Origin of the sequence: Variovorax sp. OV084 (assembly GCF_900111625.1) — a bacterium.
GTDB lineage: Bacteria > Pseudomonadota > Gammaproteobacteria > Burkholderiales > Burkholderiaceae_C > Variovorax.
In genome coordinates this window covers 1-55673 of sequence record NZ_FOII01000009.1, presented here as the reverse complement: position 1 = coordinate 55673, position 55673 = coordinate 1, and the positions used below count along the sequence as shown (strand labels likewise).

Annotated in this window: 53 protein-coding genes and 1 other RNA gene (1 of these 54 running past the window's edge); 36 read left to right on the top strand and 18 right to left on the bottom strand. The window is 67.7% G+C overall.

Annotated features, from left to right (window positions below; all coding sequences use genetic code 11):
• The 3 genes in view from BMW87_RS21605 to BMW87_RS21595 are tightly spaced (at most 25 nt apart) and all read right to left on the bottom strand, a layout consistent with a single transcriptional unit that may run on beyond the window.
• Positions 1-327, bottom strand: the 5' portion of a protein-coding gene (locus BMW87_RS21605) for an amidohydrolase family protein (protein ID WP_093078696.1). It extends 876 nt beyond the left edge of the window; 327 of the gene's 1203 nt are visible here — the first part of the coding sequence; the start codon lies at positions 325-327; the stop codon falls past the left edge of the window.
• A gap of 25 nt (positions 328-352) precedes the next feature.
• Positions 353-1828: a sodium:solute symporter family protein gene (locus BMW87_RS21600; RefSeq protein WP_093056330.1), complete on the bottom strand. Its 1476-nt coding sequence runs from the start codon at positions 1826-1828 to the stop codon at positions 353-355.
• Complete coding sequence (locus tag BMW87_RS21595; RefSeq protein WP_093078558.1) at positions 1825-2040, bottom strand: DUF3311 domain-containing protein; 216 nt, start codon at positions 2038-2040, stop codon at positions 1825-1827. The genes BMW87_RS21600 and BMW87_RS21595 overlap by 4 nt, the downstream gene beginning before the upstream one ends.
• 167 nt (positions 2041-2207) lie before the next feature.
• On the opposite strand from BMW87_RS21595, the gene BMW87_RS21590 reads away from it, so the two are divergent.
• Both BMW87_RS21590 and BMW87_RS21585 read left to right on the top strand, forming a co-directional pair.
• Entirely contained in the window at positions 2208-2972 is a 765-nt protein-coding gene (locus tag BMW87_RS21590; RefSeq protein ID WP_093056332.1) for a GntR family transcriptional regulator, read from the top strand.
• A gap of 61 nt (positions 2973-3033) precedes the next feature.
• The gene (locus tag BMW87_RS21585; RefSeq protein ID WP_093078694.1) at positions 3034-3945 is read left to right on the top strand and encodes a DMT family transporter; all 912 of its coding nucleotides are present in this window, start codon (positions 3034-3036) and stop codon (positions 3943-3945) included.
• Between the two features lie 27 nt (positions 3946-3972).
• Here the strand turns inward: BMW87_RS21585 and BMW87_RS21580 are convergent, their stop codons facing one another.
• The gene (locus BMW87_RS21580; protein WP_176928812.1) at positions 3973-4974 is read right to left on the bottom strand and encodes a Bug family tripartite tricarboxylate transporter substrate binding protein; all 1002 of its coding nucleotides are present in this window, start codon (positions 4972-4974) and stop codon (positions 3973-3975) included.
• A gap of 141 nt (positions 4975-5115) precedes the next feature.
• Between BMW87_RS21580 and BMW87_RS21575 the strand changes: the two genes are divergently transcribed.
• The 3 genes from BMW87_RS21575 to BMW87_RS21565 all read left to right on the top strand — a co-directional run bounded on the left by BMW87_RS21575 (position 5116) and on the right by BMW87_RS21565 (position 8166).
• Positions 5116-6780, top strand: a complete 1665-nt coding sequence (locus tag BMW87_RS21575) for an MBL fold metallo-hydrolase (protein ID WP_093078556.1) — start codon at positions 5116-5118, stop codon at positions 6778-6780.
• Entirely contained in the window at positions 6777-7499 is a 723-nt protein-coding gene (locus tag BMW87_RS21570) for an RNA pseudouridine synthase (protein WP_256216859.1), read from the top strand. The genes BMW87_RS21575 and BMW87_RS21570 overlap by 4 nt, the downstream gene beginning before the upstream one ends.
• Positions 7500-7623: 124 nt before the next feature.
• Positions 7624-8166: a hypothetical protein gene (locus tag BMW87_RS21565; RefSeq protein ID WP_093078555.1), complete on the top strand. Its 543-nt coding sequence runs from the start codon at positions 7624-7626 to the stop codon at positions 8164-8166.
• Here the strand turns inward: BMW87_RS21565 and BMW87_RS21560 are convergent.
• From BMW87_RS21560 to rnpB, 7 genes are all read right to left on the bottom strand, one after another.
• Complete coding sequence (locus tag BMW87_RS21560; RefSeq protein ID WP_093078553.1) at positions 8156-9379, bottom strand: multidrug effflux MFS transporter; 1224 nt, start codon at positions 9377-9379, stop codon at positions 8156-8158. The genes BMW87_RS21565 and BMW87_RS21560 overlap by 11 nt on opposite strands.
• Positions 9376-10860, bottom strand: a complete 1485-nt coding sequence (locus tag BMW87_RS21555; protein WP_093078552.1) for an efflux transporter outer membrane subunit — start codon at positions 10858-10860, stop codon at positions 9376-9378. Before BMW87_RS21555 ends, BMW87_RS21560 begins: the two co-directional genes overlap by 4 nt.
• Positions 10857-11795, bottom strand: coding sequence for an efflux RND transporter periplasmic adaptor subunit (locus tag BMW87_RS21550; protein WP_093078550.1), 939 nt, complete (start codon positions 11793-11795; stop codon positions 10857-10859). Before BMW87_RS21550 ends, BMW87_RS21555 begins: the two co-directional genes overlap by 4 nt.
• Before the next feature lie 22 nt (positions 11796-11817).
• Positions 11818-12024, bottom strand: a complete 207-nt coding sequence (locus BMW87_RS21545) for a DUF1656 domain-containing protein (RefSeq protein WP_093056341.1) — start codon at positions 12022-12024, stop codon at positions 11818-11820.
• Positions 12021-14132, bottom strand: a complete 2112-nt coding sequence (locus BMW87_RS21540; RefSeq protein ID WP_093078549.1) for an FUSC family protein — start codon at positions 14130-14132, stop codon at positions 12021-12023. Before BMW87_RS21540 ends, BMW87_RS21545 begins: the two co-directional genes overlap by 4 nt.
• A complete protein-coding gene (locus tag BMW87_RS21535; RefSeq protein ID WP_093056399.1) occupies positions 14133-14576 on the bottom strand; it encodes a MarR family winged helix-turn-helix transcriptional regulator in 444 nt (147 codons plus the stop codon).
• A gap of 169 nt (positions 14577-14745) precedes the next feature.
• An RNA gene (gene rnpB / locus BMW87_RS21530) (RNase P RNA component class A) lies at positions 14746-15074 on the bottom strand.
• A 96-nt stretch (positions 15075-15170) separates the two neighbouring features.
• On the opposite strand from rnpB, the gene msrB reads away from it, so the two are divergent.
• The 6 genes from msrB (at position 15171) to BMW87_RS21500 (ending at position 20611) form a co-directional block, all read left to right on the top strand.
• Complete coding sequence (gene msrB, locus BMW87_RS21525; protein ID WP_093078548.1) at positions 15171-15683, top strand: peptide-methionine (R)-S-oxide reductase MsrB; 513 nt, start codon at positions 15171-15173, stop codon at positions 15681-15683.
• A 79-nt stretch (positions 15684-15762) separates the two neighbouring features.
• On the top strand, positions 15763-16683 hold the full coding sequence (gene cysK, locus BMW87_RS21520) for a cysteine synthase A (RefSeq protein WP_093078546.1): 921 nt from the start codon (positions 15763-15765) through the stop codon (positions 16681-16683).
• Between the two features lie 76 nt (positions 16684-16759).
• Positions 16760-18427, top strand: coding sequence for an NAD(P)/FAD-dependent oxidoreductase (locus tag BMW87_RS21515; RefSeq protein ID WP_093078545.1), 1668 nt, complete (start codon positions 16760-16762; stop codon positions 18425-18427).
• Positions 18427-18984, top strand: a complete 558-nt coding sequence (locus tag BMW87_RS21510; protein WP_093078543.1) for a VUT family protein — start codon at positions 18427-18429, stop codon at positions 18982-18984. The genes BMW87_RS21515 and BMW87_RS21510 overlap by 1 nt, the downstream gene beginning before the upstream one ends.
• 8 nt (positions 18985-18992) lie before the next feature.
• Positions 18993-19616 (top strand): flavin reductase family protein, encoded by a 624-nt coding sequence (locus BMW87_RS21505; RefSeq protein ID WP_093078542.1) that lies wholly within the window; start codon positions 18993-18995, stop codon positions 19614-19616.
• Positions 19617-19681: 65 nt separating this feature from the next.
• Positions 19682-20611, top strand: a complete 930-nt coding sequence (locus BMW87_RS21500; protein ID WP_093078540.1) for a ProQ/FinO family protein — start codon at positions 19682-19684, stop codon at positions 20609-20611.
• A gap of 82 nt (positions 20612-20693) precedes the next feature.
• On the opposite strand, the gene htpX is transcribed toward BMW87_RS21500, so the two are convergent.
• From htpX to BMW87_RS21475, 5 genes are all read right to left on the bottom strand, one after another.
• Positions 20694-21569: a protease HtpX gene (htpX, locus tag BMW87_RS21495; protein WP_093056349.1), complete on the bottom strand. Its 876-nt coding sequence runs from the start codon at positions 21567-21569 to the stop codon at positions 20694-20696.
• Positions 21570-21719: 150 nt separating this feature from the next.
• A complete protein-coding gene (locus BMW87_RS21490) occupies positions 21720-22472 on the bottom strand; it encodes a DUF3025 domain-containing protein (protein ID WP_093078538.1) in 753 nt (250 codons plus the stop codon).
• On the bottom strand, positions 22469-23287 hold the full coding sequence (locus BMW87_RS21485; RefSeq protein WP_093078537.1) for an NYN domain-containing protein: 819 nt from the start codon (positions 23285-23287) through the stop codon (positions 22469-22471). The genes BMW87_RS21490 and BMW87_RS21485 overlap by 4 nt, the downstream gene beginning before the upstream one ends.
• Complete coding sequence (gene pyrC, locus BMW87_RS21480) at positions 23284-24315, bottom strand: dihydroorotase (protein ID WP_093078536.1); 1032 nt, start codon at positions 24313-24315, stop codon at positions 23284-23286. Before pyrC ends, BMW87_RS21485 begins: the two co-directional genes overlap by 4 nt.
• 45 nt (positions 24316-24360) lie before the next feature.
• On the bottom strand, positions 24361-25089 hold the full coding sequence (locus BMW87_RS21475; protein WP_177142272.1) for a peptidoglycan-binding protein: 729 nt from the start codon (positions 25087-25089) through the stop codon (positions 24361-24363).
• A gap of 207 nt (positions 25090-25296) precedes the next feature.
• On the opposite strand from BMW87_RS21475, the gene BMW87_RS21470 reads away from it, so the two are divergent.
• The 9 genes from BMW87_RS21470 to BMW87_RS21430 all read left to right on the top strand — a co-directional run bounded on the left by BMW87_RS21470 (position 25297) and on the right by BMW87_RS21430 (position 35194).
• Positions 25297-26241 carry a LysR family transcriptional regulator gene (locus BMW87_RS21470; RefSeq protein WP_093056354.1) on the top strand — a complete coding sequence of 315 codons (945 nt, stop codon included), beginning with the start codon at positions 25297-25299 and terminating at the stop codon, positions 26239-26241.
• Between the two features lie 55 nt (positions 26242-26296).
• Positions 26297-27073, top strand: coding sequence for a 2-amino-5-chloromuconate deaminase CnbZ (locus BMW87_RS21465; RefSeq protein ID WP_093078533.1), 777 nt, complete (start codon positions 26297-26299; stop codon positions 27071-27073).
• A gap of 89 nt (positions 27074-27162) precedes the next feature.
• Positions 27163-28824 carry an ABC transporter substrate-binding protein gene (locus BMW87_RS21460; RefSeq protein ID WP_093078532.1) on the top strand — a complete coding sequence of 554 codons (1662 nt, stop codon included), beginning with the start codon at positions 27163-27165 and terminating at the stop codon, positions 28822-28824.
• 41 nt (positions 28825-28865) lie between these two features.
• The gene (locus tag BMW87_RS21455) at positions 28866-29819 is read left to right on the top strand and encodes an ABC transporter permease (protein WP_093078530.1); all 954 of its coding nucleotides are present in this window, start codon (positions 28866-28868) and stop codon (positions 29817-29819) included.
• A 19-nt stretch (positions 29820-29838) separates the two neighbouring features.
• Positions 29839-30744: an ABC transporter permease gene (locus BMW87_RS21450; RefSeq protein ID WP_093056358.1), complete on the top strand. Its 906-nt coding sequence runs from the start codon at positions 29839-29841 to the stop codon at positions 30742-30744.
• 310 nt (positions 30745-31054) lie between these two features.
• A complete protein-coding gene (locus tag BMW87_RS21445; protein ID WP_093056359.1) occupies positions 31055-32095 on the top strand; it encodes an ABC transporter ATP-binding protein in 1041 nt (346 codons plus the stop codon).
• Positions 32096-32156: 61 nt separating this feature from the next.
• The gene (locus tag BMW87_RS21440; RefSeq protein ID WP_256216858.1) at positions 32157-33167 is read left to right on the top strand and encodes an ABC transporter ATP-binding protein; all 1011 of its coding nucleotides are present in this window, start codon (positions 32157-32159) and stop codon (positions 33165-33167) included.
• A 29-nt stretch (positions 33168-33196) separates the two neighbouring features.
• Positions 33197-34375 carry an amidase gene (locus BMW87_RS21435; RefSeq protein WP_093078529.1) on the top strand — a complete coding sequence of 393 codons (1179 nt, stop codon included), beginning with the start codon at positions 33197-33199 and terminating at the stop codon, positions 34373-34375.
• Positions 34376-34444: 69 nt separating this feature from the next.
• A complete protein-coding gene (locus BMW87_RS21430) occupies positions 34445-35194 on the top strand; it encodes a DUF7003 family protein (protein ID WP_218149761.1) in 750 nt (249 codons plus the stop codon).
• A gap of 19 nt (positions 35195-35213) precedes the next feature.
• Here the strand turns inward: BMW87_RS21430 and BMW87_RS21425 are convergent, their stop codons facing one another.
• Positions 35214-35744: an ureidoglycolate lyase gene (locus BMW87_RS21425; RefSeq protein WP_093078527.1), complete on the bottom strand. Its 531-nt coding sequence runs from the start codon at positions 35742-35744 to the stop codon at positions 35214-35216.
• Positions 35745-35798: 54 nt separating this feature from the next.
• Here BMW87_RS21425 and BMW87_RS21420 point away from each other — a divergent pair, with 54 nt between their 5' ends.
• The 4 genes from BMW87_RS21420 (at position 35799) to BMW87_RS21405 (ending at position 38722) form a co-directional block, all read left to right on the top strand.
• The gene (locus tag BMW87_RS21420; protein WP_093078526.1) at positions 35799-36137 is read left to right on the top strand and encodes a Rieske (2Fe-2S) protein; all 339 of its coding nucleotides are present in this window, start codon (positions 35799-35801) and stop codon (positions 36135-36137) included.
• A 31-nt stretch (positions 36138-36168) separates the two neighbouring features.
• Positions 36169-36759, top strand: a complete 591-nt coding sequence (locus BMW87_RS21415) for a YbhB/YbcL family Raf kinase inhibitor-like protein (RefSeq protein ID WP_093056363.1) — start codon at positions 36169-36171, stop codon at positions 36757-36759.
• An 89-nt stretch (positions 36760-36848) separates the two neighbouring features.
• Positions 36849-38348, top strand: a complete 1500-nt coding sequence (locus tag BMW87_RS21410) for a sensor domain-containing diguanylate cyclase (RefSeq protein ID WP_176928814.1) — start codon at positions 36849-36851, stop codon at positions 38346-38348.
• Positions 38349-38410: 62 nt separating this feature from the next.
• The gene (locus BMW87_RS21405) at positions 38411-38722 is read left to right on the top strand and encodes a hypothetical protein (protein WP_093078524.1); all 312 of its coding nucleotides are present in this window, start codon (positions 38411-38413) and stop codon (positions 38720-38722) included.
• Here BMW87_RS21405 and BMW87_RS21400 read toward each other — a convergent pair.
• Positions 38698-39612, bottom strand: coding sequence for a LysR family transcriptional regulator (locus BMW87_RS21400; protein WP_093056366.1), 915 nt, complete (start codon positions 39610-39612; stop codon positions 38698-38700). The two genes, BMW87_RS21405 and BMW87_RS21400, sit on opposite strands and share 25 nt — an antisense overlap.
• Positions 39613-39753: 141 nt before the next feature.
• Here BMW87_RS21400 and BMW87_RS21395 point away from each other — a divergent pair, with 141 nt between their 5' ends.
• The 12 genes from BMW87_RS21395 (at position 39754) to BMW87_RS21340 (ending at position 54400) form a co-directional block, all read left to right on the top strand.
• Positions 39754-41889 carry a 3-hydroxyacyl-CoA dehydrogenase NAD-binding domain-containing protein gene (locus tag BMW87_RS21395; RefSeq protein ID WP_093078523.1) on the top strand — a complete coding sequence of 712 codons (2136 nt, stop codon included), beginning with the start codon at positions 39754-39756 and terminating at the stop codon, positions 41887-41889.
• A gap of 39 nt (positions 41890-41928) precedes the next feature.
• The gene (locus BMW87_RS21390) at positions 41929-43119 is read left to right on the top strand and encodes an acetyl-CoA C-acyltransferase (protein WP_093078521.1); all 1191 of its coding nucleotides are present in this window, start codon (positions 41929-41931) and stop codon (positions 43117-43119) included.
• A 10-nt stretch (positions 43120-43129) separates the two neighbouring features.
• Positions 43130-44338 carry an acyl-CoA dehydrogenase family protein gene (locus tag BMW87_RS21385; protein ID WP_093078519.1) on the top strand — a complete coding sequence of 403 codons (1209 nt, stop codon included), beginning with the start codon at positions 43130-43132 and terminating at the stop codon, positions 44336-44338.
• Between the two features lie 11 nt (positions 44339-44349).
• Positions 44350-45504: an acyl-CoA dehydrogenase family protein gene (locus tag BMW87_RS21380; RefSeq protein WP_093078518.1), complete on the top strand. Its 1155-nt coding sequence runs from the start codon at positions 44350-44352 to the stop codon at positions 45502-45504.
• On the top strand, positions 45501-46316 hold the full coding sequence (locus BMW87_RS21375; RefSeq protein WP_093078516.1) for an oxepin-CoA hydrolase, alternative type: 816 nt from the start codon (positions 45501-45503) through the stop codon (positions 46314-46316). Before BMW87_RS21380 ends, BMW87_RS21375 begins: the two co-directional genes overlap by 4 nt.
• Before the next feature lie 70 nt (positions 46317-46386).
• Positions 46387-47595, top strand: a complete 1209-nt coding sequence (locus BMW87_RS21370) for a CaiB/BaiF CoA transferase family protein (protein ID WP_093078515.1) — start codon at positions 46387-46389, stop codon at positions 47593-47595.
• A gap of 40 nt (positions 47596-47635) precedes the next feature.
• Positions 47636-48640, top strand: coding sequence for a Bug family tripartite tricarboxylate transporter substrate binding protein (locus tag BMW87_RS21365; protein WP_093078513.1), 1005 nt, complete (start codon positions 47636-47638; stop codon positions 48638-48640).
• 43 nt (positions 48641-48683) lie between these two features.
• Positions 48684-50666: an acyl-CoA synthetase gene (locus tag BMW87_RS21360; protein WP_093078512.1), complete on the top strand. Its 1983-nt coding sequence runs from the start codon at positions 48684-48686 to the stop codon at positions 50664-50666.
• Between the two features lie 35 nt (positions 50667-50701).
• Positions 50702-51700, top strand: coding sequence for a Bug family tripartite tricarboxylate transporter substrate binding protein (locus BMW87_RS21355; RefSeq protein ID WP_093078511.1), 999 nt, complete (start codon positions 50702-50704; stop codon positions 51698-51700).
• Between the two features lie 30 nt (positions 51701-51730).
• The gene (locus tag BMW87_RS21350; RefSeq protein ID WP_093078509.1) at positions 51731-52480 is read left to right on the top strand and encodes an electron transfer flavoprotein subunit beta/FixA family protein; all 750 of its coding nucleotides are present in this window, start codon (positions 51731-51733) and stop codon (positions 52478-52480) included.
• Between the two features lie 2 nt (positions 52481-52482).
• On the top strand, positions 52483-53415 hold the full coding sequence (locus BMW87_RS21345) for an electron transfer flavoprotein subunit alpha/FixB family protein (protein WP_093078508.1): 933 nt from the start codon (positions 52483-52485) through the stop codon (positions 53413-53415).
• 13 nt (positions 53416-53428) lie between these two features.
• A complete protein-coding gene (locus BMW87_RS21340; RefSeq protein ID WP_093078506.1) occupies positions 53429-54400 on the top strand; it encodes an NAD(P)H-dependent flavin oxidoreductase in 972 nt (323 codons plus the stop codon).
• Positions 54401-55673: the final 1273 nt, after the last annotated feature.

Genomic DNA, 55673 nt, shown 5'->3' with positions numbered 1-55673 from the left:
CGCGAGAAAGGCCTTGGCGAGCACCAGCGACTGCGTGGCCGCGTCGTGCCCGCTGGAGTGGCGAAAGGCGCGCTCGTTCTCGATCTTGTCGGTGAGGTTGGTGCCGACCTCGTTGCGGTACCAGTCCATGCCCCACATCGTCTTGTCGAGGTGGGTGTGGCCTTCGACGAGGCCGGGCAGCAGCAAGGCGCCCTGCCCGTCTTCGATGGTGGCGCCGGCCGGTGCGGCAAGCGCGGTGCCGATCTCGGCAATGCGCCCGTCCTGCACCCGCACGTCGACCGGGGAGGCGCCCATGGGGCGCACGTTGCGGATCAGGAGCGATGGCATGTTGAGAGTCCGTTCGTTGAAAGCATCAGGCAGGTTGCGCTGCAACGGTACGCGGCACGATGCGCGCCGTGAAGAGCGCCACGATCACGAACACCAGCGCATTCGTCGCCAGCGCCACGAGCCCGATGTTGAGCGACTTGAAGACGACCGGTGCAGCCGGGAACAGCGTACCCAGGTTCGAGCTGGTGGTCATCATGAAGGCCAGCACCGCGCCGCCCGCCAGGATGCCCGCGAAGGCTGCGTGCTTGTTGCCGAAGGGCTTCTTCATGAGGCTGAACAGCAGCGAGGGCAACAGCTGCGTGAGCAGGCTCGACGCGAAGATGGCCACCGACACGATGGTGGTGCCGCCGCGCAGCACGAAGTACACCGCCACCAGTGCGAACACAGGCAGCACGCCGCGCGCCACGCGCGACACCTGCTTGTCGGTGGCGTTGTGGGCGAAGCCTTCCTTGTAGACGTTCTTGCCGATCACGGTGGAGGCCGTGAGCAGAATCATCGAGCCCGGCACCAGCGCCGTGAGCACGCCCGTGCCGCCGATCACGCCGACGAACCATGGGTCGAAGGTGTGCTTTGCCAGCCCGAACAGCGCAAGGTCGACCTCCGAGCCCTTGAGCCCAGGAACCTGCAGGATGGCCGCGAAGCCGACGAGGAACAGGAAGGCGATGACCACCTGGTACAGCGGCATCAGGATGGTGTTGCGGCGCACCGCGCTCGCGCTCCTAGCGGCATACACCGAGGTGAGGTTGAACGGGTACAGGTAGTAGCCCAGCGCCGTCAGCAGGATGGTCGAGTTGTACCAGGTGAGGTTCAGGCCTTCTTTCGGAAACTCGAAGAAGCTGGGGTTGGCCGCGTGGATGGCGGTGAACATGGGCGTGACGCCGCCGTAGTAGTGCCACGGCAGGTAGATGCCGAGGAACACGGCGAGCGCGAGGATGAGCACGTCTTTCACGATGGCGATGCTGGCCGAGCCATGGATGCCCGAGAAGAGGATGTAGCTCACCATGACCACGGTGCCGATCCAGATCGCCACCTGCGGCGCGATGGAGCCGTACGAGGCCTCCGACACGATGATGCCGAGCCCGCGCAGCTGGATGGTCAGCAGCGCGACCATGCCCATGAGCGCGACGATGGACACCAGCACGCCGAGCGGGCGGCTGTCGTACTTGTGCGCGAAGAAGTCGGAGAACGACACCAGCTTGTGCGCGGTGGCGTAGCGCCAGATGGCAGGCAGCATCCAGAAGGCCATGAGGTAGGCCAGCCCGCCGTAGGCCAGGATGTAGAAGGCCGGCGAGCCCTTGCTGTAAGACCAGCCGCTGGCGCCCAAAAAGGTGAAGGTGGAAAACGATTCGCCCGCCATCAGCAGGAACACCATGATCGCGCCCAGCCCGCGCCCGCCGAGCGCCCATTGCTCCAGGCTCATGGTGCGGCCGCGCCGCGCGAGCACCGCGAGGCCCAGCGCACCGACGACGAACAGGGCAATCACGCCGAGTGCGGCGTTCATCGGGCTTCTCCGTTGGCCGTGGTGGGCGCATCGAGGTCGCCTTCGGCGCGGTCGATGACCACCATGATCAGCGAGGTCAGCACCAGCCAGCTGACGTTCCACACCATCAGGAAGGGCATGCCGAACACGAAGGTGGGCGCGACGGAGGACAGCCATCCCCCGCTGAAGAAAGCGGCTACCGGCAGCGCGGCCAGCCATTTGGCGGATTTCATGGGTTGCCTCGATTCCTGTTCTGGTTGAGATTCGAATTCAGTTTTGGTTGACCATATACAATTATTTTGGTTAACCAAACGAGGCGAATGGTACGGAGCGGGAGGGGCCGAGTCAATCCGGGGGATTTCCCGGAGGCGACACGGCGCGGGCAATAATCCCCACGCCTATGCCTTCCACCGCACGCAAATCCCCCACTTCCGCCGCCCCTGCAGAGCCCACCGACGCCGACGAAGCCAACGTGGACGAACGCGTCTACGCCGCCGTATCGAAGGCACTGCTCAGCGGCAAGCTGCGCCCCGGCACGCCCCTGCGCGAACGCGCGCTGGCCGAGGCGCTGGGCTGCACGCGCGGTGCGGTGCGCAAGGTGCTGGCGCGGCTGGGGTCGGAAAAACGGCTGGTGCTGGAGCACAACCGCGGCGCCTTCGTGCCCAACCCGTCCATCGACGACATGCGCGGCATCTACCGCGCGCGCCGCATCGTCGAAGCCGGGCTGGTGACCACGCTGTTCGGCAACCTCGAACGCGAGCAGGTGGCCGCGCTGCGCAAGCACGTGCAGGCGGAGCAGAAGGCGTTCAAGGAAGGCCGGCGTGAAGACTCGATCCGGCTGGCGGGCGACTTTCACCTGCTGCTGGCGGAGATGGCGGGCAGCGACGAGCTGCTGTCGTACATCCGCCGGCTGATTTCGAACACCGAGCTCTACAAGGCGCTGTACGACTCCGCCGAGGCCGCAAGCTGCGCGCCGCGCGAGCATGAGCAGATCATCGAGGCGCTGACAACGGGCAAGTCGCTCGACAAGGCGCTGGCCGTGGCGCTGGAGCACCTCGACGAGCTGGAGCAGCGCGTCATCGCAGGCGCGGCGGCCGAGCAGGAGGTGGACCTGGCGACGCTGCTGAACGGCGGCGGCACCACCGCGCACGGGCACAGCCACTGAGGCATCCACGCTTCGCTCGCGGGCGAAGTGTCGGTTGGCAGGGCTCGCGATGATCGGCGCCATGCACACACTCTCCTCCGCCAGCAAGCCCCACACCAACGTCGCCTTCGAATGGGCACTGCTCGCGCTGCTGGCCACCTGCTGGGGCGCTTCGTACACCTTCATCAAGATCGGCGTGGCGACGATCCCTCCAGTCACGCTGATCGCGGCACGCACGCTGATTGCCGGCCTGCTGCTGCTTGCGGTGCTGCGCATGCGCGGCGTGAAGCTGCCGAAGGAGCCGGCGATGTGGTGGCGCTTCGCACTGCAGGCATGCCTGAACAGCGTGCTGCCCTTCACGCTCATTGCGTGGGCCGAACGCAGCGTGGATGCGGGCCTAGCGACCATCCTCAACTCGACCTCGCCGATCTTCATCTTCCTGTTGGGGCTGGGCCTTGGCGGCTCCGAGAGGCCCACGCTGCGGCGCCTGTTCGGCGTGGGCGCGGGGCTGGCGGGCATCTGCCTGATCGTCGGCTTCGAGGCGCTGAACGGGCTCGGGCATTCGCTGCTCGCGCAACTCGGGCTGGTGGCCGCCGCCGTCTGCTACGGCTGCGCCGCGATGTTCGGCCGCGTGTTCAAGGGGCTGGACCCGATGGTGCCGGCCGCCGGCTCGCTGCTGAGCGGCACGGCGATGCTGCTGCCCGCGAGCCTCGTGATCGACCGGCCGTGGACACTCGCGCCGTCTGCCGCTTCGATGATGGCGGTGCTGGCGCTCGCGGTGCTGTCCACCGCGCTGGCCTTCACGATCTACTTCCGGCTCATCAAGACGCTGGGGCCGATGTCGACGGCTGCGCAGGCTTATCTGCGCGTGCCTATCGGCGTGATGATCGGCGTGGTGTTTCTTGGCGAAGCACCGGCGCCCACGGCGTGGGCCGGCCTTGCATGCATCATGGCCGGCGTGATCGCGATGACGATGCCGGCGCGCCGGGCGTGAACTGAACCACGGCCCGTAGCTGGCAACTCAGTCGATGCTGATGTTCGCGGCCTTCGCGACCTCGGCCCACTTCACGCGGTTGTCGTGCACGGTCTTCTTGAACTGTGCCGGCGACTCGATGCGCACGGTGTTGCCCTGGCTCTCGAAGCGCTCGCGGATCTCGGGCTGCTCCAGCACCGCCTTCACGGCGGCATTGAGCTTGTCGACGATCTGCGGGTCGGTGCCCTTGGGCGCGAAGATGCCGAACCAGATCGAGCTGTCGAAGCCCTTGGTGCCCGGCAGGCCGCTCGATGCGATGGTGGGCACTTCTTTCACTGCCGGCACGGCCGCGGCGGTGGTCACGCCCAGCAGGCGCACCTTGCCGGCCTTGTAGTGCGGAAGAATGGTCTGCACCTGGTTCATGATGCAGCAGGTTTCGCCGCGCACCACCGAGGTAATGGCCTCGGGGCCGCCCTTGTAGGGCACGTGCACCATGTTCAGGCCCAGGCGCGAATTGAATTCGGCAAAGGCCATGTGCGTGCCTGCGCCGTTGCCTGTAGACGCATAGTTGTACTTGCCGGGGTTGGCCTTGACCAGCTCGACGAATTCCTTCAAGGTCTTGACGTTGATCACGTCGGGATTGATGGTGAGCACGTTCGACACGTCGAGCACCGGCGCCACCGGAATGAAGTCGGCTTCCACGTCGAAGGGCAGCTTCTTGTAGAGCGCTGCGTTGCTGCCGTGCGTGGCGGCTGTGCCGAAGGCAAGCGTGTAGCCGTCGGGTTTCGAGTGGGCCACGTAGTCGCTGGCGATGTTGCCTGCGGCACCAGACTTGTAGTCGATGACGACGGGCCGCCCGAGCTGCTTTGCCAGCGGCTCCTGGATGACGCGGGCCACCACGTCGACGCCCGAGCCGGCCGGAAAGCCCATGATCAGCGTGACAGGTTGTTGCGGCCAGTCCTGTTGAGCGAGGGCGGCGGGCACGACGAGCGAGGCCGCTGCCAGCAGCAATACACGGCGGGCAAGACGAGTGAGTGGAGAATGGGCCATGACAGTCTTTCGGTCGTTCAGTCTTTTGTCTTCAATGCAGACGGTGCAGGCGCGAATTGTGGCGCGCCGCTGATGCCCGATTCCATATGAGCTTATGCGCGTCGACATGCATGTATCGCGCCTGCTCCCCATAATTGCCCCATGGTCCGTTCCTCCCAACAACTACACACCCCACGCGAGCCCGCGCCCCTGCGCGCGGCCGCCACGGTGCTGCTGCTGCGCGACAGCGCCGCCGGCATCGAAGTGCTGATGACCCGCCGCTCGGCCACCGCCAGTTTCGCGCCCGGCGCATACGTGTTTCCCGGCGGCCATATCGACGACGCCGACGAAGCGGCCAAGCGCATCGCCACGCGCCGCCCCACGCAAAGCCGCGTGCAGCGCACGCAGGCCATCGCGGCCATTCGCGAGGCTTTCGAAGAGCTGGGCATCCTGCTCGCGCACCATGCCGACGGAAGCCCTGTCAGAGCCGAAGAAGTCGCAGCGATGGACCGCGGCGACACCGCCGGCACCGCCTTTGCCGACCAGTGCGCGGCACGCGGACTGGTGCTCGACTCGGACCGCGTGTTCACCTTCGCGCACTGGATGACCGACCGCGACCTGCCCAAGCGCTTCGACGTGCCCTTTCTGGTGGCGCGCATGCCCGAAGGCCAGACGCCCACTGCCGACGAGAGCGAGCAGTTCGAGCCCAGCTGGGTGCATCCGGCCGATGCGCTCGCGCGCCATGAGGCCGGCACCTTCTTCATGATCTTCCCGACCGTGCGCACGCTGCAGCGCATGGCCGCGTACCCCACCGTCGATGCCCTGCTCGCGGCCTGTGCCAGCGAGGCCCCGCTGTGGACCAGCTGCCCGCGCGCCGGCCTGCTCAAGGGCGAGGACGCGCGCTACATGGAACACGAGTCGCCCTATGGCGAACTCGCGCTGGTGTGCCCCGACGGCCAGCTCCTGCACGCGCTCGACTGGCAGAGCGAGCACCCGGTGCCGCTGCTGAAGAACGTGATGCGCCTCACCGCGCCCAACCCGAGCGCGATGACGGGCCCGGGTACCAACAGCTACATCGTGGGCGACGCGGCGACGGGCTACATCGTGATCGACCCGGGCCCGAACGACTTCGACCACATCGGCCGGCTGTGGCGCGCCACGAAGGGCGACATCCGCATGATCGTCTGCACGCATTCGCATGCCGACCACTCGCCGGGTGCGGCGCCGCTGCAGGCGCTGTGCAAGAACGGCAAGCCGCCGATCCTGGGCCTGGCCTCGAAGCCGACCGCGCGCGCCACCGCGCGCTTCACGCCCGAGCGCGAACTGGCCGACGGCGAACGCCTCGTGCTGTCGGGCGCCAACGCTGCCGGCGAAACCGTCACCCACACGCTGCGCGTGATACACACACCCGGCCATGCGGCCAACCACCTGTGCCTGGTGCTGGAAGAAGACGGCCTGCTGTTCTCCGGCGACCACATCCTCAACGGCAGCACCACGGTGGTCGATCCGCCCGATGGCGACATGACGGCGTACCTCGATTCGCTCGACACGCTCGATGCGGCCTGCGAGGCCGGCGGCATCGGCTTCATCCTGCCGGCGCACGGCTACGTGATCGGCTTTGCCCGCACCGCCATCGGCATGCTGAAGGCGCACCGCCTGAAGCGCGAAGCCAAGATCGCCGCCGCGATGCAGAAGCTGCCCGAAGGCACGCCCGAAGAATGGCTGCCGCTGGCCTACGACGACGTGCCCGAACGCATGTGGCCAGTGGCCGCCCGCTCGCTGGCCGCGCACGTGGCACGCATCCGCCAACTGGCGGCGCCCCGATGAACATGAAAACTGCTCCCGTCGAAGACGAAGGCATCCGCCTTGCCAAGCGCGTGGCCGCAATGGCTGGCGTGTCGCGGCGCGAAGCCGAGCTGCTGATAGAGAACGGCGCAGTGCGCGTCGATGGCGTGCCGCAGATGCTGCCGCAGTCGCGCGTGCTGCCGCACCAGCAGGTCGAGATCGAGGCGGGTGCCAAGCCCGAGCCGGTAGTGCCTGTCACATTGCTTCTGTACAAGCCTGCCGGCATGGCAACCGACACCGCGCACCGCCTGCTGGTGGCTGCGAATCATCACGAGCCCGAGCGCGCCGGACAGCGCTTTCTGCCGGCGCATGCAAAGGCGCAACGCTGCATGACGCCGCTCGAAACCGGCGCCAGCGGGCTGGTCGCGTACACGCAGGAATTCCGCATCGAACGCAAGCTGCAGGAAGACGCCGGCATCCTCGAACACGAGGTGATGGTGGACGTGGCCGGCCCGGTGAGCCCCGAGGTGCTGGCGCGGCTGGAACGCTCGCCCGCGCGCGTGAGCATCGGCCGCCAGAGCGACGAGCAGACGGGCCTGCGCTTCGCGCTCAAGGGCGCGCGGCCTGGGCAGATTGCCAACATCTGCGACGGCGTAGACCTGCGCATTCTGGCGATGCGGCGCATCCGCATCGGCCGCGTGCCGCTGGCGGGGCTGCAGCCCGGGCAGTGGCGCTACCTTGCACCCCACGAACGCTTCTGAAAAACAACAACGAAGAAATAAAGAAGAGAAGAGAAAGAGGACGACAACGACGATGCACCGCATGTTCGCGGCCTGCAATTTTCAGCCAGCGGCCCCGATGGGCCGCCGTCAGGGAGACTGAGCCATGAAGTTCGGACCACCGAGCACCGCCCTGGCCTGCACCGTGCCTTTGGCACTGGTAGCGGGCTGCACGCTTTTCGCGCCACCACCGCCGCCCGCGCCACCGGCACCACCGCCTGCCGTGGTCTCGAAGGACGGCCTGGCACCCATCACCGAGGAACAGGTCGAGCGCATCCGCGAAGCCATCGGCGGCAAGCCGCCCAGCCCGGCCGTCGGCAAGGTGGTGCGCAGCGCCTCGCCGACCATCGAGTCCTTCGTGCGGACCGAGGGCTGCATCACCGCGCGCAACGGTGCGGTGCTCAACCCCTTTGCAGCGTCCGGCCGCCTGTTCGACGGCACGGGCTTCCAGGGCGGCCCGATGTCGGAAATGCAGTACCACGACAAGACCGCCTGCGTGACGGTGAAGCGCATCCAGAACTGGAAGATGGTCACGCCGAAGCTGCTGCGCTTCGAGGTGGTCTATGTGGGCGACGACGGCGAGGAGCGCGCCGTGAAGCGCCACGAGCTGATGCGCCAGCCCAAGGGGGGCTGGCTCTTCACGCGCTGACGTTTGCGGCTGCGCGCTTCTGCGCGCGCAGCGCCACCGCAAACGACAGCTGCGCCACGATGCCCGCCCCCGCCAGCACGATGGCCGATGCCAGGGCGGGGTTACGGTGGCCCATGCCCGCGAGCGCCGTGCACAGCGCGCCCACGGCCATCTGCGTGAAGCCGTAAAGGCCCGAGGCCGAGCCGATGACCTGCGGGTTCACGCTGATCGCCTGCGTGAGCGCGGCCGGCGAGGCCATGCCGGCGCCAACGGTGAACAGGAACATGCAGGCGACGATGAGCGGCACCGAGAGGTGATCGGTCAGCGCCGCGCCCAGCAGCACGAAGGCCGCGGCCACGCTCAAGGCGTTCGAGCGGACCATGAGGCGGTCGACCCGCACACGCGAGATCAGATGGCTGGTGAGAAAGCTGCCGAGCCACACGCCCGACACCAGGATGGCGAGGTAGATGCCCGCCTCGTGCGCCGGCCGGTGCAGCTGGTCCACGAAGATGAAGGGCGCCGAAGCGATGAAGGCATACATCGACGTGGTGGCGCAACCGCCGCCGACCGAGAAGCCGAGAAAGGCCGGCGAGGCCAGCAGCTTCCTGTAGTTGCGCGCGAGCTCACGCGCATTGACGGCCGCGCCAGGCGCGCCGGTTTCGGGCAGCAGGCGCCAGGTGAACAGAAAGCCGATGACGCCGAGGGCAAAGAGCGCGTAGAAGATCGAGCGCCAGCCCAATGCGGTGGCGAGCGCACCGCCGAGCAGCGGCGCGAGGCTCGGGCCGATGGTGACCATCAGGTTCATCAGCGCGAGGCGACGCGTGGCCTCTTGCGGTTCGGCCGTGTCGCGCACGATGCTGCGGCCGAGCACGAGGCCGGCGCAGCCACCTACCGCCTGGAACAGGCGCGCCGCGATGAGCGAATGCACTTCAGGCGCGACCGCGGCCGCAAGACCCGCCACGCAATACAGCCCCAGCCCGAACAGCAGCACCGGCCGTCGCCCGTAGCGATCGGCCAGCGGGCCGTACACCAGCTGGCCCACTGCCAGGCCGAAGATGTAGAGGCTCACCGTCATCTGCATGGCGCCGATGCCTGCGCCGAGGCTCTTCGCGGCGATGGGCAGCGCGGGCACGAAGATGTGCATGGCCAGCGTGCCGCTGAAGGTGACCAACGCCAGCAGCCACAGCGGCGCGTGGGGGCGGCGCTGTGGCTCGGAGGTGATGGCTGCGGTCATTGCTTGGTGGTGGTTGCGCCGCCGGTCAGGTTGCCGTGCGCAAGGTTCGTATCTTCAGGCTCCCAGCCGCCGCCCAGCGCCATGAAAAGCATGACCTGGTCGTCGGACAGCTGCGCTTCGCTGGCGGCCAGCGCGGACTCGCTCGCGGCCAGCGCGCGCTCGGCGTCGAGCGAATCGAGGTAGCCGGTGCGGCCGTTCTGGTAGAGCTGGCGCGCCTGCCGCGCGACGATGGCGCTCTGGTCTCGCGAGGCTTCCAGCGCAGCGCGGCGGTCGAGTTCGCGGGCGTAGTTGCCGAGCGCGGTCTCGGTCTCGCGCAGCGCGGTGAGCACGGTGCCGTCGAACTTGGCGAGCGCGCCGCGCGTGCCGGCCTCGGCTTGTGCGATGCGCGCCTGGACCACGCCGGTGTTCGGGATCGTCCACGAGATCAGCGGCCCGAGGCTGTAGCTCATGCTGTCCTTGCGCCCGAAATCAGCGGCGGTGCTGGCCGACATTGCCGACAGGCCGATCGACACGTGCGGGTACAGGTCGGCCGTGGCGACGCCGATGCGCGCGGTGGACGCGGCCAGCGTGCGCTCGGCCTGGCGGATGTCGGGCCGGCGGCGCAGCAGCTGCGCGCCGTCGCCCACGGGCAGCACACCGGCCACGCGCGGCGGCGTGGTGCAGCCGGCCACCTCGCGCGGAAAGTCTTGCGGCAGCGCGCCGGTGAGCGTGGCCAGGCGGTACAACGCGGCCTGGCGGCTGGCCTGCAGCGGCGGCAGCGCGGCGTTGAGCGATTGCAGCTGCGCACGCGCGCGGCCCGCATCGATGGCGCCGGCGCGCCCGGCCTTCTGCAGGCGCTCGGTGACGTTCACCGCGTCTTTCTGCAGGTCGACGGACTTCTGCGCGATCTCCAGGCGCAAGCCGGTGGAACAGGCTTCGGCATAGGCGCGCGCAGTGCCCGCTGCGACGTTGACGCGCACCAGGTCGAGCGCGGCTTCGGCCGCTTCGGTGTTGGCGGCCGAGGCTTCGATGGCGCGGCGCAGCTGGCCGAACAGGTCGACCTGGTACGACAGCGAGGCGCCCAGGCTGTAGTTGAAGGTGCTCGGCGGCTCGTAGCCGCGCTGCAGCAACTGGATGCCCGACTGGTGGCCGAACGACGGGCCGCCATTCACGCCGATGGTGGGGTACTTGCCGCCGGCCACTTCGTCGTCGATGGCGCGCTCGCGCTCGAGGTTGGCGACGGCCTGGCGCAGGTCGGTGTTGTGCGCGAGGGCCTGTTCGACGAGCCTGTCGAGCAGCGGGTCGTGGTACAGGCGCCACCAGTGCGCAGGCAGCGGCGCGGCGTTGGCGGGCGCCTCGGCGAAGGGCTTGCCGGCAGCGCTCTGGCTGGCGAGCGCCTCGGGCGGTTGCTTGTAATCGGGGCCGACCGCCGCGCAGGCCGCGAGCCCGGCGGCGACGGCCAGCGATGCAAGGCGAAATGCGAAGCGGGTCATGCTGTTCATCCCTTCTGCGGCGCTGGGGTCGTTGCCGCCGTCTTCTGCGCCGCCTTGTTCTCCAGCACCTGCACCGTCACCGTCTGGCCCGCAACAAGGCGCGCGCCCTGCGGCAGCGGATCGAGCTTGATGCGCACCGGAATGCGCTGCGCGAGCCGCACCCAGTTGAAGGTCGGGTTCACGCTGGGCAGCAGGTTGGCGCTGGTGGAGCGGTCGTGGTCGGCGATGCCGGCAGCCACGCTGTCGACCGCGCCTTCGAACACCGCGCCGCCACCCATCGGCGTGACGCGCACGCGGTCGCCGAGGTGGATGCGGGGCAGCTTGGTTTCTTCGAAATAGCCTTCGACGTAGAACGACTGCGCATCGACCAGCGCGAGCACCGGGCGGCCCGCAGCGGCGTAGCTGCCCTGGCGCAGGTCGAGGTTGGTGACGAGGCCGTCGGTGGGCGCGCGCACCTCGGCGCGCTGCAGGTTGAGGCGGGCCGAATCGAGCGCCACTTCGGCCTGGGCGACGGCGGCCTGCATCTGCTCGACGCGCGAGCGGGTCTGTTCGCGCGACTCCTTCGAGATCAGGTCGTCGAGCCCGGTGTTGCGCGTGTTCTCGCGCTGCGCCTGGGCGCTCTGGGCGCGCTGCGCGGCGAGCACGGCCTGGGCCTGGCGCACGGCGAGGTCGTAGCGCGCACGGTCCACCTCGAACAGCAGCGTGCCGGCGGCGACCGGCTGGTTGTCGCGGATCGGCACGGCGGTGACGAGGCCCGACACGTCGGGCGCGATCTGCACGACGTTGGCGCGTACGCGGCCGTCGCGCGTCCACGGTGCGAGTTCGTAGTGGTCCCACAGTCGCAGGCCGGCCCACACGGCGGCGGCCACCACGACCACGGTGAAAAGAACGCGCCCGAGGCGCTGGGCCCACGGGTTTTCTGCGGAAGGACTGGTGGCTTTCATGGAGATCTCGTTGTCTGTCTGTTTATTGGAGGTAGGAGGTGACGCGGCTCAGCGCATAGAGCAGCAGCAGGTAGAGCGCCATGTCGAACAGCGCCGGATGCCACACCCAGCGGTACACGCCGGTGGCCGCGAGCAGGCGGCGCACGCCCCACAGCGCGAGCAGCGCGCCGAGGGCCAGCACCATGATCCAGGGCAGGTAGAGGCCGTAGAAACTGGCTTCGCCGATCATGCGGAAGCTCCTTGCCTGGACGCGCCCAGCATCGGTGGCGCGTCGGGAAAAAGATTGCGGCGCAGGCCGACCAGTGCGGTAACGGCGGCGCGCGACGTCGATGAAGCAGCGGTGTCGCGCGCTTCGAGCATTGCGTTCAGCGCCTCGTCGATCTGCGGCAGCAGGCCCGGCGGGCGCGGGTTCATGCGGCCTTCCGAACGCTGGCGGAAGAAGCGCGAGATGCCGCCCAGCAGCGCGGCCGATGTAGCCAGCGGCAGCTGGGCGCGCACGCGCTGCAGCACGGCGATGTCGGCGCCCATGCGCAGGTCGCGCAGCGCGTCGTTGGCGGCCACGCCTTCGACGGTGCCGCCGGCCTGCGCGATGCGCGGCGCGAGCAGGCCGATGCGATCGAGCATGCGCACGGCATAAGCATCGCTCTGCGCGTACTGCGGTTGAGAAGACGCGGCCATGTCGCCGAGTTCGCGCCATGTGGCGCGCTGGATGCGGCGCGCGCTCCAGTCGGCGCCCACCGAACGCACCAGGCGGGTGACTCGCGCAGCAACGACCACGCCGACGATCTGGCCGATCATGCTGTTGAGGAAGCTCACGAGATCGGAGCTGGCCGTGTCGTGCAGCGCGAGCGTGCCGGCCACGCCGAAGATCAGCGCCATCGCGGGCATGAAATGCGTCGGGCGCGGCAGGTAGAGGCCCAGCAGCAGGAAGAGCGGCGCGCAGATGACCACGAGCATGCCGAAGTCCTGCACCGTGGGCATCAGCACCAGCACATAGAGCGCCGAGATCGGAATGGACAACAGCGTCCATTTCAGGAAGCCGTGGATCGCCGGCACGGGGTCGTCCATGGTGGCGAAGAAGCAGCAGAAGACGGCAGCCATCATGGTCGCGGCCGAGCCCATGGGCCAGCCGGTGACGATCCAGAACGCGCCGCACAGGCAGATGGCGATGACGGCCGCAAGCGCGGACAGCAGCGCCATGCCGTAGTCGCGGTGCAGCACTCGACTGCCGAGCGCTGCCGTGCGGCGCAGCGGCGCAGCGCCCTTCAGGCCTTCGTCGATGTCCAGGCGCAGCTGGGCGCAGGCGGTCCAGCCGTCGACGAGTTCTGCGAGACGGCCTGCGAGGCCGATGCGCAGGGCGCGGCCCCATGGAGTCTGTTGCTGCGCGCTCGCGGGTGTGGCGCTCAGTACGTCGATGGCGCGGCGCAAGGCTTGCAGGCGTTCGGCGCGGGTTGCTGCGTCGCCGGTGGGTTCGGCTTCTTCGCGCAGCCACTGAGCGGCCCGCGAGAGCACGGCAGCCACATCGGGTGCCAGCCGGCCTTCGGCCTGCTCCAGCGCCTGCAGGCGGTCTTCGACGGCCGACAGGGCCGGAGTGAGCGCGGCAACGCGGTCCTGCATGGCGCGGATGGCGCCCGCGGTCCAACGCAGGTGCGTGGTGTCGAAGGGCACATGGGTCGAGAGCAGGCGCAGCTGCGTGATGTCGCCGGCGAGGCGGCGGCGGTCGTCGTCGAGGCGTTTCGGATCGGCGTTGCTGCTGCGGCCGGCGGGCTGCAGCAGGTCGCCGAGCCACTTGCGCGCGTCCTGCAGCGTGCGGTCGAGCAGGCCCAGCACGGTCGGTGCAAGCCCCGCGGGCAGCACGAGGCTGTGGACCAGCGTGGCGCAGAAGATGCCGAGGCCGATTTCTTCCACGCGCGCCACGGCGGTGTCGAACAGCGCGAGCGGCGTCTGCACCGACGGAAAGCCGATCAGTGCCGCCGTGTAGCCCGCGAGCATGAACACATACGAGCGCGGCGTGCGGTCGAGCAGCGAGATGCACAGGCACAGCCCGACCCACAGCGCGAGCACCAGCGTCAGCAGCTCGGGCGCGTTGGAAAGCGCGGGCACCAGCAGCACAGTGGCGGTGCTGCCGATGAGCGTGCCGAAGAAGCGGTACACCGCCTTCGAGCGCACGGCGCCGGCCAGCGGATGGGCAACGATGTAGGTGGTCATGAGCGCCCAGAACGGACGCGGCAGGCCGGCGCGGCTGGCAAGGTACATCGCCAGCATGGCCGCGGCGAAGCTCTTGCCGGAAAAGAGAAGCTCCGCGCGGCTGAAGCGCGGCAGGCTGAGCGCGGCCATTTACTTGCGCCCTTCTTGCGGTGGCTGCGCGGCGCGGCCCAGGCGCTCTTCGAGCACGGCAAACACGCGCAGGCAGGCGGCGATGTCTTCGTCCGGCACGCCTTCGAACATTGCGGTGCGCATCAGGCTCAGCGCGGCCTCGATGGGCGCGCAGGCGGCCTTGCCGGCTTCGGTGAGATGCAGGGTCTTGGCGCGGCGGTCAGACGGATCTTCGTGCCGCTCGACGAAACCGGCCTCGACCAGCTGATCGAGCGAGCGCACCAACGAAGGGCCTTCGATGCCCAGCGCCTCGGCCAGCACGCCCTGGCGCACTTCGCCGTTCATGCGGCCGAGCATCACGATCGGCCAAGCCAGCGATTGCGACACCCCGACGTGCGCCACGGCCTTGTCTGCATGGGCGCGGTAGCCGCGCTGCAGCACCGAAAGCGACATGCCGAGCCGCATCAGCGCGTTTTCGCGTGTCGGTTGGGAGTTGTCGGAGTCGGTCACGGTAGCCGCCTATTAATTAGCATGCTATCGATTGTACGGGTAACTACCAATCCCTTGCTGGCGACAAGGCTGTCGCCCGCCTTCAGGCCGAAGGCGCGAAAAAAGAAAAACGGGAAGAAGAAAAGTGTGAAGCCCGCCGATAAGCCGGATTCTGTGCATCGAGGGCCTCTTGCGAAGCCCTCGACGTGACCGCCATTACTCTGGGCCGCCTGTCACCAGACGGCTCGATGCCACCTACCCGCCAGCTCAGCGGAACCACCTCAATACTGGCCTACTTGGTGTTGCTGCGCGCAGAGATTGCCCGTTTCACCCGAACTTAATCGGCTCGTCTCTGTTGCTCTGATCCTCACCTCACGGTGGAGAGTCGTTAACTCCTGCGCTGTCCTATGCAGTCCGGACGTTCCTCCAGTGCGCTCTTTCGAGACTTGCACCAGCGGCGGTCTGGCGTGCTTCACGGGGCGGATTATCGCCTCACGGGCGAAAGCGCCTTTTCAGGCGATGCTGCGCCGCTATTTGTAACCCGCCGCCTCGCCGGCCCGAACTAAGGGCATGACGCAAAACACCAGACGCCGCTTCGCCATTGCCGCCGGAACCTCCACGCTGGGGCTGGCCATTGCCCAGTTCTTCGGCTGGGGCACACGCCCTGCGCAGGCGGCGGAGAACGAGAAATTCGAAGTCACGCACACCGAGGCCGAATGGCGCAAGCTGCTCACCGCGAGCCAGTTCTCGGTGCTGCGCCAGGAAGGCACCGAGCGGCCCTACACGAGCCCGCTCAACGACGAGCACCGGGCCGGGCGCTTCAGCTGCGCGGGCTGCGCGCTCGACCTGTTCTCCTCGAAGACCAAGTTCGACAGCCGCACCGGCTGGCCGAGCTTCTGGCAGCCGCTCGACAAGGCCGTGGGCGAGCACCAGGACCGGTCTTTCGGCATGGCGCGCACGGAAGTGCACTGCCGCCGCTGCGGCGGCCACCTGGGTCATGTGTTCGACGACGGGCCCAAGCCCACCGGGCTGCGCTACTGCATGAACGGCGTGGCGATGACCTTCACGCCTGGAGCGACATAGGGGCCGCAGGGGTCATGGGCTGGTCTCACAATGCGCGCTGTCCGTCCGACAAACGCATTGACCCAAGGAGACTCCGTCCATGAAGGCCCAGAACATCCTCGAGACCATCGGCAACACACCGCACATCCGCATCAACCGCCTGTTCGGCAATGCGAAGCAGCAGGTGTGGATCAAGTCGGAGCGCGCCAATCCTGGCGGCTCCATCAAGGACCGCATCGCGCTGTCGATGGTGGAAGACGCCGAGAAAAGCGGCGCACTCAAGCCCGGTGGCACCATCGTCGAGCCCACCTCGGGCAATACCGGCATCGGCCTTGCCATGGTGGCGGCCGTCAAGGGCTACAAGCTGATCCTGGTGATGCCCGACAGCATGTCCATCGAGCGCCGCCGCCTGATGCTGGCTTACGGCGCCTCATTCGACCTGACTCCGCGCGCCAACGGCATGAAGGGCTCCATCGCCCGCGCCGAGGAAATCGTGGCCGGCACGCCCGGTGCGTGGATGCCGCAGCAGTTCAACAACCCCGCGAATGTCGAAGTGCACGTGCGCACCACGGCAGAGGAAATCGCGGCCGACTTTCCTGATGGCATCGACGTGCTGATCACCGGCGTGGGCACGGGCGGCCACATCACGGGCGTGGCGCAGGTGCTGAAGAAGAAGTGGCCGAAGCTGCAGGTGTTCGCGGTCGAGCCGGTGGCTTCGCCGGTCATTTCCGGCGGCGCGCCGGCGCCGCACCCCATCCAGGGCATCGGCGCGGGCTTCATTCCGAAGAACCTCGACACCTCGCTGCTCGACGGCGTGCTGCAGGTCGATGCCGAACCGGCGCGAGAAATGGCCCGCCGCTGCGCGCGCGAGGAAGGCATTCTGGTCGGCATTTCGTCGGGTGCCACGCTCGCTGCCATCGCGCAGAAGCTGCCCTCGCTGGCACCCGATGCGGTGGTGCTGGGCTTCAACTACGACACGGGCGAGCGGTACCTTTCGGTCGAGGGCTTCCTGCCCGCCTGATCCAGCTATAGCTTTCATAGCGCCCTCGGCGCGTAAAATGCGCGGCCTGCTTGATAAACACAAGCCCTACGCCGCCATGCTGAGAATCTCCGAACTCAAACTCCCGCTCGACCACGCGCCCGACGCGCTGGAAACCCTGATCGCCAGGACGCTCGACGTTCCGCTCGACGCGATCGCCTCCCACACCGTCTACAAGCGCAGCTTCGACGCGCGCAAGGTCGAACTGCTCACGGTCTACATCTGCGACGTGCAGCTGGCCGATGCGAAGCTGGAAGCCGCGCTGCTCGCCAAGCACGCGGGCCATCCGCACATCCAGGCCGCTCCGGACATGCGCTACACGCCGCCGGCCAATGCGGCAGAAGGCACTGCCCGGCCAGTGGTGATCGGCTTCGGCCCCTGCGGCATCTTCGCGGCGCTGATGCTCGCGAAGATGGGCTTCAAGCCCATCGTGCTCGAACGCGGCAAGACCGTGCGCCAGCGCACCCGCGACACCTGGGGCCTGTGGCGCAAGAGCGTGCTCAACCCCGAGTCGAACGTGCAGTTCGGCGAAGGCGGCGCCGGCACCTTCTCGGACGGCAAGCTCTACAGCCAGATCAAGGACCCGCGCTTCCTCGGCCGCAAGGTGATGGAAGAGTTCGTGAAGGCCGGTGCGCCGCCAGAAATTCTTTATGTCGCGCATCCGCACATCGGCACCTTCAAGCTGGTGAAGGTGGTCGAGAACATCCGCGAGCAGATCGTGGCGCTGGGCGGCGAAATCCGCTTCGAGCAGCGCGTGACCGACGTGCACATCGAAGACGGCCACCTGCGCGGCCTCACCGTGCTCGACCAGACGACCGGCCAAAGCAGCGAACTGCGCGCCGACCACGTGGTGATGGCGCTGGGCCACAGCTCGCGCGACACCTTCGAGATGCTGCACAAGCGCGGCGTGCACATCGAGGCCAAGCCCTTCTCCATCGGCTTCCGCGTGGAGCATCCGCAGGGCCTGATCGACCGCGCACGCTGGGGCCGCCATGCGGGCCACCCGCTGCTCGGCGCGGCCGACTACAAGCTGGTGCACCACGCGAGCAACGGCCGCTCGGTCTACAGCTTCTGCATGTGCCCCGGCGGCACCGTGGTCGCAGCCACCAGCGAGCCGGGCCGCGTGGTCACCAACGGCATGAGCCAGTACTCGCGCAATGAGCGCAATGCCAACGCGGGCATCGTGGTGGGCATCGACCCGCGCGATTTCCCAGGATGGGAATCCAGTTCCTCCGGCGATGCGCTCGCGGGCATCGCACTGCAGCGCGAACTCGAAAGCAACGCCTTCGTGCTCGGCGGCGGCGACTACCGCGCGCCGGGCCAGCTGGTGGGCGACTTCATCGCCGGCAAGCCCTCTACGGCGCTCGGCAGCGTGACGCCGTCGTACAAGCCGGGCGTGACACCGACCGACCTGCACAAGGCCCTGCCCGCCTACGCCATCGAGGCCATGCGCGAGGCCTTCCCCGCCTTCGGCCGCAAGATCAAGGGCTTCGACACGCACGACGCGGTCCTCACCGGCGTCGAGACGCGCACCTCGTCGCCCATCCGCATCACGCGCGGCGACGACTTCCAGAGCCTCAACGTGCGCGGCCTCTACCCTGCCGGCGAAGGCGCGAGCTACGCGGGCGGCATCCTGTCGGCCGGCGTCGACGGCATCAAGGTGGCCGAGGCCGTGGCGCACGGCGTGCTGGCCGAGGCCGAACGCGAACGCACCGCGAGCGTCTGATGCAAGCCATGCACTTCGAGCGCCCCACCCTCGGTCAGCTGACCGCCGCCACGCTCGCGATGGCAGCCGTGGTGCTGGCTTCCAACATCCTCGTGCAGTTCGCCATCAACGACTGGCTGACCTGGGGCGCCTTCACCTACCCGGTGGCGTACCTCGTGAGCGACCTCGTCAACCGGTGCTTCGGCCCCGGCATGGCGCGGCGCGTGGCATGGGTCGGCTTTGCCGTCGCCGTGGGCATCTCGCTGCTGCTCGCGCCGGTGCGCATCGCGGCGGCATCGGGGCTGGCCTTCATCGCCTCCCAGTTGCTCGACATCGGCGTGTTCGACCGGCTGCGGCGCGGCCTCTGGTGGCGCGCCCCGCTGGTGGCCACGGTGATTGCAGCGGTGCTCGACAGCATCGTGTTCTGGGGCATCGCCTTCGCGGGCACCGAAGGCCCTTGGTTCACGTGGGCGCTGGGCGACCTCGCCGTGAAGCTCGCCGTCGGCGTGCTGATGCTGCTGCCGTTCCGGCTGCTGATCGGCCGGCAGGCGGCGCGGGCTTCGGCCCTGGGCCACTGAGGACATCGATGGCGAACGACGACTTCCACTTCTACGAGCCCGCCAAGGGCCACGGCCTGCCGCACGACCCGTTCAACGCGATGGTCGGGCCGCGCCCCATCGGCTGGATCTCGTCGCAGGACGCGAACGGCGTGCTCAACCTCGCGCCCTACAGCTTCTTCAACGCCTTCAACTACACGCCGCCCATCGTCGGCTTCGCCAGCATCGGCGCCAAGGACAGCCTGCACAACATCCGCCAGACGCGCGAGTTCGGCTGGAACCTGGCGACCCGGCCGCTGGCCGAGCAGATGAACCGCTCGTGCGCCGCCGTGCCGCCCGATGTGAACGAGTTCGAGCTCGCCGGGCTCACGACCGCCGCCTCCAAAACCATCGCGGTGCCGCGCGTAGCCGAAAGCCCCGTGTCCTTCGAATGCAGGCTCACGCAGATCCTGCAGCTAGAAGGCGTGGACGGCACGCCCGTGCAAACCTGGCTGATCCTCGGCGAAGTGGTGGGCGTGCACATTGCGCGCCACCTGCTGAAGGACGGCATCTACGACACCGCCGCGGCGCAGCCCATCCTGCGCGGCGGCGGACCGGCGGACTATTTCGAAGTCAGCCCCGACAATCTCTTCAGGATGTTCCGGCCGCGCTGAAGGCGCCAAACCGGACTTCATTTCTTTCCCTTTCATTCCACCGCGACCCTCGCCGCGCCCCCCGCATGACCGACGCTTCCACCGCCACCCCGAAGACGAACGCGCGCCCGCCCCGGCGTCAGCAACTGGACATGGCCGATCAGCTGAAGCAGCTGCAGGCCGGCCCCGATGCGGATTCAGGCACGAGCAGCAGCGCGGAAACTCCCGCGCAGCAGCCTCGCCAGTCCCGCCCACCCCGCCAGAACAACCAGGGCGCAGGCAACCAGCGCCCGCAGCGGCAGCAACAGCAGCCGCGCAAGCAAGGTGCGCAAGGCCAGGCACAGGGCCAGGCAGCGGCTCAACCGCAGCGCGCACCGCGCAAGGTCAACCCGGTGCTCGAGCGCCTGTTCGAGCTGTACCCGCAGCTCTTCGGCGCGCGCTTCGTGCCGCTGAAGCTCGGCGTGTACGAGGAACTGCTCGCGCGCCACCCCGAAGACTTCAAGGCCGAAGACCTGAAGATCGCCATGGGCCAGCACGCGCGCTCCACGCGCTACCTGGAGGCCGTGGCCGCCGGCCTGGCGCGCCACGACCTCGACGGCAACGCGCTCGACCCGGTCGCGCCGGAGCACGTGCACCACGCCATCCTCGAGCTGCACCGCCGCCGCCTGCAACGTGCCAACGGCGAAGACCTGCGCCCGCAGCTGGTCGCGCGCATCGCCAAGGCCGTCGAGGCCTCGGGCCTGGATCGCGAGGCCTATGCAGTGCTGGTGCGCTCGCGTGACGAGAACAACAACGCCGTGGTGGACGAGGCCCTGGCCGAACTCGCCCAGCAGGCCGCCAAGCGCGAGGCGCTGCTGCGCGCCTTCGAGGCCAGCGGCCGCAGCGAGCAGGAGTTCGCCGACATGTACGGCATGAAGCACGGCGAGGTGACGCGCACGCTGCAACGCGCGCGCGCCGATCGCGAGGCACCTGCGGCGCCGGCCGTCGAAGCACCCGAAGCACCCGCAGCAGACTGAACACGCCACACAAACAAAAAAGCCGCCACAGCAATGTGGCGGCTTTTTTTCATGGCGCCGCGGACTTGCCGCGACCGACTGATCAGCGCTGCGCGTTCTGCAGCGCAGCAATGCGCTCTTCGATCGGCGGGTGCGTGGCAAACAGCTTGCCGATGCTGCCGGTGATGCCCATGGCTTCCACGGCCTTCGGCAGTTCACCGGCAGGCAGGCCACCCAGGCGCGCGAGCGCGTTGATCATTGGCTGCTTCTGGCCCATCAGCGCGGCCGCACCGGCGTCGGCGCGGAACTCGCGATGGCGCGAGAACCAGGCCACCACCATCGCGGCGGCAAAGCCAAGCACGATGTCCAGCACGATGGTGCTCACGTAGTAGCCGATGCCGGGGCCCGACGAACGGTCGTCGCCGCGGCGCAGGAAGCTGTCGACCGCATAGCCGATCACGCGCGACAGGAACACGACAAAGGTGTTCATCACGCCCTGGATCAGCGTCATCGTGACCATGTCGCCATTGGCGATGTGGGCCACTTCGTGGCCGATGACGGCCTCGACCTCTTCGCGCGTCATGCCCTGCAGCAGGCCGGTGGACACCGCCACCAGCGACGAGTTCTTGAACGCGCCGGTCGCAAAGGCATTGGGCTCGCCTTCGAAGATGCCGACCTCGGGCATGCCGATGCCGGCCTTGTCTGCGAACTTGCGCACCGTGCCGACGATCCAGGCCTCGTCGGGCGACTGGGGGTTGTCGATCATGTGCAGGCCGGTGGTCCACTTGGCCATGGGCTTGCTGATGAGCAGCGAGATGATCGCGCCGCCGAAACCCATCACCAGCGCGAAGCCGAGCAGCGCGCCCAGGTTGAGCCCGTTGGCCGTGAGGAAGCGATTGACGCCGAGCAGGCTGGCGACCACGCCGAGCACCGCGACGACCATCACATTGGTCAAAACGAACAGAAGGATACGTTTCAAGTTGAATTCTCCGTGGGGAAACCTGCCACCTAGATGAGGACCCCGGGGCCCTCTTCAAGCCGTACGCGGCATGGAGGCCCTGGGTGTTGTAGTGCGTTCTGGGCGCTCCGGTCGGCGGCAGCCGGTAGAGCCATGATAGGAGCAAAAGTTCTATGCCCCTGGTATTCCCCGGCCCGGCAAGGGCCTGAAAACCTGCGGATCGGCATAGAACGCCGCCGCCTCGTTGCCGCCCCACCAGCCGGGCACGCCGAGCACCGGCAGCGGCACGAAGGGCTTGCGTTCGAGCTGCCGCGCGCTGAGCGCCTGCGCCATGCGCTCGTCATCGAACGCCGCCGGGCCGCTCGCGTCGTGCGTCAGCAGTACGTGTGCCGTGATCGGCTTGCGCGGCGTGACCAGTTTTTCGAGCAGCGCATGGCCGAAGAGCAGCAGGCGGGCTTCGCTCCACAGCCCGCGTTGCGTGACGAACAGCGTGTGCCAGTCGCGCGCGATCAGCGCCTGCCAGAGCGCGGGTGGCGCATCGAGCACTGCGCCGTTCTCGTCGAGCAGCGTGAGCGCATCGCGCAGCGGGCCTCGCACGGCGGCAACGCCGCTTCGCGCGATCTCGGCCGCCTGCAGTTCGTTGAGCCGGCGCTTGGTCTGCGGAAAGGCGAGCCAGACGAGGCCGTTGAAGAAATCGTGCAGGTTGTCGCGCGTGGGGACGGTGCGGGTCTGGAAGATGTGGGCTTCGTAGGCCTGGCCTGCGGGCAGCGCGTCCTGATGTACGAAATCGGGCGCCTGGGCGGGCTTGACTGCCTGCAGGGCGGCAGCCACCCCGGCGTGCCGCGCGGCCTGCTCTACCGCGCCGCCGCTCGAACGATAGGGCGCCAGCCAGGGCTGCGCCCAATCAACCGCCGGCAGGGTCAAGGCGCGGACGCGCCCGTCCAGCGGATGCGGTCAGGGTGCTGCATCACGGCGAACTCCGACGTGAGTTTGTCGAAAAGCTTGAGCGAGCTGCCGTGCTTGCCAAGCAGGCCGGCCGTGCGCAGGGCCTTTGCCACGTCGTTGAGCGGCACGTCGTTGCCGCTGCGCAAGGCCGGTGCAGCCTGCAGGATGAATTCGGCCGCTTCGGAGATTTGCGGTTGCTGCTGCGGTGGCGGCGCGGCCTTGACGGCCTTCGCCGTCTTGCGGGCCGGCGTCTTGGCCGCGGCCTTCTTGGCAGCAGGCGTCGCCTTGGCCCGCGCGGTCTTCGCGGGTGCAGACTTGGCCGCAGCCGCCTTCTTCGCCGGCGCGGTGCGCACCGCGGGCTTCGTGCTGGCGTGGTGCGCGAGGTCCATGAAGGCGTCGTACACGCCGACCGTCTCTTCGCCCGTCTTGCCCTGCTGGCCGATGCCGCAGACGCGGCAGCCCTTTTCGCGCAGGCGGATCACGAGCGGCGCGAAGTCGGAGTCGGAAGACACCAGCACCACCACGTCGGGCCGCTCGTTGATGGCCAGGTCGATGGCGTCGACCGACAGCGCGATGTCGGTGCTGTTCTTGCCGGCCGACAGGTTCACCATCGGCCGCACCGACAGCCGCTTGAACATCGCCTGCCGGTTCACCGCCATCTCGGCGTTGCAATACGCGCGGCGCACGTGAATGGCGCCGTATTCATCCATCGTGCGCTGCACGGCCTGTTCGATCACATCGGCCGAGACGTTGTCGGCGTCGATCAGCAACATCACGCGCAGCGTCGGTGTCATGAGAGCTTCCAGTTGATCGTCTCGCCGCCGCGCAAGGGCTTGAGCGTGGCGTCGCCGTAGGGCACGGTCTCCGGCACGGTCCAGCTTTCGCGCTTGAGCGTGATGGTGTCGGTGTGGCGCGGCAGTTCGTAGAAGTCGGGGCCGTGGAAGCTCGCGAAGCCTTCGAGCTTGTCGAGCGCGTTCACGCTGTCGAAGGCCTCGGCGTACAGCTCGATGGCCGTGAGCGCGGTGTAGCAGCCGGCGCAACCCAGCGCATGCTCCTTCAGGTGCGCCGGGTGCGGTGCGCTGTCGGTGCCCAGGAAGAAACGGTCGCTGCCGCTGGTGGCTGCCTCGACCAGCGCCACGCGGTGCGTCTCGCGCTTGAGCACGGGCAGGCAGTAGTAGTGCGGGCGAATGCCGCCGGTGAAGATGGCGTTGCGGTTGTACAGCAGGTGGTGCGCCGTGATGGTGGCTGCCGTGAAGCGATCAGCGTCGCGCACGTAGTGGGCGCCTTCCTTCGTGGTCAGGTGCTCGAACACCACCTTCAGCTCGGGAAAGTCGCGGCGCAGCGGAATCATCACGCGGTCGACGAACACGGCTTCGCGGTCGAACAGGTCGATGGCGGGGTCGGTCACCTCACCGTGCACCAGCAGCAAGAGGCCGTGCTTCTGCATGGCTTCGAGCGTCTTGTAGGTCTTGCGGATGTCGGTCACACCGGCATCGCTGTTGGTGGTGGCGCCGGCCGGGTAGAGCTTGAGCGCGCGCACGCCGGCTTCGGCTGCCAGCGCGATCTCTTCGGGCGGCAGCTTGTCGGTGAGGTAGAGCGACATCACGGGCTCGAAGGCCGTGCCTTCGGGCACGGCGGCGCGGATGCGGTCGCGGTAGGCCACGGCCTGTGCGGCGGTGGTCACGGGCGGGCGAAGGTTGGGCATGATCAGCGCGCGGCCGAACTGGCGAGCGCTGTGGGGAACGACGGCTTCGAGGGCGGCGCCATCGCGCACGTGCAGGTGCCAGTCGTCGGGGCGGGTGATCGTGAGGGTGTCTGTCATGGCGCTGGGATTGTCGCATCGCCCCCCTGGCGCCCTCCCACCGGGCTACGGATGCGAGAACACGCGACAGGCGTTCCGGGGCACCTGCTGGCTCCACTTGACGTGGTTGACCGAACTGCGCGCCCCCTTGCCCGGCGGCCAGGGGTCGAAGATTCGCAGCGTGGTGCCGCGCCCGCCGGGATCGTCGTCGCCGCGAATACCCACGACAAGCACCATGTGGCCCGGACGGCCGACACCGGCGGCATACCCCCTCGCACCCCACGGCAGATCGAACATCAGCGGCCCGTGCTGCAGTGCGGCACGCAGCTGGCCGACCGACCAGGGCGCCGGCGGGCGCACCGCCAGGCCGTGCGCGGACGCAAAGAGCGCATCGGCCGTCATGGCGTCGTCGGCATTCGCGAAGGTGCGCAGGCCGCCGTCGTCGGCGATCAGCTCGGTGGGCGTGCGCGCTACCACCGCCTGCACGTTGGAGCGCGTGATCATTGCCGTGCAGGCGGCCCAGCACTGGCCGGGCGTGGGCTGCGGAATCAGCGCAACGGGGTGCAGGATCGGCGCGTGGCACTCATTGCCGAACACCAGGTTCTGCGTGCAGGGGCCGGCCTCGCCGTCTTCGGCGAGCCAGTTCGCGGCCTGCAGGCGGCGCACCGCAATCCGGGTAATCGGGCCGTAGTCGCCGTCGAGCACGAGCCCGGGGTTCGGCTGGAGCTTCCGGTTCAATGCCTCCTGCAATCTGCGAACGTCGGCGCCACGTGCACCCTGCGTCAGTGTTGTCATCGGTTCTGTTCCCTTCGCCCCACAGACTGTCGGTGCAAACGGTTGCATTGTCAAAAACGGGCTCCGCCGCGTCCATCGGTCGGACGGCATATACGGGATGGCGACCCCGCTTGGCCCGGGGCACGCCCGTTGCTTGACGTGCTGCGCCATTCGGCCGAAGGTTCGGCCGGCCCAGGCCTTGCGAGAACAAGAAAACAGGAAACCGCCATGCTGTCCACGGCAATGCTTTACTTTCGCGAGACCGCCAAGGCCGGCTCGCTGCGCCGCGCCGCGGAGCAACTGGGCGTGGCGCCGAGCGCCATCAGCCGCCAGATCGCCAAGCTCGAAGGCGAACTGCAGACCGCCCTGCTCGACCGCCGCGCCAACCGCACCACCCTCACGCCGGCCGGCGAGCTGGTGCTCGCACACGCCGACCAGGTGCTGCAGAACAGCGAGGCGCTGCGCGGCGCGTTGCAGGAGCTGATCGGCCAGCCCGTCGGCACAGTGCGCGTCGGCAGCATCGAGGGCATGGTCAGCCACTTCCTTGCGAACAACCTGGCGCGCTTCCAGAAGCGGCATCCGCAGGTGAAGCTGCAGGCCTCGGTGGTGGGCTCGCGCGCGGTGCTCGAAGCGCTGCAGGAAGGCCGCATCGACATCGCGCTGGCCTTCAACCTGCCCGAGCGCCATGCCTTCCGCGAACATGCGCGGCTGGAGCAGCCGCTGTGCGCCATCGTCGCGCCCACGCATGCGCTGGCGCGGCGGCGCAGCGTGTCGTTCCGCGAACTCGAAGGCCACCGCGTGGCGCTGCCCGACCGCTCGTTCCAGATCCGCCACCTGGTCGACCGCATCGCATCGAAGACGCAGGTGTCGCTCGACCTGGTGATCGAGACGAGCACGCTCGACATGGCCAAGGGCGTGGTGCGCAACAGCGATCTCATCACCTTCCTGCCGCGCTATGCGGCGCTGCACGAGGTGTCGAACGGAGACCTGTGCGCCGTGCCGCTGCAGGAGCGCGACTTTGCCGCCACCGCGACCAGCCTGCTCACGATGCCGGGGCAGCGCCAGTCGCCGGCGTCGCGCGCACTGCTCGAAATGCTGGCCACCAGCATGGGGCGCTACGGCTCCAACGCGGTGCCGCGTTCTGATTCCGGCAACACGCGCGTGCAGAAATGAGCCTTCCCGCCGGCCTCGTCGCTCCCTACATTGGGCGCTGACGAGGAAAGACGGCATGACAACCACAAGCACCGAAACCATTGCGTTCCCCGAAGGCGGCTACCGCTACGCGAAGGGCGTGTTCCAGTATTCCGCCGGCGTGGCGGCGCTGCCCGGCTTTGCCATCGAGCGGGTGCGCTTCCAGCAGGCCGTGCCGCTTGCCGACGGCTTCGACGCCATCGCGGCGCACCTGCGCGCCATCGGCCGGCCGCTCACCGCGCTGTGCGCCTGCGAACTGCGCTCGCCCGCGCCGTTCTCCGAACGCGGCTTTCACGACTTCAACCGCATCTATGCCGGCACGCTCGAGCGCTGGCAGCTGCTGCGCGGCGACCACAACCCGGTTGCGCGCACCAACGTGTGCCCGCGCGTCGGCGCACCGGCCACGCCGGCCTTCCAGGCCTTCTCGTACACCGTGCCGGCCGACGACGATGCCGGGCCGCCGAGCTTCGTGGTCTCGGGCGGCGGCGAAGCGCCCGACGGCCACGCCAGCTACCGCGAGGTGATGGTCCGCCTGGGCGACACCAGCCCCGACGGCCTGCGCGCCAAGCTCGGCTACGTGATGACGGAAATGGAACGCCGCCTGGCCGTGCTGGGCTTCGGCTGGCGCGATGCCGCGGCCGTGCAGGCCTACACGGTGCATGACATCGGCGCGCTGGTGTTCGACGAAATCGTGCAGCGCGGCGCGCTCACCACCGGCCTGACATGGCACCTCGCGCGCCCGCCGATCGTGGACATGGAAGTCGAGATGGACCTGCGCTGCGCGAGGCGCGAGATCGCGCTGTCATGGCCCTAGGCCAGGCAGGGACTGACCGCCTGCTGGCACATGTCGTGCTTGAGAGTTTCCTTTCGTCCTTTTCGCCATTCCACCCAACGGAGTTCCATGTGAAGCGTGCTGCCCCTGCCCTGTTCCTGAAGCCCCTGGCCGCCTGCGCGGCGCTCGCCGTCCTGACCCTGGCCGCGCCCCATGCGATGGCCCAGGAAAAGACGCTGCGCATCGCCATGACGGCAGCCGACATTCCGCGCACGCTGGGCCAGCCCGACCAGGGCTTCGAGGGCAACCGCTTCACCGGCATTCCGATCTACGACTCGCTCACGCAGTGGGACCTGTCGAAGGCCGACGCACCGAGCGTGCTGATTCCCGGCCTCGCCACCTCGTGGGCGGTGGACGCCAAGGACAAGACCAAGTGGGTCTTCAAGCTGCGCCCCGGCGTCAAGTTCCACGACGGCTCGGCCTTCACCGCCGACGCCGTGGTGTGGAACGTGCAGAAGGTGCTCGACAAGGAAGCCGTGCAGTTCGACCCCAGCCAGGTCGGCGTGACGGCCTCGCGCATGCCCACGCTCAAGTCGGCGCGCAAGATCGACGACACGACGGTCGAGCTCACCACCAGCGAGCCCGACGCCTTCCTGCCGATCAACCTCACGAACCTGTTCATGGCCTCGCCCGCGCACTGGCAGAAGAAGTTCGACGCAGCCGCCGGCGCCACGCCCGCCGACAAGTCCAAGGCCGCATGGACCGCCTTCGCCGCCGACCCCGCCGGCTCGGGCCCGTTCAAGGTCACGCGCTTCGTGGCGCGCGAGCGGCTGGAGCTTGCCGCCAACAAGACCTACTGGGACGCCAGGCGCGTGCCGAAGATCGACAAGGTCGTGATGCTGCCGATGCCCGAGGCCAATGCGCGCACCGCTGCGCTGCTGGGCGGCCAGGTCGACTGGATCGAGGCGCCCGCGCCCGACGCCATGGCGCAGATCACGCAGCGCGGCTTCAAGATCTATTCGAATGCACAGCCCCACGTGTGGCCGTGGCAGCTCTCGTTCGCCGAAGGCTCGCCCTGGCTCGACAAGCGCGTGCGCCAGGCCGCCAACCTGTGCATCGACCGCGGCGGCATGAAGCAGCTGCTGGGCGGCATGATGGCCGAGCCCAAGGGCACGGTGCCGCCGGGCCACCCGTGGTTCGGCAAGCCCACCTTCGACATCAAGTACGACGTGAAGGCAGCGCAGGCACTGATGACGCAGGCCGGCTACTCGGCCGCCAAGCCGATCAAGGTGAAGGTGCAGATCTCGGCATCGGGCTCGGGCCAGATGCAGCCGCTGCCGATGAACGAGTTCGCGCAGCAGTCGCTCAAGCAGTGCTACTTCGACGTGCAGTTCGACGTGATCGAATGGAACACGCTGTTCACCAACTGGCGCAAGGGCGCGAAAGACCCGTCGGCCAACGGCGCCAATGCGGTCAACATCAGCTTCGCGGCCATGGACCCGTTCTTCGCGATGGTGCGCTTCGTGAGCACCAAGGCCTTCCCGCCGGTGTCGAACAACTGGGGCTACTACGGCAGCCCCGAGGTCGACAAGCTGGTGGCCGATGCGCGCACCAGCTTCGACGACAAGGCACGCGACGCCGCGCTCGCCAAGCTGCACACGCACATCGTGGACGACGCGCCCTTCGTGTGGATCGCGCACGACGTCGGTCCGCGCGCCATGTCGGCCAAGGTCAAGAACGTGGTGCAGCCCAAGAGCTGGTTCATCGACATCGCCACGATGACGATGGACTGACCGCCTTCTTCCAGCCAGCCCATCAGCCAGCTATCCAGCCAATGTTCGCCTACCTCCTGCGCCGCGTGATCTACGCCGTGCCGATCATGATCGGCGTGGCCCTCGTGTGCTTCCTGCTTGTGCACATCGCGCCGGGCGATCCGCTGGTGTCGATATTGCCGCCCGACGCTTCGGCCGACCTGCAGGCGCAGCTGCGGGAGCTCTACGGCTTCAACCGCTCGCTGCCAGAGCAGTTCGCGATGTGGCTGTGGCGCGCGATGCATGGCGACCTGGGCGTGTCCATCGCCAGCAACCGCGCGGTGGCCGGCGAGGTGTTCACCGCCGTGGGCAACACGCTGCGGCTCGCGGTGGTGGCAACCTTCATCGGCTTCGTGCTGGGCTGCCTGTTCGGCTTCGTGGCGGGCTACTTCCGCAACTCGTGGGTCGACCGCCTGGCCTCGATGTTCTCGGTGCTGGGCGTGAGCGTGCCGCACTACTGGCTGGGCATGGTGATGGTGATCGTGTTCTCGTCGCAGCTCATGTGGCTGCCGGCCACCGGCGCGGGCCCCAGCGGCTCCGACGACTGGGCCTGGGACTGGGAGCACCTGCAGTTCCTGCTGCTGCCGGCGCTCACGATGTCGGTGATTCCCATGGGCATCATCGCGCGCACCGTGCGCGCACTGGTGGCCGACATCCTCGACCAGGAGTTCATTGTCGGCCTGCGCGCCAAGGGGCTCACGCACCTCGGCGTGTTCCGCCACATGGTGAAGAACGCGGCGCCCACGGCGCTGGCGGTGATGGGCCTGCAACTGGGCTACCTGCTCGGCGGCTCGATCCTCATCGAGACCGTGTTCTCGTGGCCGGGCACCGGCTTCCTGCTGAACTCGGCCATCTTCCAGCGCGACCTGCCGCTGCTGCAGGGAACGATCCTGGTGCTGGCACTGTTCTTCGTGCTGCTGAACCTGCTGGTCGACGTGCTGCAGACCTTGCTCGATCCGCGCATCGCGCGCGCCTGAAGAAGAAAGCCGCCAAGCCATGTCCACCGTGCTTCCCGCCTCTTCATCTTCCGCAATCGCAGTCGAACCCTTGCCGGCCCAGCGCTCGCGCGGCTACTGGGCCTCGGTGTGGCTGCGCTTCCGGCGCGACCCGGTCGCCGTGGGCGCGGCCATCGTCGTTTTGCTGCTGATCGCGCTCGCAGTCTTCGGCCCATGGCTCGCGCCGTCGGACCCCTACCAGTCGTCGATGCTCAAGCGCCTGAAGCCCATCGGCACCGAAGGCCTGCCCTTCGGCAGCGACGAGCTGGGCCGCGACATGCTCTCGCGCCTCATCGTCGGCGCGCGGCTGTCGCTGTTCATCGGCATCACGCCGGTGCTGTGCGCCTTCGTGCTGGGCACGATCATCGGCATCGTCGCGGGCTACGCGGGCGGGCTGACCAACACGCTGATCATGCGCACCATCGACGTGTTCTACGCCTTCCCATCGGTGCTGCTGGCCATCGCGCTGTCGGGCACGCTGGGTGCGGGGGTGGTCAATTCGCTGATCTCGCTGACCATCGTGTTCATTCCGCAGATAGCGCGCGTGGCCGAGAGCGTGACCACGCAGGTGCGCACCCGCGACTACGTGGAAGCGGCGCGCGCTTCAGGCGCCAGCCCCTTCACCATCGTGCGCGTGCACGTGTTGGGCAATGTGCTCGGCCCGATCTTCGTGTACGCCACCAGCCTGATCGCGGTGTCGATGATCCTGGCTTCGGGCCTGTCGTTCCTCGGTCTCGGCGTGAAGCCGCCGGAGCCCGAGTGGGGGCTGATGCTCAACACGCTGCGCACCGCCATCTATGTGCAGCCATGGGTCGCTGCGCTGCCGGGCGCGATGATCTTCATCACTTCGATCTCTTTCAACATCTTGTCCGACGGGCTTCGGTCTGCCATGGACAATAAGGGGTGAGCATGGAAGTCTGTTCTTCGATGCAGTGCGTTTCAGGGCGCGCTCACGCCGACGGGGTACCTTGCTCCGCGAATGTCCCCCGGCCTTCGGCCTCCTCCTTTATTTCGCTGCGCAAGGCACCCCATCGGCGTGATCGTTGTTCGCAGCGGTGGTTGATCGGCCAGCACCACAGCCGCGCCCATGTGCGAATGGCACCGGGTGCTCCCCGCAGCGAAATAAAGGAGGAGCCGAAGGCGGGGGACATTCGCGGAGGGGAGTACCCGGTGTCATTCGCACGCACCCCGAACGCAGTGGACAGGAGCTAACAAAAATGGACGCACCCAAAGACATCGGCGGCCCAGCCCAACCGCTCCTGACAATCAAAGGCCTGGTCAAGCACTTCCCCCTGAAGAAAGACCCACTGGGCCGCGGCGGCGGCGTTGTGCGCGCAGTCGACGGCGTGGACTTCGAAGTGCTCAAGGGCGAAACGCTAGGCGTGGTCGGCGAGTCGGGCTGCGGCAAGTCGACCACCGCCCGCCTGCTGATGCAGCTCATCGAACCCACACGCGGCGAAGTCGTGTTCGACGGCCGCGAAGTCGGCAGCCGCGACCTGCCGCTGAAAGAATTCCGCCGCCAGGTGCAGATGGTGTTCCAGGACAGCTACGCCTCGCTCAACCCGCGCCTCACCATCGAAGACTCGATCGCCTTCGGCCCGCAGGTGCACGGCGTATCGCGACGCGAATCGGTGGAACGGGCGCGCGACCTGCTGGCTCGCGTGGGCCTCTCGCCGCAGCGCTTTGCCGAACGCTACCCGCATGAGCTCTCGGGCGGCCAGCGGCAGCGCGTGAACATCGCGCGGGCACTGGCACTGCAGCCGCGCATGGTGATCCTCGACGAAGCCGTCTCCGCGCTCGACAAGTCGGTGGAAGCACAGGTCATCAACCTGCTGCTCGACCTGAAGACCGAGTTCGGGCTGACCTACGTGTTCATCAGCCACGACCTCAACGTGGTGCGCTACGTGAGCGACCGCGTCATGGTGATGTACCTGGGCCAGGTGGCCGAGATCGGCCCGGCCGATGCGCTGTACGACGCGCCCGCTCACCCCTACACGCGTGCGCTGCTGTCCTCCATGCCGTCGATGGACCCTGACCACCGCACCGAAGAAGCGGCGCTCGCGGGCGATCCGCCGAACCCCATCAACCCGCCCTCGGGCTGCCGCTTTCATCCGCGCTGCGCGCTGGCCGCGCCGGTGTGCGCCAAGGTCGTGCCCGAACGCATCGTCACCGGCTCGCAGCATGCGGTGAGCTGCCTGATCCACGAAGCCGGCAGCGGGCATCCGATGGCCATCGAAACGCAGAGGCAGGCAGCATGAGCGCCGCGCCGGGCCGCCCCAAGCAAGCTCGCACCGCAGTGCGAAGCACGAAGGTACCCCAATGAGCGACAACAACGAACCGATGGTCCGCCTGCGCGACCTCAGCGTTACCTTCAGCGGCGGACGCAAGCCGGTGCACGCCGTCAGCGGCGTGAGCCTCGAAGTGCAGCGCGGCGAGGTCGTCGCGCTGATCGGCGAATCCGGCTCGGGCAAGAGCGTGACCATGCGCACCCTGCTGCGCCTGCACCCCGAGCGCCGCACCCGCATGGGCGGCACGGTGCAGGTGGCCGGCCGCGACGTGCTCGCGATGTCGCAGCGCGAGCTGGCCGACTTCCGCGGCAAGGTCGCGTCGATGATCTTCCAGGAGCCGCTGCTGGCGCTCGACCCGGTGTATTCGGTAGGCGCGCAGATCGTCGAGTCGATCCGCCGGCACGAATCCGTCTCGCAGGCCGAGGCGCAACAACGTGCGCTGGCGCTGTTCGAGCGCGTGCGCATTCCAAGCCCCGAACGGCGCCTGCAGGCCTACCCGCACGAGATGTCGGGCGGCATGCGCCAGCGCGCCATGATTGCACTGGCACTCGCCTGCAAGCCCCAGCTGCTGCTGGCCGACGAGCCCACCACTGCGCTCGACGCCACGGTGCAAATTCAGATCCTGCTGCTGCTGCGCGAGCTGCAGCGCGACCTGGGGCTGTCGGTGATCTTCGTCACGCACGACATCGGCGCCGCCGTCGAGGTGGCCGACCGCATCGCGGTGATGTATGCCGGCCGCATCGTCGAGGAAGGCACTGCGCGCGAGCTGATCCGCTCGCCGCGCCATCCGTACACGATCGCGTTGCTCAAGAGCCGCGCGCACGGTGCGCTGGCGCGCGGCACGCGGCTCGAAACCATCGGCGGCGCGCCGCCCGACCTGTCCGCGCTGCCGCCCGGCTGCGCCTTTGCCGAACGCTGCGCGCTCGCAAGCGATGCCTGCCGCACCGCGCAACCACCGGTGGTCGAGCTCGCGCCGAACCACCGCGTGCGCTGCATCCACACCGATGCCGCGGCGGCCATTGCGCCGGTGCTCGTCGCCTGACTGACAACCTCCACAAACCGTTCACCGCCATGCCTCTGCAAGACCCCGCCCACGCCTTCGTTCCGTACCCCGATGCGCCGGTGCCGCGCGCTGCGACCGGTCCGCTGGCCGACCTGAGCTTTGCGGCGAAAGACCTGTTCGACGTGGCCGGCTACCCCACGGGCGGCGGCAATCCCATCGTGCTGGCGATGTCGGGCATCAAGACCCGCACCGCGCCGACCGTGCAGAAGCTGCTCGATGCCGGCGCCCGCTTTGCCGGCAAGACCGTGACCGACGAACTGGCGTTCTCGATGAACGGCAACAACGCGCATTTCGGCGCGCCGATCAACGGTGGAGCGCCGCTGCGCATCACTGGCGGTTCGTCATCAGGCTCGGCTTCGGCCGTGTCGTCGAACCTGTGCGACTTCGCGCTGGGCACAGACACCGGCGGTTCGGTGCGCGCGCCGGCCAACCACTGCGGCCTGTACGGCCTGCGCCCCACCCACGGCCGCGTGAGCCTCGAAGGCGCGCTCGACCTCGCACCCAGCTTCGACACCTGCGGCTGGTTCGCGCGCGACATCGGCACCTTCGCGCGCGTGGCCGATGTGCTGCTGGGCGCCGACGCCACGCCCCTGCCCGAACGCGTGCGGCTGCTGCGGCCCGACGACGTCTGGGCGCTGGCCGTGCCCGCCGCAATCGAAGCGCTGAAGGGCGCTGCCGACCGCGTGCAGGGCCTGCTCGGTGCCGCCAAGGGCACCACGGTGGCGCTGGAATCCTTCGACACGATGTACTGGAACTTCCGCTACCTGCAGTCGCGCGAGGCCTGGCTCACCGATGGCCCACTCATCGAACGCTACGCGCCGCCGCTCGGCCCGGGCGTGGCCGAACGCTTTGCGTGGTCGCGCGAAGTGACCGATGCGCAGGTTGCAGCGGGCCGCACCTTCCGCACCGCATTCCGTGAGCACCTGGCCGCGCTGCTCGGCACCGACGGCGTGCTGCTGATGCCGACCATGCCCGACATCGCACCGCTGCGCAGCGACAGCGAAGCCGCGCTGGAGGACTACCGCAACCGTGCGATCCGCATGCTGTGCATCGCGGGCCTGGCGGGCTTTCCGCAGCTCTCGATGCCGCTGGCTTCGCGCGACGGTGCGCCGCTGGGCATTTCGCTGCTCGGACCGGCGGGGTCGGACCGATCGCTGGTTGCGCTGGCGCAGCGCATCGTGGGCTGAGGCCGGGGCGGCATCTTTCGGCCACCGTTAAAGTCGCCCCGAAAGCCCACCTCGGGCTCGGGAGCATCCATGCTGAGCTGGCAAGAAGCCGACATCCTTTCCGTCCTCGACCAGTGTTGCGAGAACTATGTGTTCCCGATGCTGGACAACGGCTATGTCTATCTCGCGGCCACGCGCATGTCGCTGTACCGGTCGCCGCACGATTGGGCCATGGTCATCGAAGTGTTTGGCTTCTCGCCAAGGTCAGGTATTCCCGACACACACGTGCACACCTTCGCCAGCCGGCTGCACGACCGCGCCCCGGGGACGAACTACGTCAACCGAGAGGCCTACGACAACTATCTTGCGCACAACCCGCACAACGAATCACGCTTCGTCTACCCCATCGAGGAAGGCGGATGGCAGGATGCCGAGAACCTCGAATGGGTTGCCGCCGGTGACAGGCACGAATTGACCCTGCGAGGCCAGACGATTCCAACGCCATCTCTGGCGGATTGCCGCGCCCACCGAATCGTCCCGCTGGACGAGGGTCGGCTCCACACCTTCGAACTCTGCCGCATCCTCGCAGCCACCCACCGCGACGACGTGCTGGCCACCGCAGCGGAGCGCCGCGCCAACGTGCTGCCGGAGATGGCTCAGATCCTGCAGCTCGAAGAATGGCATCACCCCGATGTCGTCGATGCACAGCACCGGCCCAGCAACTCGGCAACTTTCCAGCGGCTGGTCAGGGCGCTGGTGACCGGCGACACCGCGCACTACGAGCCCACGCTCAATCCGAACACCCATTGGATCAACTGGCCAGAAGGTGGCACCCTCTAGCCAACTTCTGCGTCGTCGCCTAACCAGGCAGGCTCGCCAGTTGCACGCTGCCGCTCTGCCGAAGAAAGCAGACGTCGCAATCGACGCCGCCTCCCGCGCGCTCGATCACCACGAAGTCGCCCGCATCTACCGCCAGCAGCGCGTGATGCCAGGTGCCGGGCGCGAGCACCACGCCCTGGCGCCCGTCGGTGACGAAAGCCGCGAGTTGCTGTGCCGAGGTGGGCGCCTCGCCCGCGCGGGCGACCACGATCACGAAGCGCCTGTCGCCCAGCGGCACGAAGGTCTGGCTGCCGAGCGCGTGGCGCTCCATCTCCGACACCTCGTGCGGAAAGCGCCGCGCCTGCGCGCGGAACAGCGCGAGCATCGGCCGTCCGCCTTCGGCGTCTAGCCGCAGGTCGCCGAGCAGGTCGAAGCGCTGTGCATTGCCTCCGTTGATGGGCCGGCCCTCGCCGGTGGGTGCCTCGATCACGGTGCCATACGGGGCAAAGGCATGGGAAGTCAGCGGCTGCGCGACGAGCAACGCTGCGCTGGCGGGAGAAAAATCGTTCATGCCGCAATTGCAGCAGAAAGCATGCCTTCCGCCACGCGAGGGATACTGTTCGCCATGAGCACGACAGAGCCCCAGTTGATCGCCCCGGCGCTTGCCGACGGCGGCCTCGCCGCCATGTTCACGGCACCGGGCGGCGCCCAGGCCTTTGCCGTACGCTGGCAAGGCGGCGTGCACGGCTATCTCAACCAGTGCCCCCATGCAGGCGGGCCGCTTGATTTCGAAGGCCAGGTGCTGGAAAGTTCAGGCCGCTTCCTGATGTGCGCGCGGCACGGCGCCATCTTCGAGCCCGACACCGGCAAATGCGTCGGCGGCCCCTGCCGCGGCGCACGGCTCACGCCGCTGGCGGTGCATGAAAAAGCGGACGGCAGCGTGTGGCTCGGCCAGGCCGAATGAAGACGAAGACAACCCTCCAGGAGAAAAAGATATGCGCAGCAACAACAGGCTTCACCCCCTCACCCTGTCGGTCACGGCCCTCGCCTTCGCCGGCCTCATGGCGGGCTGCACCGGCATGTCGCCCGGCAGCGGCAAGGCCTTCACGGGCATGAAGGTCACGTCGAGCGCCTTCGGCGACAACGGCGTCATTCCGGCCGACTACGCCGGCGCGGGCGACTGCGGCGGCAAGAACGTGTCGCTGCCCGTGGCGTGGAGCAACCTGCCGGCCAAGACCAAGTCGGTCGCCGTGCTGGTGTTCGACCCCGACGGCGCGGCCGGCCTCGGTGTGTCGCACTGGGTGGCCTACAACATCGCGGCCGAGCGTGGCGAGCTCAAGGCGGGCGAAGGCCAGGCGGGCTCGAACTTCAACTTCACCATGGGCCCGAACGTGGCCGGTGCGCCTGCCTATCGCGGCATGTGCCCGCCGGTGGGCGACCGGCCGCATCACTACGTGATGACCGTGGTTGCCACCGACTTCGCACCGGGCAGCCTGCCGGCAGGCCTTGCGCGCGACGCCCTGCTGGCCGCGCTCAAGGGCCATGCACTGGGCGGGCAGAGCGTGGTGGGCCTCTACAGCCGCTGAATGCAGCGGGTGCGCGAGTAATAATTAAGGCTTCAGTTCGCCGGCATTCGTCAGCCATGGCTGCAGCCGCTTCTTCGAAAGCTTCATCGATGGCCCAGCCCGCTGCCGCGTCTTCCCCCTCTTCGGCCCCACCGTCCATCGGCGACCTCGACGCCATGTTCGACCTGGCGCCCGTCTCGCTCTGGATCGAAGACTACGGCGACCTCAAGCGCAAGCTCGACGGCTGGCGCGCCGAGGGCGTGACCAACCTGGTGGCGCACCTGCATGCAGACCCGCAGCGCGTGAGCGACTGCATGGCGCTGCTGAAGGTGCTGCGGGTCAACCAGCACACGCTGAAACTCTTTGCCGCCGACAGCCAGGAAACCCTGCTGGGCGCGCTGGACCGCGTGTTCCGCGGCGACATGTCGGCCACCGTGGTGCACGAGCTCGACCAGCTGTGGCACGGCCAGCTCACCTTCGAGAGCGAGACCGTCAACTACGCGCTCGACGGCCGGCGGCTCGACGTGCGCGTGCGTGCCCGTGTGCTGCCGGGGTACGAAGACAGCTGGAGCCGCGTGCTGGTGTCGCTCGACGACGTTACCGAGCGCGTGGCCGCGCAGCGCCTGCGCGACGAGAGCGCCATGTACGCGCGCAGCCTGTTCGACCGCTCGCCCGTGTCGCTGTGGGTGGAAGACTTCAGCGCGGTGCGCTCGCTGCTCGAGAGCATCCGCGCACGCGGCATCACCGACTTCGCCACCTTCATCAAGGTGCACCCCGACTTCGTCGCGCGCTGCATGCAGGAGATTCGCGTCATCGACGTGAACCACGAAACGCTGCGCATGTTCGGCGCGCCCGACCTGCCCACGCTGCTGGGCAGCATCTCGCGCATCTTCCGCGACGAGATGCGCGAATCGTTCGCCGAGCAATTGCAAGACCTGTGGAACGGCAAGACCGTGCAGCATCGCGAGGTGCTCAACTATTCGCTGTCGGGCGAGGTGCTGAACATCCACATGCAGTTCGCGGTGCAGGAAGACCGGCAGGGCACCTGGGACCTGGTGCTGGTGTCGCTGGTCGACATCACCGCGCGCAAGAAGGCCGAGGCCTATCTGGAGTACCTCGGCAAGCACGACGTGCTCACGCAGCTGTGCAACCGCACCTACTACACCGAGGAGCTGAACCGCCTGTCGCGCAAGGGCCCCTGGCCGGTGTCGATCGTGGCCATCGACCTCAATGGCCTGAAGCAGATCAACGACCATGAAGGCCACGCCGCCGGCGACTCGCTGCTGCGCCGCATGGGCGAGGTGCTCGACAAGGCCGTCGACCCGCCGGCCTGGCCCGCGCGCATCGGCGGCGACGAATTCGCGGTGCTGCTGCCGATGACCGACGAGCGCGGCGCCGAGGCAATGCGCGAGCGCATCCTCACGCTGCTCGAAATGAACAACCAGTTCCACGCGGGGCAAAGCGGCCACGCCTTGAGCCTGGCCATCGGGCTCGCAACCTGCCATGGAGACGAGTCGCTGGAGGTTGCGCTGCAGCGGGCGGACCGGGCGATGTATGTCGACAAGTCACGGCATTACGAGAGTACAGCGGCAGAGCGGCGACAGCTGTAGCCATCAACACCAGGATGGCCAGACCGACAGTGTGTGAAAGTTGCGATTGCTGAAAAGAACCGATGCCCATTGAAGGCCTTGCCGAAGCCCTGATCCGACCCGTGATCGAACTGGTGCTGCAGCCCGTCGCGGAGGCCGTACTGCACCTGGCCGGCTACGTCACCGGATTCATCGTCGTTCCGGTCGCCACACTGGGACTCGTTGTCGTCGAGCAGCCCGAGGAAGGCGTCGACGCGATGACCTCGCGCTGGCTCAGAGCGCCCAGCGGGCGCATCGTGCTCAGCATGGACTGGGGCAGCGTAGTCGGCTTTCTTACCTGGCTGTTGATCGGCGTAGTGGCTCTATTGATCTACTTCACGTCCGGGCCTTCATAGCCAGGCACCCGAACCCGCTCCAGAATGAAATCGATGAACGTCCGGATCGCCCGCGTGTGCTGGCGGTTCGGCATGTAGAGCATGAACATCTGCGTGCCGAAGATGCTCAGGCGCCAGTCGTCGAGCGTGGTCACGACGTCGCCTTTGCGCACGTCTTCCTGCACCACGTAGTCGGGCACGAGCCCGATGCCCAGCCCCGCGAGGATGGCCTGGCGCAGGAACAGGAAGTTTTCCGAGATCAGCGTCGGCTCCAGGATCACTTCGCGCCTCGTCTCGCCTTGGTAGGCCGACACGCGCAGCTGTCGCCCGATGACGGCGGCGGTGACCACCGGCGCGCCCTGCAGTGCGTCCAGCTGCACCGGCAGCGGGTTCTTCGCCGCGTAGTCGGTTGAAGCGCAGGCCACATAACGCACCGGCCCCATCTCGCGCGCCACCAGGTTCTGCGGCGGCTCGGGAATCACGCGGATCGCGATGTCGACTTCGTCGCGCAGCAGGTCTTCGATGCGGTTCTCGAACACCACGTCGAGCACGATGCCGGGGTACTGGCGCTTGAAGTCGATCAGCCAGTCGGCCATCACCAGCTGGCCGTAGCCGCTGGGCACGCTCAGGCGCACGCGGCCCTGCAGGCCCTGCCCCAGCGTCGTTACCGATTCGCGGGCCGCCAGCAGCTCGCCCTGGATGGCCACGCCGTGCTGGTAAAGCCGCAGGCCGATTTCGGTCGGCTCGGCGCGCCGGGTGGTGCGCCGCACCAGCTGCGCGCCCACCGAGCGCTCCAGCTGGTTCAGGTGATAGCTGACGTTGGCGCGGCTCATCTTGAGCCGGCGGGCCGCCGCGCTCAGGTTGCCGGCGTCAAGAATTTCCACCAACAAAGTGAGCGACTGGAGGTCCATGGGCCGATTGTGTCAAAAATTCTTTGACAGTCTGTCAACCGCCTATGCAATTGTCAAAGCGGCGCAGCGGGCAAAGAATGCTGGGTTCACCCCCAGAGCCTCGAACCACACGGTTCGCAACGCAAAGAGACAAGCAAGCACATGGCCACCACAACTCCCAGCCCCTCCACGTCCAACGGTCCCGTCACCTTCCAGCGTCGAGGCGACGTGTTCGTGGTCACCATCGACAACCCGCCCGTCAACGCCCTGGGCGTGGATGTGCGCCGCGGCCTCGTGGGCGCCATCGACGCGGCCGAGGCCGACAGTGCTGCCGCGGCGGTGCTGATCGTCGGCGCGGGCCGCAACTTCATCGCCGGTGCGGACATCCGCGAGTTCGGCAAGACGCCGCAGCCGCCGTCGCTGCCCGAGGTCTGCCTGAAGATCGAGAACTGCACAAAGCCGGTAGTCGCCGCCATCCACGGCGCCGCACTGGGTGGCGGACTCGAAGTGGCGCTGTCGGCGCACTACCGCCTCGCCTCGCCCACCGCCAAGCTCGGCCTGCCCGAAGTGGCACTGGGCCTCTTGCCCGGCTCGGGCGGCACGCAGCGTGCGCCGCGCCTCATCGGCGTGAAGCCCGCGCTCGAGCTGATGCTCAGCGGCCGCCATGCGGGCGCGAAGGAAGCGCTGTCGCTCGGCCTCGTCGACCGCCTCGGCACCGATGCCGACGCGCTGGCTGAAGGCCTTGCCTATGCGCAGGAGTTGATCGCCGCCAAGGCCCCGGTGCGCCGCACGCGCGAAGCCGGCGCGCTGGCCGACAAGGAAGCCAGCCGCGCCGCCCTAGAAGCCGCGCGCGCCGACACCGCGAAGAAGAGCCGCGGCCTGTTCTCGCCGATGAAGATCATCGAAGCCGTCGAGGCCGCGCTCACGCTGCCCTTCGACGAAGGCATGGCGCTGGAACGCAAGCTGTTCCTGCAGTGCATCGACAGCCCGCAGCGCGCCGGCCTGATCCACGCCTTCTTCGCCGAGCGCGAAGTGCTGAAGGCGCCCGAGACCAAGAGCGCGAAGCCGCGCGCGCTGGAGTCGGCCGGCATCATCGGCGGCGGCACCATGGGCGCGGGCATCGCGGTGGCGATGCTCGACGCGGGCATGCCAGTGACCATGATCGAGCGCGACGACGCCCAGCTCGCGCGCGGCCGAGCCAACGTGGAGAAGGTGTACGACGGCCTCATCAAGAAGGGCCGCATGACGCCCGAGGCCAAGGCCGCCGTCATGGCGCGCTTCTCGGGCTCCACGTCTTATGACGCGCTCGCGCAGGTCGACATCGTGGTCGAGGCCGTGTTCGAGGAAATGGGCGTCAAGAAGGCCGTGTTCGCCGAGCTCGACCGCGTGTGCAAGCGCGGCGCGGTGATCGCCACCAATACCTCGTACCTCGACATCGACCAGATCGCTGACAGCATCTCGCGCCCGCAGGACGTGGTGGGCCTGCACTTCTTCTCGCCCGCCAACATCATGAAGCTGCTGGAGATCGTGGTGCCCGCCAAGGTGAGCGCCGACGTGGTCGCCACCGGCTTCGAGCTTGCGAAGAAGCTCAAGAAGGTGCCGGTGCGCGCCGGCGTGTGCGACGGCTTCATCGGCAACCGCATCCTCGCGGTGTACCGCCAGGCCGCCGACCACATGATGGAAGACGGCGCCTCGCCCTATCAGATCGACGAAGCGGTGCGCAACTTCGGCTACCCGATGGGCCCGTTCCAGGTGTCCGACCTGGCCGGCGGCGACATCGGCTGGGCCACGCGCAAGCGCAAGGCCGCCACGCGCGACCCGCAAGCGCGCTACGTGCAGGTGGCCGACCGCATCTGCGAGCGCGGCTGGTTCGGCCAGAAGACGCAGCGCGGCTACTACCTGTACCCCGAAGGCGCGCGCACCGGCGTGCCCGACCCCGAGGTGCTGGCCATCATCGATGCCGAGCGCGAACGCGCGGGCATCAAGCCGCGCGCCTTCACCGAGGAAGAAATCATGCGCCGCTACATGGCCGCGATGGTCAACGAAGGCGCCAACGTCGTGCTCCAGCGCATCGCCCTGCGCCCGCTCGACGTGGACGTGACCTTCCTCTACGGCTACGGCTTTCCGCGCCACCGCGGCGGCCCGATGAAATACGCCGACACCGTGGGACTGCCCAAGGTGCTGGCCGACATCCGCGAGTTCGCCAAGGAAGACCCGATCTTCTGGAAGCCCTCGCCGCTGCTGGTCGAGCTGGTCGCGCAAGGCGCCGATTTCGCCAGCCTCAATCAATCCGAGTAATCAGAGTCCATTCCAGTCAGCCGTCCAGGAGACATTCCCATGCGTGAAGCCGTCATCGTTTCCACCGCCCGCACCCCGCTCACCAAGGCGCACCGCGGCGAATTCAACATCACCCCCGGCCCCACGCTGGCGGCCTTCGCGGTGAAGGCTGCGGTCGAGCGCTCCGGCCTCGATGCGGCGCTGATCGAGGACGCGATCCTCGGCTGCGGCTACCCCGAAGGCACCACCGGCCGCAACATCGCGCGCCAGGCCATCATCCGCGCGGGCCTGCCGATCAGCATCGCCGGCACCACGGTCAACCGCTTCTGCGCCTCGGGCCTGCAGGCGATTGCAATGGCCGCGGGCCGCATCGTGGTGGACGGCGCGCCGGCCATGATCGCGGGCGGCGTCGAAAGCATCTCGCAGATCCGCTCGCGCAGCGCCACCGACAGTGGCGACAGCGGCATGGACCCGTGGATCGTCGAGCACAAGCCCGAGCTGTACATGGCGATGATCGAAACCGCCGACATCGTGGCAAAGCGCTACGGCATTACCCGCGAGGCGCAGGACCGCTTCTCCGCCGAGAGCCAGCGCCGCACCGAAGAAGCGCAGATCGCCGGCCGCTACAAGGACGAGATCGTCGCCTGCACCACCACGATGGCCGTGACCGACAAGGAGACGAAGGAGGTCACCTACCGCGAAGTCACCGCCACCGAAGACAACTGCAACCGCCGCGGCACCACCTACGAGGCGCTCGCCAAGCTGAAGCCCGTGATGGGCGAGGACAAGTTCGTCACCGCAGGCAACGCCTCGCAGCTGTCGGACGGCGCATCGGCCTGCGTGCTGATGGAAGCCAAGGACGCCGAGCGCGCCAACATCAAGCCGCTGGGCGCCTTCCGCGGCCTCGCAGTTGCCGGTTGCGAGCCCGACGAAATGGGCATCGGTCCGGTGTTCGCAGTGCCCAAGCTGCTCGCGCGCCACGGCCTCAAGGTGCAGGACATCGGCCTGTGGGAGCTCAACGAAGCCTTCGCCTCGCAGTCGATCTACTGCCAGGACAAGCTGGGCATTCCGTCAGAGCTTCTGAACGTGAACGGCGGCGCAATCTCCATCGGCCACCCCTTCGGCATGACCGGTGCGCGCCTCACGGGCCACGTGCTCATCGAAGGCAAGCGCCGCGGCGCAAAGTACGCCGTGGTCACGATGTGCATCGCCGGCGGCATGGGCGCGGCCGGCCTGTTCGAAATCTATTGAGGAGCCTGCGATGGACCTGAACTTCACCCCCGAAGAAGAAGCCTTCCGCAGCGATGTGCGCGCCTTCCTGGCCGACAAGCTGCCCGTGCGGCTGTCGGAGAAAGTGCGCGGCGGCAAGATCCTTGAGAAGGCCGACATGCAGGAGTGGCACGCCATCCTCAACGAGCGCGACTGGCTGGCCAACCACTGGCCCGAGCAGTACGGCGGCCCGGGCTGGACGGCAGTAGAGAAGTTCATCTTCGAGAACGAATGCGCTCTGGCCTTCGCGCCGCGCATCGTGCCCTTCGGCGTGAACATGCTCGGCCCGGTGCTCATCAAGTACGGCAACGAGGCGCAGAAAAGCTACTGGCTGCCGCGCATCCTGAACGGTGCCGACTGGTGGTGCCAGGGCTATTCGGAACCCGGCGCAGGCTCCGACCTGGCAGCCGTGAAGACCTCGGCCGTGCGCGGCATCGACGCGCAAGGCGACCACTACATCGTGAACGGCCAGAAGACCTGGACCACGCTGGGCCAGCACGCCAACATGATCTTCTGCCTGGTGCGCACGAATCGCGAGGCGAAGAAGCAGGAAGGCATCAGCTTCCTGCTGATCGACATGAACTCGCCCGGCGTGGAAGTGCGCCCGATCATCACGCTCGACGGCGAGCATGAAGTCAACGAGGTGTTCTTCTCCGACGTGCGCGTGCCCGCCGAGAACCTCGTGGGCGAAGAGAACAAGGGCTGGACCTGCGCCAAGTACCTGCTGACCTACGAGCGCACCAACATCGCGGGCGTGGGCTTCTCGGTGGCCGCGCTCGAACAGCTCAAGGGCATTGCCGCCACGCAGACGAAAAACGGCAAGCCCCTGGCCGAAGACCCGGCCTTTGCAGCGCGCATGGCGCGCGTCGAGATCGACCTGGAGAACATGAAGACCACCAACCTGCGCGTGATCGCGGCGGTGGCCGGCGGCGGTGTGCCCGGCGCGGAAAGCTCGATGCTGAAGATCCGCGGCACCGAGATCCGCCAGGAAATCTCTTCGCTGGCCCGCCGCGCGATGGGCGTGTACGGCCGCCCCTTCATCGCAGAAGCGCTGAAGGACGGCTTCACGGGCGAGACCTTCGGACCAGCTTATGCATCGGCTGCCGCCTCGCGCTACTTCAACAACCGCAAGCTGTCGATCTTCGGCGGCTCGAACGAAATCCAGAAGAACATCATCAGCAAGATGATCCTGGGCCTGTAAGGAGACATGCAATGAACTTCGAACACACCGAAGACCGGCGCATGCTCGCCGACAGCCTGAACCGCTTCATCACCGAGCAGTACGCGTTCGACGCGCGCGACCGCATCGCGAAATCGGAGCACGGGTTCAGCAAGGAAATCTTCCAGCAGTTCGCCGAACTGGGCGTGATTGGCGCGCTGTTCAGCGAGGCCGATGGCGGCTTCGGCGGCGGCGGTTTCGACATCGCGGTGGTCTTCGAGGCACTGGGCCGCGGCCTGGTGGTAGAGCCGCTGCTGGGCGCGGTGATGGTCGGCGAGGCGATCAGCGCCACCGGCACCGACGCGCAGAAGGAAAAGCTCGGCGACATCATCAACGGCGTGACCGTGGCAGCCTTTGCGCACGACGAGGCCGACACGCACTACGAGCGCACGCGCGTGGCCACCAAGGCCGAGCGCAGTGGCGATGGCTGGGTGCTCCACGGCGCCAAGGCTGTCGTGCCGCAGGGCGAGCAGGCCGACCTGTTCCTCGTCTCCGCCCGAACCTCGGGCAAGGTGGACGACGAAGCCGGCATCTCGCTGTTCCTCGTGCCCGCGAAGACGGCAGGCCTCACGGTGCGCGGCTGCCCCGCCATCGACGGTGGCCGTGTCGCCGAACTCTCGTTCGACGGCGTGAAGCTGGGCGCCGATGCACTGCTGGGCACCGAAGGCCAGGGCCACGCTACGCTGGAACGCGCCATCGGCCGCGGCGTGCTCGCACTGTGCGCCGAAGCGCTGGGCGCGATGGAGGCGGCCAAGACCGCGACGCTGGAGTACCTGCGCACGCGCAAGCAGTTCGGCACGCTGATCGGCAGCTTCCAGGCCCTGCAGCACCGCATGGCCGACCTGCTGCTGGAGATCGAACAGGCCCGCTCGGCCGTCATCAACGCCGCGGCAGCCATCGACACCGGCGACCGCCTGACGCGCGAGCGTGCGCTGTCGGCCGCCAAGTTCAGCATCGGCCGCATCGGCGCGCTGGTGGCGGAAGAAAGCATCCAGATGCACGGCGGCATCGGCATGACGTGGGAGCTGCCGATGCCCCACTACGCCAAGCGCCTCGTGATGATCGACCACCAGCTGGGCGACGAAGACCATCATCTGCAGCGCTACATTGCCCTTGGCAAAGAGTCCGGCAAGGAGCTGGCGGCATGAGCGAAAACAAGACCGTGCTGATCTCGCAGGAAGGCGCCGTACGCATCCTGACCAACAGCAACCCCGGCGCACGCAACGCGATCACGCCGACGCTGTACGCCGAGCTGTCGGTCGCGCTTGCCGACGCACAGAACGACCCCGAGGTCGGCGCCATCGTCTTCACCGGCGCGGGCGACTTCTTCTGCTCAGGCGGCGACCTCAACCTGCTGGCCAAGCGCCGCGAGCTGCCCGCCTCGGAGCGCCGCGAGAAGCTCGAAGGCCTGCACGACCTGATCCGCGCGATCCGCGATTCCGGCAAGCCCGTGATCGCGGCGGTCGAAGGCGGCGCAGCCGGTGCTGGACTGTCTATGGCGCTGGCCTGCGACATGCTGGTGTCGGCGCGCGACGCCTTCTTCACCGTCGCCTACGTCAAGGTCGGCCTCACGCCGGACGGCGGCGCCACGGCCTTCCTCTCGGAGTTCGTCTCGCGCCAGGTGCTGACCGAGATGTGCCTCACCGGCGACCGCATGCCGGCCGAGCGCCTGCACGCGCTGGGCGCGGTCAACCGCCTGACCGACAAGGGCGCGGCGCTGGCCGAAGCCATCGCGCTCGCAGCCAAGGTGGCAAGCGGCCCGCAACGCGCGAGCGCCCGCATCAAGACGCTGTGCCGCCAGGCACACCGCGCCACGCTGGAAGAGCAGCTCGACGCCGAGGCCGTGTTCATGGTCGAGTCGCAGGCGGATGCTGAAGCGGCCGAAGGCATCGGCGCGTTCCTCGGCAAGCGCAAGGCCGACTTCGTCGCGCTGCGCCGACAGAAGCAGGACGCGTCCTGACACGCGCCGTGCTCACCCTTCCAACCTCTTGCACGCAGGTGCGGAGGTTTTTCGTCTTTCTGGAGCTGCCATGTCTTCGCTGAATTCCTCGCTGCCGCTTGCCGGCGTGCGCGTCCTCGATCTGTCCCGCATCCTCGCGGGCCCCTGGTGCGGCATGGTGCTGGCCGACATGGGTGCCGAAGTCATCAAGGTGGAGCACCCCGGCCGCGGCGACGACACGCGCGACTGGGGCCTGCGTGTCGGCAAGACCGAGACCGCCTACTTCAACAGCGTGAACCGCAACAAGCGCTCGGTCACGCTCGACCTGCAGACGCCCGAAGGCCAGCAGCTCGCGCGCGACCTCGCGAAGCAATGCGACGTGGTGATCCAGAACTTCAAGTTCGGCGGCATCGACAAGCTGGGCCTGGGCTACGAACAGCTGAGCAAGGAGCAGCCGGGCCTCATCTACTGCTCGATCTCGGGCTACGACCGCACCGGCCCCGAAGCCGCACGGCCGGGTTATGACCTCGTGGTGCAAGGCGAAGCCGGCCTGATGGCGCTGAACGGCGAAGCCAACCAGCCGCCGCTGAAGTTCGGCGTGGCTGCCGTCGACCTGTTCACCGGCATGTACTCGGCGCAGGCCATCCTGGCGGCGCTGTACCAGCGCGAGAAGACCGGCAAGGGCCGGCATGTCGAGATGGCGCTGTTCGACTGCGGCCTGATGATCACCGCCTACTACGGCCTCGAAGCGCTGCTGATGGGCGAAGACCCGCCGCGCTACGGCAACTCGCACCCGTCGATCGTGCCCTACGGCGTGTTCGATGCGGCCGACGGCCCGCTGGTCATCACGGTGGGCAACAACGCGCAGTTCGCACGCTTCTGCACCGACGTGATCGAACGGCCCGACCTCGCTGCCGACGAGCGCTTCAAGACCAACATCCTGCGTTCGGCCAACCGCGCGGTGCTGCTGCCCGAGCTGCACGCCGAGCTGGCGAAGCGCCAGCGCGCCGACCTGCTCGCGAAGCTCACCGCCTCGGGCATTCCGTGCGGCGAAGTGCTGGGCCTGCTCGAAGCGCTGCAATCGAAGCGGGCGACCGATGCCGGCCTGGTCACCACGCAGCCGCACCCGGTGGCCGGCACGGTCAACGTGCTGGCGCCGCCCTACCGTTTCGACGGCGAGCGCCTGCCAGTGCGCAGCGCGCCGCCCACACTGGGCGAAGGCACGCACGACGTGCTGCAGTCCCTGCTCGGCCTGTCGGATGAAAAGCTGGCCGCGCTCAAAACAAGTGGCGTCGTCTGAAGAAGACAGACGCCCGCATTTCCAAAGTAGACAAGACCCAATGGCATCCTTTTCTTCCCTTCGCAGTTCCCTTCGCAGTCCCGTTCGCCGCGCCCTTCTCGCACTCGCCTTGCCCCTGGTGGCCGGCACCGCCTTCGCGCAGGCCTGGCCCGCCAAGCCGATCACGCTGATCGTGCCCTTCCCGCCCGGCGGCCCGACCGACGTGGCCTCGCGCATCGTGGCGCAGAAGATGTCGGTCGCGCTCAAGCAGAGCATCGTGATCGACAACCGCAGCGGCGCATCGGGCACCGTGGGGGCTGCTGCCGCGGCCCGCGCCGCGCCCGATGGCTACACCTTCGTGATGCTGGCCACGCCCACGCTGCTGGCCTCGCACCTGTACGGCCCCACCGGCTACGACATCTTCAAGAACTTCACGCCCGTGGGCTCGGTGTACGACCTGCCGATCGTGCTGGTGGTCAACCCCAAGTCGCTGCCCGACGTGACCGGCGTGCAGGGCCTGATCGCCAAGGCCAAGGCCGAAGGCGGCAAGCTCAACTACACGAGCGCGGGCGCCGGTAGCTTCGGCCACCTGACGACCGAGCAGCTGAAGACCATCGGCAAGTTCGACATGCAGCACGTGCCCTACCGCGGCAGCGCGCCGGCCGTCACCGACCTGATCGGTGGCCAGGTGCCCGCGATGTTCTCCGACCTCGTGGGCGTGCTGCCGCACATCAAGGCCGGCAAGCTGCGCGCCATCGCGGTCGGCTCGGGCCAGCGCGTGAGCCTGCTGCCCGATGTGAAGACGGTGGCTGAGCAAGGATTCCCCGGCTTCGACGCAACCTCGTGGGGCGGCCTGCTGGCGCCGGCCGGCACGCCCAAGGACGTGATCGACCGCATGAGCGCCGAACTCAAGACCGCGCTGGCCGACAAGGAAGTGCAGGACAAGCTCCAGAGCGTCGGCACCTTCTCGGCCTACCGCACGCCCGAGCAGACGGGCGTGCGCATGCGCGAGGACTTCGAGCGCTGGGGCAAGGTCATTCGCGACAACCACATCACGAACCAGTAAAACTGGCCGGGCCGGCAGGGCGACAACACCAAGGAGACAAGACATGACAGACAAGCACGACAACAACTACAGCACCCCCGTCGGCGCGCCCTTCCGCCCCGCCCTTCCCGTTCGCAGCCTCGCCGACATCCGCAAGCTCGAAGAGACGCCGCTGGAGCAGGCGCTCACGGTGCGCAGCACCTACGAGATCTTCCGCAACGCGGGCCACGCCTTCGGCGACAAGACGGCGCTGACCTTCCTGCGCACCGGCAACCCGGCCGACGAACCCATTCGCTGGTCGTACGCCGAACTGCTCGCGCGCATCCACCAGACCGCGAACATGCTGCACACGCTGGGTGTGGGGCCTGACGACGCGGTGGCGGTGCTGCTGCCCGGTTGCCTGGAGTACCACCTCGCGCTGTGGGGCGGCGAGGCGGCCGGCATCGTGCAGCCGCTGAACCCGCTGCTCACCGACGAGAAGCTGGTCGCACTGATGACCGCGGGCCGCGCCAAGGTGCTGATCGCCTACGGCTCGGACAGCGAATCGGGCATGTGGTCGAAGGCGATGCGCCTGCGCGGCCAGGTGCCGACGCTGACCACGGTGCTGCGCGTGGCGCCGCACGACGAGGCACCCGGCACTGCCGGCACGCTGCCTGAAGCAGGATCGGACAGCGCGACCGCGCTGCCGGGCGTTGCCGAGTTCGACGTGCTGCGCGCCGCGCAACCCGACGACCGCCTCGTGAGCGGCCGCGACATCGCGCCTTCCGACATCGCCGCCTACTTCCACACCGGCGGCACCACGGGTGCTCCGAAGCTTGCGCGCCACAGCCACGGCGCGCAGGTGTTCACGGCCTGGGCCAGCGTGCAGGTCGCGGGCATGAACGAGAACGGCATCTCCATCAACGGCTATCCGCTGTTCCACGTGGCGGGCGTGCTGCCGGCCTCGCTGTCGTCGCTGTCGGCCGGTGTGGAAGTGATCATTCCGACGCCCTCGCTGCTGCGCAACAAGGAGGTGCTGGCCAACTACTGGAAGCTGGTGGCGAAGTACCGCCCGACCTCGCTGTCGGCCGTGCCTACCGTGCTCGCGGCGCTGGCCAACGTGCCGCTAGCCGGCGCGGACATTTCATCGATCACCTACTGCCGCACCGGCGCCGCCGTGCTCGCGCCCGAGCTGGCCGCGCGCTTCGAGCGCCTGTTCGGCCTGCACGTGCACGAGAGCCTGGGCATGACGGAGATGGCCGGCATCTCGACCATCACACCGCCGGGCGTCGACGGGCCCGCCGGCTGCGTGGGCTTTCGCCTGCCCTACATGCAGATGCGCGTGGTGGCGCTCGACGAGAACGGCAACGCCAGCGACCGCGAGGTGGCGCCCGGCGAACAGGGCATGGTGCTGTTCAAGTCGCCCAACGTGTTCTCCGGCTTCGTGGACCCGGCCGACAACGCCAAGGCCTTCACGGCCGACGGCTGGCTCGCGACCGGCGACCTGGGCTGGATCGACAGCGAAGAGCGGCTCAACCTCACGGGCCGCTCGAAGGACCTGATCATCCGCAGCGGCCACAACATCGACCCCAAGACCATCGAGGACGCGCTGGGCGCGCATCCGGCCGTGCAGCTGTGCGCCGCGGTCGGCGCGCCCGATGCCTATGCGGGCGAACTGCCGGTGATCTTCGCGACGCTGGTGCCCGGCGCCTCGGCAACGGAAGAAGAGCTGCTGGCCTTCACCGCCGAGCGCGTGGACGAAGCGCCCGCAAAGCCCAAGTGGGTGTCGGTGATCGAGACCATGCCGATGACCAACGTCGGAAAGATCTACAAGCCCGAGCTGCGCGCGATGGCCGCACGCCAGGTGGTGAGCGCGACAGTCGTCGAGGTGTGCGTTTCGCTCGGCCTGCCCGAGGCCGCGCGCCCCGTCGTCAAGACCGAAGGCGAGAGCCTCGTGCGCGTGCTGATCGACAACGCGGCAGCGGGCGCACTGGCCGCATCGCTTCAGGAGCGGCTGCAGAAGGCGCTGGAGCCGCTGCCCTTCAAGACGCGCATCGGGGCGCAGTGATTTTTGAAACCAAGACAGAGAGACAGAGACAAGCCATGACCATCCGCCTTCCGAACCGCCGCGCCCTGCTGTGCGCCGCCGCTTCCGTCGCCACGCTGTGCGCGCTGCCTGCGGCAAATGCCCAGACCGCCTACCCCAACAAGCCGATCCGCATGGTCGTGCCCTTCGCCGCCGGCGGCGCCACCGACGTGCTTGCGCGCGTGATCGGCCAGAAGATGTCGGCCGGCCTGGGCCAGCCCGTCATCATCGACAACAAGCCCGGCGCGGCCGGCATCATCGGCACCGACGCGGTCGCCAAGGCTGCGCCCGATGGCTACACCATCGTGCTGGGGCTGAGCAATTCGCTGATGACCAACGAGTTCTTGTACGAGAAGCTGCCCTACGACACACAGCGCGACCTCACGCTGGTCTACCAGATCGCGATGGCGCCGCTGGTGCTGGTGGTGCACCCGAGCGTTCCCGTGAAGACCGGCCCCGAGCTGCTGAAGTACGTCACCGCCAACAAGGGCAAAGTGGCCTACGGCTCGTACGGCGTGGGCGCATACCCGCACCTGGCTGGCGCGCACATGAGCCTGGCGACGCAGTCCGACATGAACCACGTCGCCTACAAGGGCGAGGCGCCGATGATGCAGGACCTGATCGGCGGCCAGATCCAGATGGCTTATGCCAGCGCGCTGGTGGCCAAGCCGCACATCGACTCCGGGAAGATCCGCGCCATCGGCGTGAGCGGCGAGCGCCGCATGAGCACGCTGCCCAACGTGCCTACGCTGGCAGAGCAGGGCCTGAAGGACGAGGCCTACCGCGTGACGGGCTGGCTCGCCATCGCAGCTCCTGCAAAGACACCGAAACCCATCGTGAACCGCATCGCCGAAGAAGTGCGCAAGGCCACGCAGCAGCCCGACGTGCGCGAACGCGTGGCAGCCATGGGCTTCGAGATCAAGGACAGCTCGCCCGAACTCTTCGCTACCGCCTGGAAGGCGGAGCGCCCGGTGTGGGAGCGCCTCATCAAACAGTCGGGCGCCAAGCTCGAGTAATCCATTTCTTCGTCATTCAAAGGAACAGCCATGAAAGTTCTTGTGCCCGTGAAACGGGTCGTCGACTACAACGTGAAAGTGCGCGTCAAGAGCGACGGCACCGGAGTGGACATTGCCAACGTCAAGATGAGCATGAACCCCTTCGACGAGATCGCCGTTGAAGAAGCCGTGCGCCTGAAGGAAAAGGGCGTGGTCACTGAAGTGATCGCAGTCTCCTGCGGTGATGCCAAGTGCCAGGAAACCCTGCGCACCGCCATGGCCATCGGCGCCGATCGCGGCATCCTCGTGGAAACCACCGAAGAACTGCAGCCCCTGGCCGTGGCCAAGCTGCTCAAGGCGCTGGTCGACAAGGAGCAGCCGTCGCTCATCATCCTGGGCAAGCAAGCCATCGACGACGATGCCAACCAGACCGGCCAGATGCTGGCTGCCCTGGCTGACCTGCCTCAAGCCACCTTCGCCTCCAAGGTTGACCTGGCGGCCGACAAGGTCACCGTGGCACGCGAAGTCGACGGCGGCATGGAAACGCTGACGCTCACGCTGCCGGCCGTCATCACCACCGACCTGCGCCTGAACGAGCCGCGCTACGTCACCTTGCCCAACATCATGAAGGCCAAGAAGAAGACGCTCGACGTCTTCAAGCCTGAAGACCTGGGCGTGGACGTCAAGCCGCGCCTGAAGACCCTGAAGGTCTCGGAACCTCCGAAGCGCGGTGCCGGCATCAAGGTGCCTGACGTTGCAACGCTGGTGGACAAACTGAAGAACGAAGCGAAGGTGATCTGAACATGACCGCACTTGTTATTGCCGAACACGACCACGCGACCGTCAAGCCCGCGACCCTGAACACCGTGACCGCTGCGCTGGCTTGCGGTGGCGATGTCCACGTGCTGGTGGCCGGCGCCAATGCCGCCGAAGCCGGCAAGGCCGCCGCACAGATCGCGGGCGTTGCCAAAGTCATCGTGGCCGACAGCCCCAGCCTTGCGGAAAACCTGGCAGAGAACGTCGCAGCCCAGGTGCTGGCGATTGCTGCCAACTACAGCCACATCCTGTTCCCCTCGACTGCCAACGGCAAGAACGTCGCGCCTCGCGTGGCTGCCAAGCTCGATGTGGCCCAGATCTCTGACATCACCAAGGTCGACAGCCCCGACACCTTCGAGCGTCCGATCTATGCCGGCAACGCCATTGCCACGGTGCAGAGCAGTGATGCAACCAAGGTGATCACCGTGCGTACGACCGGCTTCGATGCCGCAGCAGCCACGGGTGGCAGTGCAACCGTCGAAACGGCCGAAGGCGTCGCAGACAGCGGCAAATCGAGCTTCGTGGGCCGAGAAGTCACGAAGAGCGAACGCCCCGAGCTGACCGCAGCCAAGATCATCGTTTCGGGTGGCCGTGCTCTGGGCAGCGCCGAGAAGTTCACCGAAGTGATGGCCCCTCTGGCCGACAAGCTCAACGCAGGCCTTGGCGCCAGCCGCGCAGCCGTCGACGCAGGCTACGCCCCCAACGACTGGCAAGTGGGCCAGACCGGCAAGATCGTCGCGCCGCAGCTGTACATCGCAGCAGGCATCTCGGGCGCCATCCAGCACTTGGCCGGCATGAAGGACTCCAAGGTGATCGTGGCGATCAACAAGGACGAAGAAGCCCCGATCTTCTCGGTGGCCGACTACGGCCTCGTGGCCGACCTGTTCACGGCTGTGCCGGAACTGGTGAAGGCGCTGTAAGGGGTCTTCGACGATGAAGACCCGCATCACCGAACTGCTCGGCATCCGCTACCCAATCATCCAGGGCGGCATGCAATGGGTGGGCCGCGCCGAGCTGGCCGCGGCCGTGTCGAACGCCGGGGGCCTCGGCATCGTTACCGCGCTGACGCAGCCCACGCCCGACGACCTGCGCAACGAAATCGCGCGCACCCGCACGTTGACCGAAAAGCCCTTCGGCGTGAACCTCACGATCCTGCCGGCGGTAAAGCCGCCGCCGTATGCCGAGTACGTGCAGGCCATCATCGACAGCGGCATCAAGATCGTGGAGACCGCGGGCAACAGCCCGAAGGACTTCATCGAGGCGTTGAAGCGCCATCACGTGAAGATCGTGCACAAGTGCACCTCCGTGCGCCATGCGCTGTCGGCAGAGCGCAATGGCGTCGATGCCGTATCGGTCGACGGCTTCGAATGCGCGGGCCATCCTGGCGAGGACGACGTGCCCGGCCTTGTGCTGCTGCCCGTGGCGGCGCGCAAGCTGCGCATTCCGATCATCGCGTCGGGTGGCATTGCCGACGGGCGCGGCATGGCGGCTGCGCTGGCGCTAGGCGCCGAGGGCGTGAACATGGGCACGCGCTTCTGCGTGACGAAGGAAGCGCCGATCCACGACAACATCAAGCAAGCGCTGGTCGCTGCAACCGAGCGCGACACGAAGCTGATGTTCCGCACCCTGCACAACACGGCGCGCGTGTTCCGCAACGCCATCTCCGAAGAGGTGGTGGCCACGGAGAACCGCCCGGGCGGCTGCGAGTTCGAGGACGTGCGCCCGCTGGTGGCTGGTGCGCGGGGCCGTGCGGCGCTGGAGTCTGGCGAGGTGCACAACGGCGTGGTCTCGGCCGGGCAGTGCATCGGGCTGATCGACGACATTCCGACTTGTGCCGAGCTGCTCGAGCGCATGGTGCGTGAGTGCCGGGAGCATCTGGAGCGGGCGCGGGCCTGGATGGACTGAAGCTTTTGGATTGCATCGGGGGGCGCTCACGCCGACGGGGTACCTTGCTCCGCGAATGTCCCCCGGCCTTCGGCCTCCTCCTTTATTTCGCTGCGCAAGGCACCCCGCCAGCGTGAGCGGTCAGTGCCGCTGCGGAAGCTGCATTTGTTGGCGGTCGCTGGGACTTCATGCTGCATTGAGCGGCTGCTTTGCCCAGTTCTTCTCTAGAGTGGATGCCCCTGTCACTCGATACCCCACCAAGGGAAGAAGAAAGGCGCAACACACCAAGCCACCACTGAGATGTTTGAAGGCTGCTTGCCTCGCGGCAGGTTGTCGGTGCGAAAGCAGCGATGCAAATGCGAGGTATCAAAAGGCGACGGCCAAGGTGTTACTAGCACCCCAGCCGTCTAACCAAGTTCGTGCACACCCCCTAAAGGAACCGCACAAAAATGGCTACTAAGACTATAGCCCGGCCTCACACGCCGGTAGCTTCCGAAGACAACGCCCAAGACCCGGCGGATCTTCTCGAAAACACCCTCTCTCAACTCGAAGCTCTACTGTGGGTCTGCCACGGGGAAGACATCGACTGGTGCAGCGGGGATGGGCCTCGACGATTGGACAACCTGCTTTGGCTTGCGGCTGAACTGGCTCGCAAGGCGGGGGAGCTGTTTCAGATGAGCGAGAAGGCGCGGCGCGGGGCGCTTGAGACCGGCAGTTAGTGGCTGGTCTGCGGGCTGCGGGTTCGCGGCCCGCCTAACGAACGAGGGCTTTGGGGTGCCACCCGAGGACGAAGTACTTCCCGCGGCGCTCGCGCGATCGGCACAATGCGGCCACAACAGGACTATTACGTTGTTCACGCTAGGAGCACTCATTGAGCCTGCCTGATACGAAAGAGGCCATTCGCCGTCGGCTCTTCATCGCAGCTGTTCGCAGCGGCAACCAGACGCCGCAGTTTGGCTTTCAGCTCTGCCCCAACTGCGGCGGCCGAGGCTCCATTTGCATGGAGCGAGAAGTGGGTGAGCGTTGGAGTGCGGCATTCGAGGAGTGCCCGGAATGCCAAGGTGAGACCATAGTCCCTACATAGCAACTCAAGTGATAGAGCCGATCTAAAAGCCCCGCGGCGCGTCTGCTTTTGAGTCGCTGCTACTTCCGCTCAGGGCCCTTCGCGACGACAACGCGTCCGGCTACAGTCGGCCAGAAGCATCGGTGATCGGGCGGGTTGATTGACCTGCGGAGTTCTCTTCCTAGACTCGTAAATCCACTACGAAGGAGAGCTTGAATGACCTACTTCACC

Bases quoted from the DNA above. Each gene is read 5' to 3' on its own strand.
- BMW87_RS21600 (WP_093056330.1), bottom strand. From the start codon at position 1,828: ATGAACGCCGCACTCGGCGTGATTGCCCTGTTCGTCGTCGGTGCGCTG.
- BMW87_RS21595 (WP_093078558.1), bottom strand. From the start codon at position 2,040: ATGAAATCCGCCAAATGGCTGGCCGCGCTGCCGGTAGCCGCTTTCTTC.
- BMW87_RS21590 (WP_093056332.1), top strand. From the start codon at position 2,208: ATGCCTTCCACCGCACGCAAATCCCCCACTTCCGCCGCCCCTGCAGAG.
- BMW87_RS21585 (WP_093078694.1), top strand. From the start codon at position 3,034: ATGCACACACTCTCCTCCGCCAGCAAGCCCCACACCAACGTCGCCTTC.
- BMW87_RS21580 (WP_176928812.1), bottom strand. From the start codon at position 4,974: ATGGCCCATTCTCCACTCACTCGTCTTGCCCGCCGTGTATTGCTGCTG.
- BMW87_RS21575 (WP_093078556.1), top strand. From the start codon at position 5,116: ATGGTCCGTTCCTCCCAACAACTACACACCCCACGCGAGCCCGCGCCC.
- BMW87_RS21570 (WP_256216859.1), top strand. From the start codon at position 6,777: ATGAACATGAAAACTGCTCCCGTCGAAGACGAAGGCATCCGCCTTGCC.
- BMW87_RS21565 (WP_093078555.1), top strand. From the start codon at position 7,624: ATGAAGTTCGGACCACCGAGCACCGCCCTGGCCTGCACCGTGCCTTTG.
- BMW87_RS21560 (WP_093078553.1), bottom strand. From the start codon at position 9,379: ATGACCGCAGCCATCACCTCCGAGCCACAGCGCCGCCCCCACGCGCCG.
- BMW87_RS21555 (WP_093078552.1), bottom strand. From the start codon at position 10,860: ATGAACAGCATGACCCGCTTCGCATTTCGCCTTGCATCGCTGGCCGTC.
- BMW87_RS21550 (WP_093078550.1), bottom strand. From the start codon at position 11,795: ATGAAAGCCACCAGTCCTTCCGCAGAAAACCCGTGGGCCCAGCGCCTC.
- BMW87_RS21545 (WP_093056341.1), bottom strand. From the start codon at position 12,024: ATGATCGGCGAAGCCAGTTTCTACGGCCTCTACCTGCCCTGGATCATG.
- BMW87_RS21540 (WP_093078549.1), bottom strand. From the start codon at position 14,132: ATGGCCGCGCTCAGCCTGCCGCGCTTCAGCCGCGCGGAGCTTCTCTTT.
- BMW87_RS21535 (WP_093056399.1), bottom strand. From the start codon at position 14,576: ATGCGGCTCGGCATGTCGCTTTCGGTGCTGCAGCGCGGCTACCGCGCC.
- msrB (WP_093078548.1), top strand. From the start codon at position 15,171: ATGACGCAAAACACCAGACGCCGCTTCGCCATTGCCGCCGGAACCTCC.
- cysK (WP_093078546.1), top strand. From the start codon at position 15,763: ATGAAGGCCCAGAACATCCTCGAGACCATCGGCAACACACCGCACATC.
- BMW87_RS21515 (WP_093078545.1), top strand. From the start codon at position 16,760: ATGCTGAGAATCTCCGAACTCAAACTCCCGCTCGACCACGCGCCCGAC.
- BMW87_RS21510 (WP_093078543.1), top strand. From the start codon at position 18,427: ATGCAAGCCATGCACTTCGAGCGCCCCACCCTCGGTCAGCTGACCGCC.
- BMW87_RS21505 (WP_093078542.1), top strand. From the start codon at position 18,993: ATGGCGAACGACGACTTCCACTTCTACGAGCCCGCCAAGGGCCACGGC.
- BMW87_RS21500 (WP_093078540.1), top strand. From the start codon at position 19,682: ATGACCGACGCTTCCACCGCCACCCCGAAGACGAACGCGCGCCCGCCC.
- BMW87_RS21485 (WP_093078537.1), bottom strand. From the start codon at position 23,287: ATGACACCGACGCTGCGCGTGATGTTGCTGATCGACGCCGACAACGTC.
- pyrC (WP_093078536.1), bottom strand. From the start codon at position 24,315: ATGACAGACACCCTCACGATCACCCGCCCCGACGACTGGCACCTGCAC.
- BMW87_RS21475 (WP_177142272.1), bottom strand. From the start codon at position 25,089: ATGACAACACTGACGCAGGGTGCACGTGGCGCCGACGTTCGCAGATTG.
- BMW87_RS21470 (WP_093056354.1), top strand. From the start codon at position 25,297: ATGCTGTCCACGGCAATGCTTTACTTTCGCGAGACCGCCAAGGCCGGC.
- BMW87_RS21465 (WP_093078533.1), top strand. From the start codon at position 26,297: ATGACAACCACAAGCACCGAAACCATTGCGTTCCCCGAAGGCGGCTAC.
- BMW87_RS21455 (WP_093078530.1), top strand. From the start codon at position 28,866: ATGTTCGCCTACCTCCTGCGCCGCGTGATCTACGCCGTGCCGATCATG.
- BMW87_RS21450 (WP_093056358.1), top strand. From the start codon at position 29,839: ATGTCCACCGTGCTTCCCGCCTCTTCATCTTCCGCAATCGCAGTCGAA.
- BMW87_RS21445 (WP_093056359.1), top strand. From the start codon at position 31,055: ATGGACGCACCCAAAGACATCGGCGGCCCAGCCCAACCGCTCCTGACA.
- BMW87_RS21440 (WP_256216858.1), top strand. From the start codon at position 32,157: ATGAGCGACAACAACGAACCGATGGTCCGCCTGCGCGACCTCAGCGTT.
- BMW87_RS21435 (WP_093078529.1), top strand. From the start codon at position 33,197: ATGCCTCTGCAAGACCCCGCCCACGCCTTCGTTCCGTACCCCGATGCG.
- BMW87_RS21430 (WP_218149761.1), top strand. From the start codon at position 34,445: ATGCTGAGCTGGCAAGAAGCCGACATCCTTTCCGTCCTCGACCAGTGT.
- BMW87_RS21425 (WP_093078527.1), bottom strand. From the start codon at position 35,744: ATGAACGATTTTTCTCCCGCCAGCGCAGCGTTGCTCGTCGCGCAGCCG.
- BMW87_RS21420 (WP_093078526.1), top strand. From the start codon at position 35,799: ATGAGCACGACAGAGCCCCAGTTGATCGCCCCGGCGCTTGCCGACGGC.
- BMW87_RS21415 (WP_093056363.1), top strand. From the start codon at position 36,169: ATGCGCAGCAACAACAGGCTTCACCCCCTCACCCTGTCGGTCACGGCC.
- BMW87_RS21410 (WP_176928814.1), top strand. From the start codon at position 36,849: ATGGCCCAGCCCGCTGCCGCGTCTTCCCCCTCTTCGGCCCCACCGTCC.
- BMW87_RS21405 (WP_093078524.1), top strand. From the start codon at position 38,411: ATGCCCATTGAAGGCCTTGCCGAAGCCCTGATCCGACCCGTGATCGAA.
- BMW87_RS21400 (WP_093056366.1), bottom strand. From the start codon at position 39,612: ATGGACCTCCAGTCGCTCACTTTGTTGGTGGAAATTCTTGACGCCGGC.
- BMW87_RS21395 (WP_093078523.1), top strand. From the start codon at position 39,754: ATGGCCACCACAACTCCCAGCCCCTCCACGTCCAACGGTCCCGTCACC.
- BMW87_RS21390 (WP_093078521.1), top strand. From the start codon at position 41,929: ATGCGTGAAGCCGTCATCGTTTCCACCGCCCGCACCCCGCTCACCAAG.
- BMW87_RS21385 (WP_093078519.1), top strand. From the start codon at position 43,130: ATGGACCTGAACTTCACCCCCGAAGAAGAAGCCTTCCGCAGCGATGTG.
- BMW87_RS21380 (WP_093078518.1), top strand. From the start codon at position 44,350: ATGAACTTCGAACACACCGAAGACCGGCGCATGCTCGCCGACAGCCTG.
- BMW87_RS21375 (WP_093078516.1), top strand. From the start codon at position 45,501: ATGAGCGAAAACAAGACCGTGCTGATCTCGCAGGAAGGCGCCGTACGC.
- BMW87_RS21370 (WP_093078515.1), top strand. From the start codon at position 46,387: ATGTCTTCGCTGAATTCCTCGCTGCCGCTTGCCGGCGTGCGCGTCCTC.
- BMW87_RS21365 (WP_093078513.1), top strand. From the start codon at position 47,636: ATGGCATCCTTTTCTTCCCTTCGCAGTTCCCTTCGCAGTCCCGTTCGC.
- BMW87_RS21360 (WP_093078512.1), top strand. From the start codon at position 48,684: ATGACAGACAAGCACGACAACAACTACAGCACCCCCGTCGGCGCGCCC.
- BMW87_RS21355 (WP_093078511.1), top strand. From the start codon at position 50,702: ATGACCATCCGCCTTCCGAACCGCCGCGCCCTGCTGTGCGCCGCCGCT.
- BMW87_RS21350 (WP_093078509.1), top strand. From the start codon at position 51,731: ATGAAAGTTCTTGTGCCCGTGAAACGGGTCGTCGACTACAACGTGAAA.
- BMW87_RS21345 (WP_093078508.1), top strand. From the start codon at position 52,483: ATGACCGCACTTGTTATTGCCGAACACGACCACGCGACCGTCAAGCCC.
- BMW87_RS21340 (WP_093078506.1), top strand. From the start codon at position 53,429: ATGAAGACCCGCATCACCGAACTGCTCGGCATCCGCTACCCAATCATC.